This is a genomic window from Cereibacter changlensis JA139, from assembly GCF_003034985.1.
GTDB classification, from domain to species: domain Bacteria; phylum Pseudomonadota; class Alphaproteobacteria; order Rhodobacterales; family Rhodobacteraceae; genus Cereibacter; species Cereibacter changlensis.
In genome coordinates this window covers 1-49,717 of the sequence record NZ_PZKG01000022.1, presented here as the reverse complement: position 1 = coordinate 49,717, position 49,717 = coordinate 1, and the positions used below count along the sequence as shown (strand labels likewise).

Annotated in this window: 47 protein-coding genes and 1 riboswitch; of the genes, 26 read left to right on the top strand and 21 right to left on the bottom strand. The window is 69.3% G+C overall.

What is annotated here, in order from left to right; genetic code table 11:
- On the bottom strand, positions 1–498 hold a 498-nt coding region (locus tag C5F48_RS07245), incomplete at its 3' end, for a serine dehydratase beta chain (protein ID WP_308812745.1).
- A gap of 444 nt (positions 499–942) precedes the next feature.
- Here C5F48_RS07245 and rpiA point away from each other — a divergent pair.
- From rpiA to C5F48_RS07215, 6 genes are all read left to right on the top strand, one after another.
- On the top strand, positions 943–1,731 hold the full coding sequence (rpiA, locus tag C5F48_RS07240; RefSeq protein WP_107663235.1) for a ribose-5-phosphate isomerase RpiA: 789 nt from the start codon (positions 943–945) through the stop codon (positions 1,729–1,731).
- A 2-nt stretch (positions 1,732–1,733) separates the two neighbouring features.
- On the top strand, positions 1,734–3,092 hold the full coding sequence (gene gor / locus C5F48_RS07235) for a glutathione-disulfide reductase (protein ID WP_107663234.1): 1,359 nt from the start codon (positions 1,734–1,736) through the stop codon (positions 3,090–3,092).
- A gap of 55 nt (positions 3,093–3,147) precedes the next feature.
- The gene (gene hflK / locus C5F48_RS07230) at positions 3,148–4,341 is read left to right on the top strand and encodes an FtsH protease activity modulator HflK (RefSeq protein WP_107663233.1); all 1,194 of its coding nucleotides are present in this window, start codon (positions 3,148–3,150) and stop codon (positions 4,339–4,341) included.
- Positions 4,341–5,432: a protease modulator HflC gene (hflC, locus tag C5F48_RS07225; protein WP_107663232.1), complete on the top strand. Its 1,092-nt coding sequence runs from the start codon at positions 4,341–4,343 to the stop codon at positions 5,430–5,432. The genes hflK and hflC overlap by 1 nt, the downstream gene beginning before the upstream one ends.
- 190 nt (positions 5,433–5,622) lie before the next feature.
- On the top strand, positions 5,623–7,113 hold the full coding sequence (locus tag C5F48_RS07220; RefSeq protein WP_107663231.1) for a DegQ family serine endoprotease: 1,491 nt from the start codon (positions 5,623–5,625) through the stop codon (positions 7,111–7,113).
- A gap of 185 nt (positions 7,114–7,298) precedes the next feature.
- Positions 7,299–7,622 (top strand): 2Fe-2S iron-sulfur cluster-binding protein, encoded by a 324-nt coding sequence (locus tag C5F48_RS07215; protein ID WP_107663230.1) that lies wholly within the window; start codon positions 7,299–7,301, stop codon positions 7,620–7,622.
- Positions 7,623–7,727: 105 nt separating this feature from the next.
- Here the strand turns inward: C5F48_RS07215 and C5F48_RS07210 are convergent, their stop codons facing one another.
- Both C5F48_RS07210 and C5F48_RS07205 read right to left on the bottom strand, forming a co-directional pair.
- Entirely contained in the window at positions 7,728–8,150 is a 423-nt protein-coding gene (locus C5F48_RS07210; RefSeq protein WP_107663229.1) for a DUF1178 family protein, read from the bottom strand.
- Between the two features lie 69 nt (positions 8,151–8,219).
- Positions 8,220–8,714, bottom strand: coding sequence for an NUDIX hydrolase (locus C5F48_RS07205; RefSeq protein ID WP_245941446.1), 495 nt, complete (start codon positions 8,712–8,714; stop codon positions 8,220–8,222).
- A gap of 229 nt (positions 8,715–8,943) precedes the next feature.
- Here C5F48_RS07205 and C5F48_RS07200 point away from each other — a divergent pair, with 229 nt between their 5' ends.
- Entirely contained in the window at positions 8,944–9,468 is a 525-nt protein-coding gene (locus C5F48_RS07200) for a glutathione peroxidase (RefSeq protein WP_107663228.1), read from the top strand.
- A gap of 2 nt (positions 9,469–9,470) precedes the next feature.
- Here C5F48_RS07200 and C5F48_RS07195 read toward each other — a convergent pair whose 3' ends face one another.
- Positions 9,471–10,028, bottom strand: coding sequence for an NnrU family protein (locus C5F48_RS07195; protein ID WP_107663227.1), 558 nt, complete (start codon positions 10,026–10,028; stop codon positions 9,471–9,473).
- A 106-nt stretch (positions 10,029–10,134) separates the two neighbouring features.
- Complete coding sequence (locus C5F48_RS07190) at positions 10,135–11,367, bottom strand: 3-deoxy-D-manno-octulosonic acid transferase (RefSeq protein WP_245941447.1); 1,233 nt, start codon at positions 11,365–11,367, stop codon at positions 10,135–10,137.
- A gap of 195 nt (positions 11,368–11,562) precedes the next feature.
- On the opposite strand from C5F48_RS07190, the gene C5F48_RS07185 reads away from it, so the two are divergent.
- On the top strand, positions 11,563–12,603 hold the full coding sequence (locus C5F48_RS07185) for a cytochrome-c peroxidase (RefSeq protein ID WP_107663226.1): 1,041 nt from the start codon (positions 11,563–11,565) through the stop codon (positions 12,601–12,603).
- Positions 12,604–12,706: 103 nt separating this feature from the next.
- On the opposite strand, the gene C5F48_RS07180 is transcribed toward C5F48_RS07185, so the two are convergent.
- The 7 genes from C5F48_RS07180 to C5F48_RS07150 all read right to left on the bottom strand — a co-directional run bounded on the left by C5F48_RS07180 (position 12,707) and on the right by C5F48_RS07150 (position 20,369).
- Complete coding sequence (locus C5F48_RS07180) at positions 12,707–13,417, bottom strand: cobalamin B12-binding domain-containing protein (RefSeq protein WP_170139669.1); 711 nt, start codon at positions 13,415–13,417, stop codon at positions 12,707–12,709.
- 144 nt (positions 13,418–13,561) lie between these two features.
- Positions 13,562–14,971 (bottom strand): amidase, encoded by a 1,410-nt coding sequence (locus C5F48_RS07175; protein WP_107663224.1) that lies wholly within the window; start codon positions 14,969–14,971, stop codon positions 13,562–13,564.
- Positions 14,972–15,022: 51 nt separating this feature from the next.
- Positions 15,023–16,048: an extracellular solute-binding protein gene (locus C5F48_RS07170; protein WP_107663223.1), complete on the bottom strand. Its 1,026-nt coding sequence runs from the start codon at positions 16,046–16,048 to the stop codon at positions 15,023–15,025.
- 30 nt (positions 16,049–16,078) lie between these two features.
- On the bottom strand, positions 16,079–16,882 hold the full coding sequence (locus tag C5F48_RS07165) for an ABC transporter permease (protein WP_107663222.1): 804 nt from the start codon (positions 16,880–16,882) through the stop codon (positions 16,079–16,081).
- Positions 16,872–17,783 carry an ABC transporter permease gene (locus C5F48_RS07160; protein ID WP_107663221.1) on the bottom strand — a complete coding sequence of 304 codons (912 nt, stop codon included), beginning with the start codon at positions 17,781–17,783 and terminating at the stop codon, positions 16,872–16,874. Before C5F48_RS07160 ends, C5F48_RS07165 begins: the two co-directional genes overlap by 11 nt.
- Positions 17,784–17,785: 2 nt before the next feature.
- Positions 17,786–18,856 (bottom strand): ABC transporter ATP-binding protein, encoded by a 1,071-nt coding sequence (locus tag C5F48_RS07155; RefSeq protein ID WP_107663220.1) that lies wholly within the window; start codon positions 18,854–18,856, stop codon positions 17,786–17,788.
- Positions 18,857–18,914: 58 nt separating this feature from the next.
- Positions 18,915–20,369, bottom strand: a complete 1,455-nt coding sequence (locus tag C5F48_RS07150) for an amidase (protein ID WP_107663219.1) — start codon at positions 20,367–20,369, stop codon at positions 18,915–18,917.
- A gap of 156 nt (positions 20,370–20,525) precedes the next feature.
- Positions 20,526–20,723, top strand: a riboswitch (cobalamin riboswitch).
- A gap of 136 nt (positions 20,724–20,859) precedes the next feature.
- Here C5F48_RS07150 and C5F48_RS07145 point away from each other — a divergent pair.
- Genes C5F48_RS07145 through C5F48_RS07125 form a run of 5 tightly spaced genes read left to right on the top strand, consistent with a single transcriptional unit; the run spans position 20,860 to position 25,963 of the window.
- Positions 20,860–22,716: a TonB-dependent receptor plug domain-containing protein gene (locus tag C5F48_RS07145; protein ID WP_107663218.1), complete on the top strand. Its 1,857-nt coding sequence runs from the start codon at positions 20,860–20,862 to the stop codon at positions 22,714–22,716.
- A complete protein-coding gene (locus C5F48_RS07140) occupies positions 22,691–23,584 on the top strand; it encodes an ABC transporter substrate-binding protein (RefSeq protein WP_373454331.1) in 894 nt (297 codons plus the stop codon). Before C5F48_RS07145 ends, C5F48_RS07140 begins: the two co-directional genes overlap by 26 nt.
- Positions 23,581–24,570, top strand: a complete 990-nt coding sequence (locus C5F48_RS07135; protein WP_107663216.1) for a FecCD family ABC transporter permease — start codon at positions 23,581–23,583, stop codon at positions 24,568–24,570. Before C5F48_RS07140 ends, C5F48_RS07135 begins: the two co-directional genes overlap by 4 nt.
- A complete protein-coding gene (locus C5F48_RS07130; protein WP_107663236.1) occupies positions 24,570–25,316 on the top strand; it encodes an ABC transporter ATP-binding protein in 747 nt (248 codons plus the stop codon). The genes C5F48_RS07135 and C5F48_RS07130 overlap by 1 nt, the downstream gene beginning before the upstream one ends.
- Entirely contained in the window at positions 25,313–25,963 is a 651-nt protein-coding gene (locus tag C5F48_RS07125) for an adenosylcobinamide amidohydrolase (protein ID WP_107663215.1), read from the top strand. Before C5F48_RS07130 ends, C5F48_RS07125 begins: the two co-directional genes overlap by 4 nt.
- On the opposite strand, the gene C5F48_RS07120 is transcribed toward C5F48_RS07125, so the two are convergent.
- Positions 25,964–27,691, bottom strand: coding sequence for a response regulator (locus C5F48_RS07120; protein WP_107663214.1), 1,728 nt, complete (start codon positions 27,689–27,691; stop codon positions 25,964–25,966).
- Positions 27,692–27,734: 43 nt separating this feature from the next.
- A complete protein-coding gene (locus C5F48_RS07115) occupies positions 27,735–28,052 on the bottom strand; it encodes a DUF6476 family protein (RefSeq protein WP_107663213.1) in 318 nt (105 codons plus the stop codon).
- Here C5F48_RS07115 and C5F48_RS07110 point away from each other — a divergent pair.
- The 3 genes from C5F48_RS07110 to C5F48_RS07100 all read left to right on the top strand — a co-directional run bounded on the left by C5F48_RS07110 (position 28,051) and on the right by C5F48_RS07100 (position 31,255).
- A complete protein-coding gene (locus C5F48_RS07110) occupies positions 28,051–29,109 on the top strand; it encodes an RluA family pseudouridine synthase (protein WP_107663212.1) in 1,059 nt (352 codons plus the stop codon). The two genes, C5F48_RS07115 and C5F48_RS07110, sit on opposite strands and share 2 nt — an antisense overlap.
- Positions 29,110–29,267: 158 nt before the next feature.
- Entirely contained in the window at positions 29,268–30,164 is an 897-nt protein-coding gene (gene rpoH, locus C5F48_RS07105; RefSeq protein ID WP_107663211.1) for an RNA polymerase sigma factor RpoH, read from the top strand.
- 101 nt (positions 30,165–30,265) lie between these two features.
- A complete protein-coding gene (locus C5F48_RS07100) occupies positions 30,266–31,255 on the top strand; it encodes a Gfo/Idh/MocA family protein (RefSeq protein WP_107663210.1) in 990 nt (329 codons plus the stop codon).
- A 191-nt stretch (positions 31,256–31,446) separates the two neighbouring features.
- Here the strand turns inward: C5F48_RS07100 and C5F48_RS07095 are convergent, their stop codons facing one another.
- The 4 genes from C5F48_RS07095 to C5F48_RS07080 form a co-directional block, all read right to left on the bottom strand.
- Positions 31,447–31,932 (bottom strand): carbonic anhydrase, encoded by a 486-nt coding sequence (locus C5F48_RS07095; RefSeq protein ID WP_146170566.1) that lies wholly within the window; start codon positions 31,930–31,932, stop codon positions 31,447–31,449.
- A 317-nt stretch (positions 31,933–32,249) separates the two neighbouring features.
- A complete protein-coding gene (locus C5F48_RS07090) occupies positions 32,250–34,076 on the bottom strand; it encodes a M3 family oligoendopeptidase (RefSeq protein WP_107663208.1) in 1,827 nt (608 codons plus the stop codon).
- A gap of 76 nt (positions 34,077–34,152) precedes the next feature.
- Positions 34,153–35,772: an ATP-dependent DNA ligase gene (locus C5F48_RS07085; RefSeq protein WP_107663207.1), complete on the bottom strand. Its 1,620-nt coding sequence runs from the start codon at positions 35,770–35,772 to the stop codon at positions 34,153–34,155.
- Positions 35,769–36,788 carry a ligase-associated DNA damage response exonuclease gene (locus tag C5F48_RS07080; RefSeq protein WP_107663206.1) on the bottom strand — a complete coding sequence of 340 codons (1,020 nt, stop codon included), beginning with the start codon at positions 36,786–36,788 and terminating at the stop codon, positions 35,769–35,771. The genes C5F48_RS07085 and C5F48_RS07080 overlap by 4 nt, the downstream gene beginning before the upstream one ends.
- 193 nt (positions 36,789–36,981) lie before the next feature.
- Here C5F48_RS07080 and C5F48_RS07075 point away from each other — a divergent pair, with 193 nt between their 5' ends.
- From C5F48_RS07075 to C5F48_RS07060, 4 genes are read left to right on the top strand one after another with little or no spacing between them, the layout of a single operon-like run.
- Positions 36,982–38,373: a circularly permuted type 2 ATP-grasp protein gene (locus C5F48_RS07075; RefSeq protein ID WP_170139677.1), complete on the top strand. Its 1,392-nt coding sequence runs from the start codon at positions 36,982–36,984 to the stop codon at positions 38,371–38,373.
- 4 nt (positions 38,374–38,377) lie between these two features.
- Complete coding sequence (locus C5F48_RS07070) at positions 38,378–39,328, top strand: alpha-E domain-containing protein (RefSeq protein WP_107663204.1); 951 nt, start codon at positions 38,378–38,380, stop codon at positions 39,326–39,328.
- Complete coding sequence (locus C5F48_RS07065; RefSeq protein ID WP_107663203.1) at positions 39,325–40,140, top strand: transglutaminase family protein; 816 nt, start codon at positions 39,325–39,327, stop codon at positions 40,138–40,140. The genes C5F48_RS07070 and C5F48_RS07065 overlap by 4 nt, the downstream gene beginning before the upstream one ends.
- 31 nt (positions 40,141–40,171) lie before the next feature.
- Complete coding sequence (locus tag C5F48_RS07060) at positions 40,172–40,897, top strand: proteasome-type protease (protein ID WP_107663202.1); 726 nt, start codon at positions 40,172–40,174, stop codon at positions 40,895–40,897.
- Here C5F48_RS07060 and C5F48_RS07055 read toward each other — a convergent pair.
- Entirely contained in the window at positions 40,894–41,823 is a 930-nt protein-coding gene (locus C5F48_RS07055) for an alpha/beta fold hydrolase (protein WP_107663201.1), read from the bottom strand. The genes C5F48_RS07060 and C5F48_RS07055 overlap by 4 nt on opposite strands.
- Positions 41,820–42,104, bottom strand: coding sequence for an SCP2 sterol-binding domain-containing protein (locus C5F48_RS07050; RefSeq protein ID WP_107663200.1), 285 nt, complete (start codon positions 42,102–42,104; stop codon positions 41,820–41,822). Before C5F48_RS07050 ends, C5F48_RS07055 begins: the two co-directional genes overlap by 4 nt.
- Positions 42,105–42,203: 99 nt before the next feature.
- On the opposite strand from C5F48_RS07050, the gene C5F48_RS07045 reads away from it, so the two are divergent.
- From C5F48_RS07045 to C5F48_RS07025, 5 genes are all read left to right on the top strand, one after another.
- Complete coding sequence (locus C5F48_RS07045) at positions 42,204–42,764, top strand: tetratricopeptide repeat protein (protein WP_107663199.1); 561 nt, start codon at positions 42,204–42,206, stop codon at positions 42,762–42,764.
- An 11-nt stretch (positions 42,765–42,775) separates the two neighbouring features.
- Positions 42,776–45,751 carry a helicase-related protein gene (locus tag C5F48_RS07040; protein WP_107663198.1) on the top strand — a complete coding sequence of 992 codons (2,976 nt, stop codon included), beginning with the start codon at positions 42,776–42,778 and terminating at the stop codon, positions 45,749–45,751.
- Positions 45,752–45,796: 45 nt separating this feature from the next.
- Positions 45,797–46,084: an RNA-binding S4 domain-containing protein gene (locus C5F48_RS07035; RefSeq protein ID WP_107663197.1), complete on the top strand. Its 288-nt coding sequence runs from the start codon at positions 45,797–45,799 to the stop codon at positions 46,082–46,084.
- A 53-nt stretch (positions 46,085–46,137) separates the two neighbouring features.
- Positions 46,138–46,476 carry a ferredoxin FdxA gene (gene fdxA / locus C5F48_RS07030; RefSeq protein ID WP_107663196.1) on the top strand — a complete coding sequence of 113 codons (339 nt, stop codon included), beginning with the start codon at positions 46,138–46,140 and terminating at the stop codon, positions 46,474–46,476.
- A gap of 304 nt (positions 46,477–46,780) precedes the next feature.
- The gene (locus tag C5F48_RS07025) at positions 46,781–47,290 is read left to right on the top strand and encodes a CarD family transcriptional regulator (RefSeq protein ID WP_107663195.1); all 510 of its coding nucleotides are present in this window, start codon (positions 46,781–46,783) and stop codon (positions 47,288–47,290) included.
- A gap of 52 nt (positions 47,291–47,342) precedes the next feature.
- Here C5F48_RS07025 and cobS read toward each other — a convergent pair whose 3' ends face one another.
- The gene (gene cobS / locus C5F48_RS07020; protein WP_373454330.1) at positions 47,343–48,113 is read right to left on the bottom strand and encodes an adenosylcobinamide-GDP ribazoletransferase; all 771 of its coding nucleotides are present in this window, start codon (positions 48,111–48,113) and stop codon (positions 47,343–47,345) included.
- An 84-nt stretch (positions 48,114–48,197) separates the two neighbouring features.
- Between cobS and cobT the strand changes: the two genes are divergently transcribed.
- Positions 48,198–49,214 (top strand): nicotinate-nucleotide--dimethylbenzimidazole phosphoribosyltransferase, encoded by a 1,017-nt coding sequence (gene cobT, locus C5F48_RS07015; RefSeq protein ID WP_107663193.1) that lies wholly within the window; start codon positions 48,198–48,200, stop codon positions 49,212–49,214.
- Positions 49,215–49,717: the final 503 nt, after the last annotated feature.

Genomic DNA, 49,717 nt, shown 5'->3' with positions numbered 1-49,717 from the left:
TTCACCCGCTCGGCCTTGCTCTCCGCCACGCTCCGCCGCCGTCAGCACGAAGCCGCCGCCGACGGAGTAGTAGGTTTCCTGCAGGATCACGTCGCCCTGCGCGTCGGTGGCACGCAGCACCATGCCATTGGCATGGCCGGGCAGGGCGGGGCCGTAGTCGAAGACGAGATCGGCCTTCGGATCGAAGCGCAGCGGGTTCAGCCCCGGCGGTTCGATCACGTGGCTCTCGTGGATCGCCGCCAGCACGGCGTCGGCCTTCTCGGCGTCATAGCTGGCGGGCTCGAAACCGGCGAGGCCGAGGATAGTGGCCCGATCGGTGGCATGGCCGACGCCGGTGAAGGCGAGGCTGCCATGCAGCGAGGCGCGCAGGCCATGGGCATGGAACGGGCTGCCGCGCAGCAGGTCGAGAAAGCGCGCGGCGGCGACCATCGGCCCCATCGTATGCGACGAGGACGGCCCGACGCCGATCTTGAACATGTCGAAGACGGAAAGAAACACGCTGCACCCCGCTTTGCTGTCCATCCTACATAGGGTCGCAGGCGCCGGTCTTGCAGGCGGAAAGCGACAGCTGGCAGGAATTCGCGGCATTCCGGCCGGGGGAGCCGTCCTCGGGGCCATCGAGGCCCCTCGGACGGCATTGCCATGGCCAGGCCGCGCCGTCCCGTCTTCTTCTTGGCAAAAATACTCTCGCCGAAGGCGGCGACAGCCGGACCGGGCGCAGCGCCGGCAAGGCTGGCGGGGCGCGGGCCAGGGGCGGCGGCAGCGCCGCGCGAGGGGGCTCGATGCCCCCGAGCGCGGCTCTTCCGGCCCGGGTGGGACGCCTCCGGCGGGAGTATTTGGGCCAAGAAGAAGCGCCGCGGCGACCGGTTCCGCCGCGATTGCCCCTCGCCCCGCCTGCCCACTTTGCCTATAAGCTTGGGCAGTCAAGCACAGGAGACCGGCATGGCCGCAGAGCTTTCCCCGATCGACAAGGCGAAATTCGCAGCCGCGAAGCGCGCGGTGGATTTCGTGGAGGATGGCATGAAGCTGGGGCTCGGCACCGGCTCGACCGCCGCCTTCATGGTGCGCTGTCTCGGCGAGCGGGTGCGCAGCGAGGGGCTGCGGGTGCAGGGCGTGCCGACCTCGAACCGCACGGCGGAGCTGGCGCGGCAGCTCGGCATCCCGGTGATCACGCTGGACGAGGCGAAATGGCTCGACCTGACCATCGACGGGGCCGACGAGGTCGATCCGCAGCTGAACCTGATCAAGGGCGGCGGCGCGGCGCTGCTGCAGGAGAAGATCGTGGCCACCGCCAGCGAGCGGATGATCGTCATTGCCGATGCCGCCAAGGATGTGCCGCAGCTCGGGGCCTTCCCGCTGCCGGTGGAGGTGATCCCCTTCGGCTGGCAGACCACGCAGCTGCTGATCGGGCAGGTGCTGGAGGGGCTCGACGTCGGGGGCCGCGAGACCACGCTGCGCAGGGCGGGCGACCAGCCGCTGCGCACCGACGAGAACAACTACATCCTCGATCTGCATCTCGGCCGGATCGGCAACCCGCGCCAGCTGGCGCTGATGCTGAACCAGATTCCGGGCGTGGTCGAGAACGGCCTGTTCATCGAGATCTGCGACACCGTGATCTTCGGCCATGACGACGGGCGGGTGACGCTGCGCGACATCGCCGGCGGGGCATCGCAGGAGGGTCGGGTCGATCTGGCCCGGGCCGACACCATCTTTGCCGGTCTGGGAGAGTGAGAGTGGATTTCGACTACGACCTTTTCGTCATCGGCGGCGGCTCCGGCGGGGTGCGCGCGGCGCGGATCGCGGCCTCGGAGGGCGGCGCCAAGGTGGGGCTGGCCGAGGAAAGCCGGATGGGCGGCACCTGCGTGATCCGCGGCTGCGTTCCGAAGAAGCTGATGGTCTTCGCCTCGGGCTATTCCACGATGGCCGAGGATGCGCAGGCCTATGGCTGGACGGCCCAGATTGGCGGCTTCGACTGGCCGCGCTTCCGCGGGCATCTGGAGAAGGAGCTCGACCGGCTGGAGGCGGCCTATCGCGGCACGCTGAAGAACGCCGGCGTGACGATCCATGACGCGCGGGCCACGGTCGAGGATGCGCATACCGTGAAGCTCGCCTCGGGCGAGAGTTTCACCGCCAAGCACATCCTGATCGCCACCGGCGGGCGGCCCTTCGTGCCGGAGTTTCCGGGCTGCGAACATGCCATCACCTCGAACGAGATCTTCCACCTGCCGGAGCTGCCGAAGCGGCTTCTGGTGGTGGGCGGCGGCTATATCGCCAGCGAGTTCGCCTGCATCCTGCACGGGCTCGGGGTCGAGGTCTGCCAGTATTACCGCGGCGCGCAGATCCTGCGCGGCTTCGACGACGAGGCGCGCGGCCATGTCGCCAATGCGATGATCGAGCGCGGCATCCGCATCCGTTGCGGCACCGACGTGATCCGGCTGGAGAAGAGCCTGACCGGCATCCGGGTGATCTCGACCGACGGGTCGGACGCCGAATTCGACGCGGTGATGTACGCCACGGGCCGGGCGCCGAATTCGGCGGGGCTCGGGCTCGAGGCGCTGGGGGTGGAGCTTGGCCGGCACGGGCAGGTGATCGTCGACGAGTGGAGCCAGACCGACGTGCCCTCGATCTTCGCCGTGGGCGATGTGACCGACCGGATCAACCTGACGCCGGTGGCGATCCGCGAGGGCCATGCCTTCGCCGACACCGTGTTCGGCGGCAAGCCTTCCAAGGCCGATCACGAGCTGGTGCCGAGTGCGGTCTTCACCCAGCCGGAGCTGGGCTCGGTCGGGCTGACCGAGGAGGCCGCGCGCGAGCAGGAGCCGATCGAGGTCTATGCCGCGGCGTTCCGCCCGATGCAGTCGGCTTTCGCCGGTCGTCCGGACCGGGTGCTGATGAAGCTGATCGTCAGCATCGAGACCCGCAAGGTGCTCGGCTGTCACATCGTCGCACCGAATGCGGGCGAACTGATCCAGCTTGCCGCGATCGCGGTGAAGATGGGCGCAACGAAGGAAGATTTCGACCGGACGGTGGCGGTTCATCCGACGATGTCGGAAGAACTGGTCACACTTCGCAAGCCGGTGAGAACAGCTTGATTTTGCCGCCGGAATGACCAGTTAAGGCGGTAAGCAACAAAGGGGAAGATCACGTATGTCGAATGGAGGGCCTTGGGGCGGAGGCGGATCGGGTGGCGACAACCGCGATGGCAAGGACGGCAAGGAGCCGCGCGGCCCGCGGCGGCCCGGCAACGAGGGCTCGCAGATCCCCGAGATCGACGAGATCGTGAAGAAGGGGCAGGAGCAGCTCCGCGTGCTGATGGGCGGCCGTGGCCGCACCGGCGGCAGCGGCGGCGGCGGTGGCGGCAACCGGGGCGGCAACCCGATGGGGCCGCTGTTCACCCGGCAGGGGCTGGCGCTGGGCGCGCTGGCGGCGGCCGGGCTCTGGGCCTACATGTCCTTCTACACGGTGCGCCCGGAAGAGCGCTCGGTGGAGCTGTTCCTCGGTGAATTCAGCAGCATCGGAACGCCGGGCCTGAACTTCGCGCCCTGGCCGCTGGTCACCGCCGAGGTGGTGCAGGTCACCGGCGAACGCCAGACCGACATCGGCACCGGCCGCAGCGGCGACATGGACTCCGGTCTGATGCTGACCCGCGACCAGAACATCGTCGACATCGCCTTCCAGGTGGTCTGGAATATTTCCGACCCGTCGCAGTTCCTGTTCAACCTGGCCGACCCGACCGACACGATCCGCGCCGTCTCCGACTCGGCGATGCGCGACATCATCGCGCGCTCGGAGCTGTCGCCGATCCTCAACCGGGACCGCGGCGTGATCGCCTCCGACCTGCTGGCGGCGGTGCAGACCACGCTGGACAGCTATCAGGCCGGCATCAACGTCATCCGGGTGAACTTCGACAAGGCCGACCCGCCGGAAGAGGTGATCGACAGCTTCCGCGAGGTCCAGGCCGCGCAGCAGGAGCGCGACCGTCTGGAGCGGACCGCCGACGCCTATGCCAACCAGGTGACGGCGGGCGCCCGCGGCGAGGCCGCGCGTCTGACCGAACAGGCCGAGGGCTACCGCGCCGAAGTGGTGAACAACGCCTCGGGTGAAGCGAGCCGCTTCCTGTCGGTCTACGAGGAATATGTGAAGGCGCCGGATGTGACCCGCCGCCGGATGTATCTGGAAACGATGGAGAAGGTGCTCGGCGGGATGAACAAGGTGATCCTCGACGGGGTGAGCGGCGGCGAGGCCGGCCAGGGCGTCGTGCCCTTCCTGCCGCTGAACGAGCTGAACCGCCCGGCACCCGCCGCCGCGGCCGCCTCCAACACCACCGGAGGGACCAACTGATGAACCGCGCATCCCTTATCCTGCCGGTCCTGGCAGTCGCCGTCGTCGGCCTCCTGTCCTCGGTTTTCATCGTGGACGAGCGCGAGAAGGCGCTGGTGCTGCAATTCGGTCAGGTGAAGGCTGTGAAGGAAGAGCCGGGTCTCGGCTTCAAGATCCCCTTCATCCAGGAAGTCGTGAAATACGACGGCCGCATCCTTGGACTGCCGACGCAGCCGCTGGAGGTCACGCCGCTCGATGACCGCCGTCTGGTGGTCGACGCCTTCGCCCGCTGGCAGATCGTCGACGTGGTCGAGTTCCGCGAGGCCGTCGGCGCCGGCGGCATCGAGGCGGCGCAGAGCCGGCTCGAGCGGATCATGAACCCGGCCATCCGCGAGGTGCTCGGTTCCGTGCCCTCGAACAGCGTGCTGTCCGAGGACCGCACCGGGCTGATGAACCAGATCCGCGACATCGCCCGGCGCCAGGCGCTGGCGCTCGGCGTCGAGGTGATCGACGTGCGTCTGACCCGGACCGACCTGCCGACGCAGAACCTCTCGGCCACCTTCGCCCGGATGCGGGCCGAGCGCGAGCGCGAGGCGGCGGACGAGATCGCCCGCGGCAACGAGGCGGCGCAGCGGGTGCGGGCTTCGGCCGACCGGACCGTGGTCGAGGTGACCTCGGAAGCCCGGCGCGAGGCCGAGGTGATCCGAGGCGAGGCCGATGCGGCGCGGAACGCGATCTACGCCGAGGCTTTCGGCCGCGATCCGGAGTTCTTCGCCTTCACCCGGTCGCTCACCTCCTACGAGCGGGCGCTGCAGTCGGGCAATTCCTCAATGGTGATGCAGCCGGACAGCCAGTTCTTCGAGTACCTGCGCAGCGATGCGGCCCCGGAAGGCTCGCCCGTGCCGCAGCCGCTGGCCGCGACCGAGGCCCCGGCAGCTGAACCGGCCCCGGAAGCCCCGGCCACGGCCCCCGCGCCGGAAGCCGCAGCTCCGGAAGCCACGGCGCCCGAAACCGACGCTCCCGCCGCCGATGCTCCGGAAGCCGACGCTCCGGAAGCCCCCGCGCTGGAGGCTCCGGCGGAGCCCGCCACGGCGCCGGCCGGCACGCCCTGAGCGGCAAATCTCCGAAGGAAAGGGCCGGCCATCGCCGGCCCTTTTCGTTTCGCGCCGATCCGTGCCATCTTCACATCCAATTGACAGGGCATGACCCGGTTTGCATTGCGCCGCGTTCCGCCTAACTGTTGGGTATCAGCAGACCCGGCGCCGCGCCGGGACGCCATTCGCAATTCGAAAGGAGTTCGGGGTGCATCCTCACGCCATTTCCCTCAGCCGCAGGGCAGACGCCGCGCCGGAGCCCGTGCTGCGCCTCTTCCTCGCGCTGATGCTCGGGCTGACGCTGGCCCTGTCGCAGGCGATTCCGTCCCATGCGCAGGGCGCGCCGGAAAGCTTCGCCGATCTCGCCGACAAGATCAGCCCCTCGGTCGTCAACATCACCACCTCCACCACCATCGCCGCCCCGACGCAGGAGCGCCCGCCGATGGTGCCCGAAGGTTCGCCCTTCGAGGAGTTCTTCCGCGACTTCATGGACCCGCAGGGCCGGGGCGAGCAGGGCGGCCCGCGCCGCTCCGAGGCGCTCGGTTCGGGCTTCGTCGTTTCGGCCGATGGCTACATCGTCACCAACAACCACGTGATCGAGGGGGCCGACGACATCCAGATCGAGTTCTTCTCCGGCAACAAGCTGGAGGCGACGCTGGTCGGCACCGACCCCAAGACCGACATCGCGCTCTTGAAGGTCGAAAGCCCGACGCCTCTGCCCTTCGTGAGCTTCGGCAACAGCGACGAGGCCCGGGTGGGCGACTGGGTCGTCGCCATGGGCAACCCGCTGGGGCAGGGATTCTCGGTCTCGGCCGGGATCGTCTCGGCCCGCAACCGGGCGCTGTCGGGCACTTATGACGATTACATCCAGACCGACGCCGCCATCAACCGCGGCAACTCCGGCGGCCCGCTGTTCAACATGGAGGGCGAGGTGATCGGCGTGAACACCGCGATCCTCTCGCCGAACGGCGGCTCGATCGGCATCGGCTTCTCGATGGCCTCGAACGTGGTGACCAAGGTCGTGGGCCAGCTGCGCGAGTTCGGCGAGACCCGCCGCGGCTGGCTCGGCGTCCGCATCCAGGACGTGACGCCGGACGTGGCCGAGGCCATGGGGCTCGGCGAGGCCAAGGGCGCGCTGATCACCGACGTGCCGGAGGGCCCGGCGAAGGAGGCCGGCATGATGGCCGGCGACGTGATCCTGTCCTTCGACGGGGCCGAAGTCTCGGACACCCGCGAGCTGGTGCGCCGCGTGGCCGACGCGCCGATCGGCGAGGCGGTGGACGTGCTGGTGATGCGCGACGGCAAGAACGAGACGCTGCTGGTCACGCTGGGCCGCCGCGAGGAGGCCGAGGGCGACGAGATCCTGCCGACCGCCGCCGCGCCCGAGACCGATCCGGCGACGGCCGAGGTGCTGGGGCTGACCGTGGCGCCGCTGTCCTCGGAAGAGGCGGCCGAGCTTGGCCTGCCGGGCGGCACCGAGGGTCTGGCCGTTACCTCGGTCGACGAGCTGTCGGAGGCCTATACCAAGGGCCTGCGCGAGGGCGACGTGATCACTGAGGCCGGTCAGCAGAAGGTGGTGACGATCAAGGACCTGCAGGACCGCATCGCCGAGGCGAAGGACGCCGGCCGCAAGTCGCTGCTGCTGCTGGTGCGCCGCGGCGGCGACCCGCGCTTCGTGGCGCTGTCGCTGGACGAGTGAGCCGCTGAGGCGAGGCTTTTTGGGGGCGGCCGGGCACCGGCCGCCCCTTTGCTATTCGCTCCACAGGCTCCGGCGCGGCAGGCCCGTCACATCGGGGGGAGAGCGCCGCCGCGGCTCTGGCAAATCGCCGGCGTTTCGCCTATGGCTCGGGAATACCCCCAGAGGGGCAAGCAACGAGGCAAGCGATGGCGAAAATCACCTATGTCGAATTCAACGGCAAGGAACATGTGATCGAGGTGGCCAACGGCCTCACCGTGATGGAAGGCGCGCGCGACAACGGCGTGCCGGGCATCGAGGCGGATTGCGGCGGCGCCTGCGCCTGCTCCACCTGCCATGTCTATGTCGCCCCGGAATGGGTGGAGAAACTGCCGAAGAAGGACGCGATGGAAGAGGACATGCTGGATTTCGCCTGGCAGCCCGACCCGGTCCGCTCGCGCCTCACCTGCCAGCTAAAGGTCTCCGACGCGCTGGACGGGCTGGTGGTGCAGATGCCGGAAAAGCAGATCTGATCGCAAGCGGGGGGCTTCGCCCCCCAACCTGCCGCGCTGCTATCGATGCGGCTATGTCCCCCGTAGGGTGGGGTTCGACCCCACCCCCCTCCGGACTCCCGCCGCTCAATTCACCTTGCGCGGCGGCATGAAGGGCAGCGGCGCGACCGGCACGCCGTCCTCGACCAGCCGGCGCGCCTCTTCCAGCTTGGCCTCGCCGTAGATCGCCCGCTGCGGCGCGTCGCCCTCGTGGATCGCCCGCGCCTCGGCCGCGAAATTCAGCCCGACATATTCCGAGTTCTCCTCGACCTGCTTGCGCAGCGCCGCCAGCGCCTCCTCCACCTTGGAGCCGGGGGCTGCCAGCGCGCCGGGCGCGGCCTTGCGGGCCGGGCGCACCGCCGGAGCCATCAGCGTCTTATCGACCGTGACGGAGCCGCAGACCGGGCAGGACAGCCGGCCCGCGGCGGCGAGGTCATCAAAGGCCGCGGCGGATTGAAACCAGCTTTCAAAACCGTGGTCCTGGTCGCATTTCAGACTGTAGCGGATCATTCTGGCACCGGGGAGCGCCGCCCAATGCGGCACCTCACCCTTGTCACCTAAATCCGCGCTCGCCGCGCTTCAAGAGGCTGGCGCGGCAATCCCGGCTGGCGGCGGGACGAATCCGGCCAGCAGGGCGCGAAGCTCGGGCTCCGCCACACGACGGGCGGCCTTTTCCGGGGCGAACCACTTGCGCTTGCGCTGGCCGCGCTCCGGGAAGCGGCTGGCCAGGTCGGCGACCTGCAATGGGTAGACCGTCATGACGCAGGTCACATGGTCCTCGCGCCCCGGCCGGCGGCAGAGCGCCTTGTCATAATGATAATGACCGAGGCTCGCGTCGGAGACAGCGCCGCGCACTCCGGCCTCCTCGAAAGCCTCGCGCGCCGCCGATTGCGCCGGCGAGAGGCCCTCGACCTGCCAGCCCTTCGGGATCACCCAGCGCCCGGTGTCGCGGCTGGTGATCAGCAGCACCTGGACCCGGCCGGCGTCGAGACGCCAGCAGAGCGCGGCATATTGGCTGCGCGTCTCCGGCAGCGGGCTGCCGAGATCGGGGGATGCGGCGGACATCAGGGTCATTCAATCAAGTCTCTGCTCGTCCGGGCTTTGCGCCCATGTTCGTCGTTGTTGCTTGTCGAAAGCTTAAGCACGAAGCCGGGGCGAGGGATTTCATCAACGAAACTCTTCTCAGGATGTTCGCGTCGATGCCGAAAAATCCGCATTTCCCTTGCGGGATATGCCGGTGGACGCGGATCGGCGGCGGTCTATATGAGACGCACCTGCTTCCACCGGCGACAGGAGACCCGTGATGCGCGCCGCCGTTCTTGCCCTCGCCCTGACCCTGCCGGCGCTGCCCGCCGCGGCGGCGATGCCGCCGGACCTGCGCTTCGCTTCGATCGACGGCGGCGAGATCGCGCTGGATGCGCTGCGCGGCCATCCGGTGCTGGTGGTGAACACCGCCTCGCTCTGCGCCTTCACGCCGCAATATGATGATCTGCAGGCGCTCTCCGACCGCTATGCTCCGCGGGGGCTGACGGTGCTGGCGGTGCCCTCCAACGACTTCCGGCAGGAGCTGGCGAGCGGCGACGAGGTGAAGGACTTCTGCGCGGTGAACTTCGACCACACCATCCCGATGACCGAGATCTCGCATGTCACCGGCGCGGCGGCGCATCCCTTCTACCGCTGGCTGTCGCAGGACCACGGCGTCACCCCGGGCTGGAACTTCCACAAGGTGCTGATCGGTCCGGAGGGCGAACTGGTGCAGAGCTGGGGCTCGGCGGTCAGCCCGACCTCGGCGGCGATCACCGACGAGATCGAGGCGCTGCTGCCCTGAGCTCAGCCGAAGCTGCCGAGGAAGGGGTTGTGGCCCAGCCAGATATGGGTCGAGGTGATCGCGCCATAGAGTGTGACGGCGATGCCGACCAGAGCAAGATCGCGCCGGAGCGGGCCGGGCGGCGGCGGCGACCAACGCCCCTCGCGCGCGTTGATCAGCAGGATCGACCCGAGGCTCCACAGCCCCAGACTGCCGAACAGCAGCACCGAGGCGAGATCGCCGTTCACCAGCAGATGCGCCGTGGCCCAGAGGATGGTCGCGAGGAATTGCGGGTGGCGGATCCGGGTCCAGAGCACGCCCTTCAGCACGCTGGCCCCGAACAGCACGAGGGCGAGCAGCATCAGCAGGTTGTTCAGGTAGCCGACATGCGGCAGCGGCTGGTACAGCGGCAGCAAGGGCGCGCTGCGGAAGCCGATGACGATCAGCGCGAGGCCCGCCAGCATGACCAGGGTGAGCAGGCCCTTGCCCGGGTCGCCCATCCGCGCGCGCAGGCCGGGGGCCAGCCGCCCGAAAAGATGGGCGGCGATGAACAGCAGAAGACCAATCGTCAACAGCACCATCCGCAACAGGCTCCGCAACCGGGTACCACAGCTTTTTCAGCTAGGCTGCGACCGCGGTCGGGAAAGCCCGGCCCGCCGGCACTGCCGCTACGTCACGGCGCGCGGCTCAGGCGGTGAGACGGTGGACGGCGGCGATCAGCTGGGCCTCGTCGCCGGAGGGCGGCAGGGCGCGGTGCGCGGTGGCGGCCATGCGGGCCTGCTCCTCGGTCGAAAGCCCCGCCAGCGCGGCGGCGAAGCTTTTGGCGTCGGTCACCGGCAGGGCGGCGCCGGCGGCGTCGAGCGCGGCGAAGACCTCGGCGAAATTGTAGGTCGAGGGGCCGTGCAGCAGGGCGCAATCCTGGGCGATCGGCTCGAACGGGGTGTGGCCGCCCTTTTCCACCAGCGAACCGCCGATGAAGGCCGCGCCGCAAATCCCGTACCAGAGCGGCATCTCGCCCAGCGTGTCGGCGACATAGACGGCGGTGCCCGGCCCGGGGTCGTGCCCCTCGGAGCGGCGCCGCGTGTCGAACCCGCGGGCGGCGGCCAGCCCGGCGATCATCGCGCCGCGCTGCGGATGGCGCGGCGCGAGGATCAGCAGGTCGAAGCGGTCGCGGCTGCGGGCGAACCCGTCGAGGATCACCGCGTCCTCGCCCTCGTGGGTCGAAGCGGCGAGCAGGCAGCGGGCGCGCGGCGGCGTGGCGAAGGCGGCGGGCGGCGCCGCGGCGGCGGTGAGCCGCGACTTCAGCACCACGCGCGGCCCTAGCCGGTCCGGCGGCAGGCCGGCGTCGATCAGCCGGCGGGCCGAGGATTCATCCTGCGCCGAGACCCAGCTCAGCCGGGTGAGCATGTGGCGCAGCAGGCCGGGGGCGAAGCGCGCCCAGCTCCGCGCGGACCGCGCCGAGAGCCGCGCGCCGAGCGCGATCACCGGCAGGCCGGCGGCGGCGGTCCGGCTGATGCGCTCGGGCCAGAGCTCGTTCTCGATGGTCACCAGCGCCCGCGGCTTCGCCCGGGCGAGGAAGCGGCGCAGGCAGCCCGGCGTGTCCCAGGGGGCGAGCAGGGCGGTGGTGCGGGGCAGGGCCCAGCCCTGCACCATGGCGCGGGCGCTGGGGTTGTTGCAGGTGATGAGCAGCGGCCGGTCCGGATCGCGGGCCAGCAACTCCTCGATCAGCCAGCGGGCCGAGGTGATCTCGCCGTTGCTGGCCCCGTGCAGCCAGAGCGGCCGGCCGGGTTGCGCCGGGATCAGGCCGAGCCGCTGTTCCGCCTCCTGCGCCACGCCGCGGCCGCGCAGCCGGCGCCAGGCCGTCGCGGCGAGCAGGACCGGCAGGGCAAGGGTGAGGATCAGGCGGTAAAGGGTCAGCACGGGAAGTCCTTCGCACAGTGTCTTGGCGAGAATTCAGGGCGGGGGCAAGCGGAAGACACTGGCATCGGACGCGAGGCAGGGGGTGCGACATGTCGCCACCCACAAGAACTTTTTAGAATTGATCGAAGTCAAGTTGAAGACCGTGATGAAATCCTAGGCTCTTCTAGCATGGTAAATCGATTACAGGAGACGAAAATGCGCGTTCTGATGGCCGCCCTGATCGCCGGCACGGCGATGACCGGAGCGGCACAGGCAGATGCCCTTCGTGACAAGGCCCTGACCTATTTCGCTCCGCTGCCCTCCACGGTGCCGGCGGTGAAAGACAACACGATCACCCCCGAGAAGATCGCCCTCGGCAAGGCGCTGTTCTTCGATCCGCGGCTGTCGGCTTCGGGCGTGTTCTCCTGCGCCTCCTGCCACAACCTGGCGACCGGCGGCGACGACAACATGGAGACCTCGGTCGGGCATGGCTGGCAGAAGGGGCCGCGCAACGCGCCCACCGTGCTGAACGCGGTGCTGAACGAGGCGCAGTTCTGGGACGGGCGCGCGGATGACCTGAAGGCGCAGGCCAAGGGCCCGATCCAGGCCGGGGTGGAGATGGCCAACACCCCCGCCCAGGTCGAGGGCACGCTGGCCTCGATGCCGCTCTATGTCGAGTGGTTCACCGCCGCCTTCCCGGAGGAGACCTCGCCTATCAGCTTCGACAACATGGCGCGGGCGATCGAGGCCTTCGAGGCGACGCTGATCACCCCGGCTCCCTTCGACTCTTGGCTGAACGGCGATGACGCGGCGCTGACCGCGGAGGCCAAGGCGGGGCTGGAGCTGTTCATCGACAAGGGCTGCTCCTCCTGCCACTCCGGGGTGAACGTCGGCGGGCATGGTTACTACCCGTTCGGCCTGGTCGAAAAACCCGGCGCCGATGTGCTGCCCGAGGGCGACAAGGGCCGCTTCGCGGTGACGGCGACGGTGGATGACGAATATGTCTTCCGCGCCGCCCCGCTGCGCAACGTCGGCGTGACCGCGCCCTATTTCCACTCCGGCAAGGTCTGGGACCTGAACACCGCCGTCACCATCATGGCGGAATCGCAGCTGGGCGAGGACATGAGCGACATCGAAGTGACGCAGGTCGTGGCCTTCCTCGACAGCCTGACGGGAACCGTGCCGCCGGTGACGCTGCCGGAACTGCCGCCGGAAACCGCCAAGACGCCGCGCCCGACGGTCGAGCTGCTGCAGTAACTGATCCGGGAGGGGCGGCCCGCCGCCCCTCTCCCCCTCAGCCGCCGAGACGGTGGCAAAGGTTCGCCAGATGCGTCGTCATCCGGCAGGATCGCGTCTTGTGTCACGACGCTACCCGAGGCGCGGGACGCGCAAGGTTGCAGAGCCGCAAGGCCTCGGAGAGGTCGCTGGTCGCCTGCGGCGCGCGGGTCTGCGCCACCACCTCGGGCCCCAGCTCCAGCAGCCCGCCGCCCAGAACCAAGGGCACGGGCCGAGCCGCCTCGACCAGCCGGCGCAGCACCTGCGGATCCTCGCTGCGCGAGGCCGAGAGGAAGACGGCGTCGAAGCCGCTCTGGCGCAGCTGCTGTTGCAGGTCGGCGGGCCGTGCCCCCAGCAGCAGCCGGACTGAAAAACCCTGACGGCGCAGCTGGCCCGCCAGCAGCACCGCGCCCAGCGTGTGATGCGCCTCGGCCGCGGTCGCCACCAGCACCGCCGGTCCATCGCCATAGGGATGCAGCGCCGCCGCCTCGTCGAGCTCGCGCAGCAGCGATTGCAGCCGAGAGGCGCCCAGGGTGACATCGGCGAAGCTGTTGCGGTCGGCGACCCAATCCTCTCCCAGCGCCTGCGCCACGGCGGGCACGTAGATGTCGGCGATCCGCCCCGCGTCGATGCCGGCCTTCATCATCCCCTTGGCGCTGCGCAGGCAGGCCCCCGGCTGATCGCGCAGGCAGGCGGCGCGCAGTTGCGCGACATAGCGGCTGATCGGACGACGGCTGGCCCCGGCCTTGCGTTGCGCCAGAAGGTCCCGGGTCAGCGGTTCCACCTGGTTGAGCACGGTCTTCGCTGGAAGATCCCGCCGGGGAGGTTTCTGTTCTGGCACGCTGATCCGGAATGGCTGACAGCGCTTGCTGAACGCGGCCTTCTCGCCCCGAGAGTCCGGCATGGGGCGGCGGCTGTCAACATATGCAAAAGTCTGAAACTATGGCAGGCTTGGCGGCTGCCGGCCGGGCCAGTCGGTCGCGCGGTGATACTGCTGGCCGAGCCGCAGGATCGCCCGGTCGGCGCCGCGCGGGCCGAGGATCTGCATCCCCATCGGCAGCCCGTCGCGGAAGCCTGCGGGCACGGCGAGGGTCGGCAGGCCGGCGAGGCTGGCCGGGATCACCACCTCCATCCAGCGGTGGTAGGTGTCCATCGGCTTGCCGTCGATGCTTTCGGGGTAGCGCCAGTCCTTCGGGAAGGGCCAGACCTGCGCGGCGGGCAGCACCAGCGCGTCGAAGCGGGTGAAGAGATCGGCCAGCGTGGTGAACCATGCCGAGCGGATCACCGAGGCGCGGTGGACCTGCATCGCGTCGAAGCCGAGGCCGCGCTCGATCTCCCAGATCGCTTCGGGCTTCAGCAGGCGGCGCTTGGCCGGATCGTCGTAGAGCGCGGCGCGGGCGGCGGCGTTGGACCAGCTGCGCAACGTGGTCCAGCTGTCCCAGAGCTCGGCAGCGGGGAAGGGCGGGGCCAGCGGTTCGACATGGTGACCGAGGTCGGTGAGCGTCTTGAGCGCGGTCTCGCAGGTGCCAAGGATGCCCGGCTCAATCGGAAAGGCGCCGCCCCAGTCGCCGAGCCAGCCGATGCGCAGCGCTTCGGGGGCGGCGTCGAGATCGGTGGCATAGGGCTGCCACGGCCGGGAATGGGGATTGGCGGCATCGGGCTGGGCCAGCGTTTCCAGCAGTCGGGCGAGGTCTTCGACGCAGCGCGCCATCGGGCCGTCGGTGGCGAGCTGGTGCAGGAAGCTGTCGCCCACGGGATCGGAAGGCACGAGGCCGAAGCTGGGGCGGAAGCCGTAGACGTTGCAGAAGGCGGCGGGGTTGCGCAGGCTGCCCATGGCGTCGGAGCCGTCGGCGACGGGCACGAGGCGCGCGGCCAGCGCCGCCGCCGCCCCGCCGGAGGAGCCACCCGCCGTCCGCTCAGGGGCATAGGGGTTGGCGGTGACGCCGTGCACCGGGTTGAAGCTGTGCGAGCCGAGGCCGAATTCGGGCGTGTTGGTCTTGCCGATGAAGATCGCCCCCGCCGCGCGCATCCGGGCGGCGAGCATCTCGTCCGCCTCGGGGACGAGATCGGCGAAGATCGGCGAGCCGAAGCTGGAGCGGATGCCGCGCACCGCGACCAGATCCTTCACCGCCAGCGGCAGCCCGTGCAGCCAACCGCCGGTGCTGTCGTCGGCGGCCTTCGCCTCGGCCAAGAGCTCGTCGGGGTCGCGCATCGCCACGATGGCGTTGAGCGCCGGGTTCACCCGGGCGATGCGGGCGAAGAAGGCCTGCATGATCTCGGAGGGGGCCGCCTTGCGGGCGGCTACGAGGCGCGAGAGGTCGGAGGCCGAGAGGCTGGTGAGATCGGTCATGGCATTCCAGAAAAACGGGCGGGGCCGCGGAGGCCCCGCCCGGGGGTCAGGTTACTTCTGGAGTTCGGTCCAGATCGCGGTGATGTATTCCTGCGCCTTGGGGCTGCAGGCCGGCAGGAAGTGGCCGGCGGCCTTGAACTCCTCGGGCACCACCACCTCGGGGGCATCCTTCATGTCCTCCGGCATGAACTCTTCGGAGCCCGCGACGCCGTTGGAATAGCGCGCGAAGGCCGAGAGCATGGCGGCATGTTCCGGCTCGAGGATGTAGTTGATGAAGGTATAGGCGTTCTCGACGTTCTGCGCGTCCTTCAGGAGGGCGATCGAATCCATCCAGAGGATGAAGCCCTCTTTCGGATAGCCATAGGCGACGTCGGGGTTCTTCAGCCGGGCGCGCAGGATCGCGCCGTTCCAGTAGACCGAGGCGGCGACGTCGTTGGTCGCCATCTTGTCCTCCATGCCGTAATCCATGCTCATCCAGTGCGGCTTGGCCGCCATCAGGATGTCGCGGGTCTTCTTCAGCACCTCGACATCCTCGGTGCAGAACTCGCCGCCGGCATACATGGTGGCCAGCGCCACCACGTCGTTCATCTCGGGGGTGACGTTCACCTTGCCCTTCAGCTCGTCCGGCACGTCCAGCCAGATGGCCGAGGTGTTGATGTCGCCCTTGTAGACCGAGGTGTTCACGCCCACGCCGGTCGAGCCCCAGAGCCACGGCACCGAATAGGCGCGGCCCGGATCCCAGTCGACATCCATCCAGTCGGCGGCGATGTTCTTGTGGTTCGGCAGCTTCGACAGGTCGAGCTCGGTCAGCAGACCCTTGTCGCGGAAGATGCCGACATAGTTGGCCGAGGGCACCACCAGGTCGAAGCCCGCACCGCCGGCCTCGATCTTGGCGAGAGCGGTGGTGTTGCTGTCGTAATCGGTGACGCTGACCTTGATGCCGGTGTCCTTCTCGAACTTCGCGAGAAGCTCGGGCGAGGTGTAGTTGCCCCAGTTGTAGAGGTTCAGCACCCCTTCGGCGCTGGCGAGCGAACTGCTGGCCAGCAGCAGCGCGGTGGCGGTGATCAGTCTTTTCATCGGTCTCTCCATGTTGGTCTTGGCGCGGGTTCAATCCCGCTTGCGGGTGAGCAGGAAGAAGACGGTCAGCAGCAGCACGGTGAGGCCGAGCAGCACCGTGGAGATGGCGTTGACCTCGGGCGTCACGCCGCGGCGCAGCTGGCCGAGCATGTAGGTGGGCAGCGTGTCCTGCCCCGCCGATTTCACGAATTCGGTGATGACCACATCGTCGAGCGAGATGACGAAGGCCAGCATCGCCCCGGCGATGATGCCGGGCAGGACGAGCGGCAGCGTGACATGGCGGAAGGTCTGCCAGGGATTGGCGTAGAGATCGGCGGCGGCGGTCTCGAGGCTGAGGTCCATGCCCTCCAGCCGGGCTCGGATCGGCAGGTAGGCGAAGGGGATGCAGAAGGCGGCATGGGCGAGGATCAGATAGCCGAGGCCGGTGTAGCCGGTGGCGACCTTGACGCTGGCGAAGACGATCAGCAGGGCGACGGCGGTGACGATCTCGGGCACCATCAGCGGCTGGTTGATCATTACATAGATGAAGGTCTGCCCGCCGAAGCTGCCGCGCCGCGTGGTCCCCAGCGCCGCCATGGTGGCCGCGGTGGTGGCGATCAGCGAGGCCGAGGCGGCGATGACCAGCGAGCGGATCGTGGCCTCCTGCACCGTGGCGTTGGCCCAGGCGGCCTCATACCAGCGGAAGGAGAAGCCGCCCCAGCTGGAGATCGAGTTGGCGCCGTTGAAGGAATAGCCGACCAGCGTGATGATTGGCGCGTAGAGCGCGATGAAGGCGATGGCCGCGATGGCGGTGAAGCCGGGCAGCGAGGTCGCGTCGAAACCCTTACTGGCCATGCGCGCCTCCCTTGCCGGCGGCCCGGACATAGACGAGCAGCGCCGCCAGCACGATCAGCAACAGCAGCATCGACAGCGAGGCCCCCAGCGGCCAGTTGCGGCCCTGGCCAAACTGCAGCTCGATGAAATTGCCGATCATCATCTGCTTGCCGCCGCCCAGCACGCGCGGGGTGACGTAAGCCCCCAGCGAGGGCACGAAGACCAGGATCGACCCGGCGACGATCCCCGGCTTGACGATGGGCAGCACGATCCGGCGCAGCACCTGCCAGCGGTTGGCGTAGAGGTCGTAGCCCGCCTCCAGCAGCCGCATGTCGAAGCGGTCGATGGCGGCGAACAGCGGCAGCACCATCAGCGGCAGGTAGACATAGGCCATGCCGATCAGCACGGCGGTATCGGTGTAGAGGATCTGGATCGGCGTCGCGATGATCCCGGCGGCCATCAGCACCGAATTCAGGATGCCCTCGTTGCGGATCACCTCGTTGATGGCGAAGGTGCGGATCAAGAGGTTGGTCCAGAACGGGATAGTGATCAGGAACAGCCAGAGCGCCCGCGCCTTTGGCGGGCGGGTGGCGATGAACCAGGCGGTGGGGAAGCCCACGGCGAAGGTGATCAGCGTGGTCAGCAGCGACAGCCGCACCGAGCGCCAGAAGATCGCCAGATGCGCGTCGGCCAGCTGCATCGTCTCGGTGAAGATGTCGCGGGTGAACAGGATGCCGACCCAGGCGTCGGTCGAGAACTCCCAGACCACCCCGCCATACTGGCCCGGCGTCAGGAAGCTGTAGACCAGCACCACCAGCAGCGGCCCGGCGGCGGCGAGGGTCAGCAGCAGCAGCGCCGGGGCCGAAAGCAGCCAGCCGTCGCGCACCCGCCGCCGCTTGGCGGCCTCTTCGCCTGCGGACATGCTCATTCCCCCAGAACCTGCGCCGCGCCCGGGGCGAAGCGCAGGCCGACGCGGCCGCCGCGTTCCAGTCCGGCCTCGCCGGAGACGCTGCTCTGCAGCCGCGCCACAACCTCGGAGCCGTCGGCCAGCGCCATGTGGCAATGGGTGTCGGTGCCGAAATAGACCAGATCGGTGATGGTGGCGGGCAGGGCGTCGGGCTCGGTCGCTGGCACGATCCGCACCTGCTCGGGCCGCACCGCCACCGTGACATTGCCGGCGTTGCGCAGCGTCGCCGCCACCTCGATGCTGCCGCCCGAGGCGAGGATGACGCGGCCGTCGCGCAGCGTGCCGGGCAGGAAGTTGGTCTCGCCGATAAAGCTGGCGACGAAGCGGTTGGCCGGGCGGGTGTAGATGTCGCGCGGCCCGCCGATCTGCAGGATCTTGCCGGCGCTCATCACCCCGATCCGGTCGGACATGGTGAGCGCCTCTTCCTGATCGTGCGTCACGAAGATGAAGGTGATCCCGGTCTCGGTCTGCAGCCGTTTCAGTTCGGTCTGCATCTCCTTCCTGAGCTTCAGATCCAGCGCCGAAAGCGGCTCGTCCAACAGCAGCACCTTCGGCTGCGGGGCCAGCGCCCGGGCCAGCGCCACGCGCTGCTGCTGGCCGCCGGAGAGCTGGCTGGTCTTGCGCCCCGCCATCGCCTCCAGCCGGACGAGCGCCAGCATCCGGTCGGTGGTGGCGGTGACCTCGGCCTTCGGTCGGCCCTGCATCTGCAAGCCGAAGCTCACGTTCTGCGCCACGGTCAGATGCGGGAACAGCGCGTAGCTCTGGAACACGGTGTTCACCGGTCGGCGGTTCGGCGGATCGCTGGTGATGTCCTTGCCATCCAGCAGGATGGACCCGGAGGTCGGCGTCTCGAAGCCGGCGATCAGCCGCAAGAGGGTAGTCTTGCCGCAGCCGGAGGGGCCGAGCAGCGTGAAGAACTCGCCCTTGCGGATCTGCACCGAGACATCGTCCAGCGCCCGGACGGCCACGTCACCTTGGCCGAAGGCCTTGATTGCATTGCGGGCCTCGACGGCTATGGTTTCGGTCACTGATTTCCCCGCTGTCGTTTCGCCAAGGTTAAGCAGGCCCCTCCGCCTCTGGCAACCCTCACGCGGGGCCCAGAGGCAACGGGGCCGGTCTGCGGTGGCTCCAGGGCGCCGCCCGCTCGATTTCTGCGCAGAGCGCGATCAGGAGTTCATCCTCGCCGAAGCGGGTGGCGAGATGGATGCCGATCGGCAGCCCGCCCGCCGACATGCCCAAAGGCAGCGAGGCGGCGGGCTGGCCCGAGGCGTTGAACACCGCGCAGAACGGCGAATAGGCGAAGACGCCCTCCGGCCCGGTGCGGAAGGCCACGTAATCCTCGGTGTCATGCGAGAAGCGCCCGACCTTGGCGGGCGGCTCGGCTAGCGTGGCCGACAACAGGATGTCCGGCCCGCGCTCGGGGTCGAAGAACCGCGCCATCTGCCTCCCGAAGGCATGGATCTCGCCCACCGCCTCCAGATAGCGCTCGCCCGGGATCTGCGCGGCGCGGGCGATGGCGCCGCGCGACACGCCCTCCACCTCGCCCTCGGCCAGCGGCTGGCCGCGCAGCGCCTTGCGGATGCCGAGCGCGGTGCCGCAGGCGACGATGTCGGTCCAGGCCGCCATCATCCGCGCCACATCGGCGTGCGGCCGCATCGGCTCGACCACATGGCCGAGGCTCTCCAAGAGCGCGCCGGCGGCCAGCACGGCGTCGCGCACCTCGGGATGGATAGGCTCGCCGGTCAGCGTGGTGTCGCAGAGCGCGACGCGCAGCCGCTGCGGCGGGCGCGAGATGGCGTCGGCATGGCTGCGCACCAGCGGCGGCGCCCAATAGGGCGCGCCCAGATCGGCGCCCGCGCAGGCGTCCAGCATGGCGGCGGTGTCGCGCACCGAATGGGTGAGGAAGCCGTCGATCGCCATGCCGCCCCAGCCCTCGCCGGAATAGGGCCCGTCGGGCAGCCGGGCGCGGGTCGGTTTGAAGCCGAAGAGCCCGCAGCAGGAGGCGGGCACCCGCACCGAGCCGCCGCCGTCCGATCCATGCGCCATGGCGACGATCCCCGCCGCCACCGCCGCGCCGGACCCGCCGGAGGAGCCGCCGGAGGTGTGGTCGGGGTTCCATGGGTTGCGGGTCGGCCCGCCATAGACCGCGGCCTCGGTGGCGACGCCGATCCCGCCCTCGGGCGAGGTGGTGCGGCCGAAGGTGACGACCCCTGTGGCGCGCATCCGCTCGAAGATCGCCGAATCCTGCGCGTAGCGGGTATTGGCCAGCAGACGCGAGCCGTTGTGCGCCGGGAAGTCCACCGCCTCGCAGCCGAGATCCTTCAACAGGAAGGGGACGCCGGTGAAGGGGCCGGCGGGCAGGCCGGCGGCGATGGCGCGGCGCGCGGCCTCCTCCTGCACCAGCGCCACGGCGTTCAGCGCCGGGTTCAGCTCCTCCACCGATTGCAGCGCCGCGTCGAGCAGCTCGTCGGGCGTCACGTCGCGCCGGGCGACGAGGGCCGCGAGATCGGTTGCGTCCTCTGCGCCGAAAGTCCGAAACATGCGATTCCCCTCTGTCTGCTCTGGCGGTCCCGGCCATGCTGCGGCGGCAGGGGGCCGGGGTCCACCCGGATTCGCCGTTCCAAGGGGCAAATGCGACACCTTTCGTCGCAGTCGTACCACGCGCCGGGGCAGGGCTTGACAGGCGGGAGCGTTAACCTATTCAGGGCGGGCTTCGGTTCCGGCTGACCCCGGATGAAAAGGGAACGCGGTGCGGCCATCCGGCCCATCCCGCGGCTGCCCCCGCAACTGTGAGCGGCGAGCGACGGTCGACAGCGCCACTGGGGGTTCCCCCGGGAAGGCCGACCCGAGCGGAGACCCGCGAGTCAGGAGACCTGCCGAGGCGCTCACCCTTTCCGGGGCGCGGGGCGCGTTCCGGAGGCGGTCTTCCCGCTTCAGGTGACGAACCGCCGCCCCGGGGACCTTCCTCGGCCGGCACTGTCGCAAAGCCGCTCCGCCGCCCCGAAGGGTCCGCGGAGGAAAGGAAGTGAAGATGAAACACCCAAGCCTTCCGCTGCTGGCCCTGATGGCCGCAATCCCCGCGCCGGCCCTGGCGCAGGACATCCTGCTGCAGGGGATCGTCGTGTCGGCGAGCCTCGAAGAGACCGAGGCGAGCCGGACGGGGGCCAGCGTCAGCCTCCTCAGCGAAGAGGATCTTCAGGCGAGCGACATCGCTCTGGCCGACAACCTCGCCCGGCTGCCGGGCCTGTCCTACAGCCGCAGCGGCGGTCTCGGGGCGACCAGCAAGCTGCGCATCCGCGGGCTCGGGGGGGAGCATATCGCGGTGCGGATCGACGGGCTGGACGTGGCCGACCCTTCGGCCACCCAGACGGCCTTCGATTTCGGCGGGCTGGCGACGGGCGGTCTGTCGCGGGTCGAGGTGCTGCGCGGGTCGCAATCGGCGCTCTACGGCTCCGAGGCGGTGGCGGGGGTGGTCGACATCCGCAGCTTCCGCCCGACCGATCAGGGAGTGAGCGGCGTCGCCTCGATCGAGACCGGCAGCAACAGCACCTGGTCGGGCAACCTGTCGAGCGGGCTGCTGACCGACCGGGCGGAACTGGCCTTCACGGTGACGCGGACCATCACCGACGGCATTTCCTCGGCGGCCTCGGGAACCGAGCGCGACAGTTTCGCCAGCACCTTCGCGACGCTCTATGGCGCGTTCGATCTCACCGAGACGCTTCGCCTCGGCGCCAGCGGGCTGTCCGCCGATACGGTGCTCGACTTCGACCGGTTCGGCACGGAGGGGCCGGCAGACTCGTTCGAGACGACGCGCGGCAACCTGAGGGGCGGTCGGGTCTTTGCGGAGTTCACGACCGGCGCTGTGGAGCACACGCTCTCGCTGTCCCGAACCACGATCGAGCGCCGGACGCCTGTGCAGAAGCCCTCGGACATCGGCTATTACGAGGGCCGGCAGACCGGGATCTCCTATCTCGGCGGCGCCGATCTGTCCGGGCAGATCCGTCTCGCCTTCGGGGCGGAGCGCACGAAGGAGGAACTGGTCGCCGGGGCTGGCCAGCCGGGCAGCAACGAGTCGGATGCCCTGTTCGGCGAGCTGCGCTATGCGGTGACGCCCGAGCTCGACCTGTCGCTGGCGCTGCGGCATGACGACCCCAGCGACTTCGACGGCAGGACCACGGGCCGGCTGGCGGCGGCATGGCGGATCACCGACGCGACGATCCTGCGCGGCGCCGCGGGCACCGGCTTCCGGCTGCCGTCGATCTACGAACGTTTCGGCGGCTACGCCTCGGAAGACCTGCAGCCCGAAACCAGCCGCAGTTACGAGCTGGGGGTGGAGCGGCTGTTCGGCGAGGAGGGCAGCCTGCAACTGACGCTGTTCGACAGCACGATCACCGACCGCATCGGCTTCGACGCCAACGAGACGAGCTGCGGGTCGGGCTTCGGCTGCTATGCGCAGGTCGATGGCGACACCCGCAGCCGCGGAGTGGAGCTTTCGGGGCGGGTGGCTGTCGCGGAAGGCTGGACGCTGTTCGGAAACTATACCTATACCGACGCCAAGACCACCGATCAGGGTGTGGAGACGCGCAGCGTGCGCGTGCCGCGGCACGATCTGGTCCTTGGCCTCGACGCGCGTCTGACCGCCCGGCTGACCGGGACGCTCACGGTGCAGCATGTCGCGGATGTCATGGATACGGTGGTGACCTATGGCGCACCGGACGAGCCGCTCGACGACTACACGCTGGCCAATGCCGCGCTGAGCTATGCGGTGAGCGACAGCGCCGATGCCTATCTGCGGATCGAGAACCTGTTCGACGAGGACTATCAGACGGTGAGAGGCTATGGCCAACCCGGGCGGTCGGTTTTTGCGGGGCTGCGTGCGCGGTTCTGATCCCTTGGGCGCAGGCCTGCGCACCGTGGCGCTTTGCGCTTCGGTCGCGGGCTCGGCGCTTCTGCCGGCGCGCGCGCAGGCCGACGCCCCCGCGCGCGTCGTGTCGATCAATCTCTGCACCGATCAGCTGGCGATGATGCTGGCGGCGCCGGGGCAGCTGGTGTCGGTCTCGGCGCTGGCGGTGGAGCCGCAGTCCTCGTCGATGGTGGAGGAGGCGCGGGGCATTCCGCAGAACTACGGTCAGGCGGAGCAGGTGTTTCTGCTGCGGCCCGATCTGGTGCTGGCGGGCGCCTTCACGGCGCGGGCGACGGTGGATCTGCTGCGCAGGCTGGGGGTGACGGTGGTGGAGCTGCCGCCGGCCGACAGCCTCGACGACGTGGCCGCGCATCTGCGGCTGGTGGGCGCGGCGATGGGACGGGAGGCGGAGGCCGAGCGGCTGGTGGCGCGCTACGAGGCCGATCTGGCGCGGTTGCGGGTGAGCGCCGAGCCTGCGCCTGCGGCGATGTATTACCCGAACGGCTATACCACGGGGGCGGGGACGCTGGCTGACGAGATCCTGCGCCATACCGGGTTTTCCAATGTCGCGGTGGCGGCGGGGCTCGCGGGGGGCGGCATCCTGCCGCTGGAACGGCTGGTGATGGCCGAGCCCGAGATGGTGGTGACCTCGCTGCCCTATCCCGGCGCGTCGCGGTCGGAGGAGATCCTCGTGCATCCGGCGTTGCAGGCGGTGCGGGAGCGGGCGGGGTCGGCCGAGGTGACCGACGCCGACTGGATCTGCGGCACGCCCCATGTCCTGCGCGCGGTGGCGGGGATGGGCGAGGCGCGGCGCGGACTGGATGCGATGCAGCTGTCGCAGGCCGCCCCTTGAGCTATCGCGGGCTTCTTGCGGCGCTGGGCGCGCTGGTGACGCTGCTGTTCGCGGCATCGCTGCTGGTCGGGCCCGCGGCGCTGGGGTTCACGGAGTCCGTCGTGGCGCTGCTGACCGGGCGCGGCGAGGCGGTGGTGCTGGTGATGCGCGAGATCCGCCTGCCGCGGGCGCTTCTGGGGCTGATGGTGGGCGCCGTGCTGGGGCTGTCGGGGGCGGCGATGCAGGGCTTCCTGCGCAATCCTCTGGCCGAGCCCGGGCTGATCGGCGTGTCCTCCTCGGCGGCGCTGGGGGCGGTGATCGCGCTGCAGACCGGGATCGCCGCCGCCTTCACGCTGGCCCTTCCGCTGGCGGCGCTGGCCGGGGCGGCGCTGTCGGTCTTGTTGATCCTCGGGCTGGCCGGGCCGCGGGGCGGGGCGCTGGCGCTGATCCTTGCCGGGATCGCCATTTCCGCGCTGGCGGGGGCCGGGGTGGCGCTGGTGTTGAACCTGTCGCCCAACCCCTTTGCCGCGATGGAGATCGTGTTCTGGATGATGGGCTCGCTCGCCGATCGGTCGATGGTGCATGTGGCGCTGGCCGCACCCTTCATGCTGCTGGGCACGCTGATGCTGCTGACGCTGGGGCGGGGGCTTGATGCGCTGACGCTGGGCGAGGATGCCGCCGAAGCGATGGGGGTGCGGTTGGGGCGGCTTCGGCTGGTCTTGATCTTCGGCACGGCGCTGTCGGTGGGCGCGGCGGTGGCGGTGGCGGGAACGGTCGGCTTCGTCGGGCTGGTGGTGCCGCATGTGCTGCGGCCTCTGGTCGGGGCGCGGCCCTCGCGGCTCTTGCCTGCCGCGGCGCTGGGCGGGGCGGCGATGCTGCTGGCCGCCGACATCGCCGTGCGGGTGATCGCGCCCGACCGCGACCTGAAGCTGGGGGTGCTGACGGCGCTGGTCGGCTCGCCGTTCTTCTTGCACCTGATCTGGCGGATGCGGAGGCTGGAGGCATGATGCTGGCGCTCTCCAACCTGACGGTGCGGCGCGGCGACTGCCCGGTGGTGGACCGGGTGACGCTGACCGTGGGTCCGGGCGAGTTCGTCGGGCTGATCGGGCCGAACGGCGCGGGCAAGACCACGCTGTTGCGCGCGGCGCTGGGATTTCTGGCGCATGAGGGGGAAAGCTCGCTGGCCCGGCTGACGCCACGCGAGCGGGCGCGGGCGGTGGCCTTCCTGCCGCAGGCGCGCGAGATCGCCTGGCCGGTGGATGTGGAGACGCTGGTGGCGCTGGGCCGGGCGCCGCATCTGGGCCGGGCGATGGGGGTCGAGGATCGCGCGGCGGTGGAGCGGGCGTTGCAGCGGATGGGGCTGGAGGGCTACCGCGCGCGCGTCGCCACGGCGCTGTCGGGCGGCGAGCAGGCGCGGGTGCTGATCGCGCGGGCTCTGGCGCAGGAGACGCCGCTGCTTCTGGCCGACGAGCCGGTGGCGGGGCTGGACCCGGAGAGCCAGATCCGGGCGATGCAGGTGTTCCAGGACCTGGCGGCGGAGGGGCGGGCGGTGGTCGCCTCGATCCACGATCTGGGGCTGGCGGCGCGGCATTGCACGCGGCTGGTGCTCTTGGCGCGCGGGCAGGTGGTGGCGGATGGCCCGCCTGCCGCGGTGCTGACGGCGGAGAACATGGCGGCGGTCTTCGGCGTGCGGGTGTTCTATGCCGAGACGCCGGAGGGGCCGGTGGTCCAGCCGCTGGGGGTCACGCGGTGATCGAGGTAAGGCTGGAGCGGCCCTGGCTGATTGCGGAGCTGGCCCGGCCGATGCGGGTGCTGAGCTGGGCGCCGCATCGCGCGGGGTTCGTCACCACCGACCGGATCGTCTGGCGCGAGGTGCGCAATGCCGATCTGGCGCCGGGTTTCGATGCCGAGGCGTGGCTGGCGGAGGCATTGGGCGCGGCGGGGCTGGGGCAGGCGGTGGCGATGATGACCTCGCGCGATGTGGGGACATGGCGGCTGGAGGTGGTGACGGTCGAGGGGCTGCGGGCGGCCTGTCTGGCGACGGTGGGGCTATCCAATGCCGAAAGCGTCGGGCGGCGGCTGCCGTGGCATGCGGCGGAGTTCGGCACGATCAATCTGGCGGTGGCGGTCGAGGCGGAGCTGACCGAGGCGGCGCAGCTCGAGGCTTTGTCGATCGCCGTCGAGGCGCGGACGGCGGCGGTGATGGCGACGGGCTGGGAGCTCGCCACCGGGACGGCGACCGGCACCGGGACGGATTGCGTGGCGCTGGCCTGCCTGCCGGGGGCGGGGCGCTATGCCGGCAAGCACACGGCGGCGGGCGAGGCGGTGGGGGCTGCGGTGCGCGGCGCAGTGGCGGCGGCGACAGCCGACTGGCTGCGCTGGCGCAGGGCGCAGGGCTGATCAGCCGGCGAGCACCCGGCGCAGCTCCGCCGCGATGCGCTCCGGGGTGACCGGCTTCGCGACATAGCCGTCGATCCCCTCGGCCAGATAGGCGCTGCGCTGGTCCTCCATCGCGTCGGCGGTCATCGCCACCACCGGCAGCCGCGCCTCCGGTCCGGGCAGGGAGCGCAGCGCGTGGAAGGTCTCGACGCCGTCCATCCCCGGCATGTTCATGTCGAGCAGCATGAGGTCGAACCCGCCGCCCCGCACCATCGCCAGCGCCTCCGGCCCGCTGCCGGCCTCGGCGGCGGCAATGCCGAAGAGCTGCAGATAGGCTTTCGCGACCAGCCGGTTGGTGGCGATGTCATCCACCACCAGCACCCGGCGGCCGGCAAGCTCCGTCTCCTCCGGCCGCTGCGGCTGTCGCGCGGGCGGCGGGGCGGGCGGGTCGGCCAGGATCTCCTGTTCCAGCGTCAGGATGAAATGCGCGCCGCTCTCGCCCGGGGTCAGCCGCATGGCCCAGAGGTCGCCGCCCATCCGCCGGGCCAGCGCCCGGCTGATCGACAGCCCGAGCCCGTTGCCCGCCGGCGCCGTCGCATCGGGGTCGCGCAGCACCGGCTCGAAGATCGCCTCCTGCCGGCCCGCGTCGATGCCGGGGCCGGTGTCGCTGACCTCGATCCGCAGCAGCGGCCGCCCCCCGGCGCGCGGCTCGGTCCGCGCGGTGATGCGGATCGAGCCGCTGGTCGTGTGTTTCAGCGCGTTGGACAGGAGGTTCGACAGGCATTGCCGCAGCCGCTGCGGGTCGAGCCGCGACCGCGCCGGCAGGTCGGGCGCGAGGTCGAGCAGCAGCGCCACCCCCGCCTCCTCGATGATCGGGCGGAACAGCTCGGCCGTCGCCAGGATCTCGTCGCGCGGCGAAACCGCGACCGGGCGGATCGGCAGCAGCCCCTTCTGCACCGCCGACATGTCGAGGATGTCGTCGAGGATGACGCTGAGCCCCTGCGCCGCGGTGATCAGCACCGAGAGGTGATCGCGGCTCGCCGGATCGCGGGCGCGGCGCAGCTCGGCATGGCCCATGCCGAGGATGGCGTTCAGCGGCGTGCGCAGCTCGTGGCTCATCTGGGCGAGGAAACGGTCCTTCGCCGCACTGGCCGATTGCGCCGCCAGGCCGCGCTCGGCGCTTTCCCGGTGCAGCCGGTTGCTGACCACGATGGCCCCCAGCGTATAGCCGATGGCGACCAGCGCGCAGAGCGTGCTGACCAGGAAGCCGGTGAACTCGCCGCGCGGCAGCCAGTAGAGCGTGTTGCTCGCCAGCCCCGGCAGGGCCACGGCGGCGATGCCGGTGAGACCCATCGGCAGGTGGATCGAGCGCACGGTGGCGACATGCAGCATCAGGCAGGTCGCCAGCCCGACGGCGAAGGCCTTCATGAACGGGTCGTCGAGATGCCAGAGGATCGCCGGCGGCATCACGAATCCGGTCTCGAGCAGGAAGGCCATCAGCAGGTAAAGCCGGTAGCGCGCCGGCTCGACCAGCCGGGACGGCTCGCGGTCCAGCAGGAACTGGCCGATCTCGCCCAGGATCACCGCGAGGAGGCAGGGCAGGATCAGCGAGGGCGGCAGCAGCGTCGCGGCGATGGCATTGGCCAGCGTCATGGCGACCAGCCGCACCGGACGCTCGCGGCGCAGAAGGTCGCTCTGGCGCACGAGCTCGTCGCGCAGGGCGGCCGGATCATGCGGGCTGGTGATCATCTGCGGCGGCCTCCCGGAGTGGATGCCCTCTTTCTACCGCAGATCAGCGGCTTGGGGCGGAAATCTTCACCTCTTGCCGCAAGTCGCCGCTGGCCCGGTCGAAGATCAGGATGCGGTCGTCGGTGGTGACGATGGCATACCAGTCGCCGCCCTGGGTCACCGCCTGCGCCTTGACGCCGGCGGGCAGGGTGATCTCGGCCGGCAGTGGCGCGCTGCTGCGCATCATCTGCGGCATCCGGGTGACAATGACCGCCACCACGACTATGACACCGACGATCATCGTGAGCGTCAGCGTTATCACGAGTCCCTTGAGAAACCTGAGGCTGGGCGGAAGCCCATCCGGTGCCGGAGCCTGATCCATGGCGAATCCCTTCAGCCCCGAGACGGGCATCCTGCTGGTGACGATCGGGGAGAACCCTCCCGACCGTCTAGATAAGGCGCTTGCCCGCGAGGTGCCAGAGGAAGCCGCGCTGTCACGCTCGCGGCTGATGAAGCTGATCGCCGAGGGCGCCGTGGCGCTGGACGGGGTGGCGGTGACCGATCCCAAGACGAAGGTGGCCGAGGGCCAGGTCTTTGCCGTGACGCTGGGCGAGGCGGCGGAGACCGACACGCTGGCCGAGGACATCCCGCTGAGCGTGGTCTGGGAGGATGACGACCTGATCGTCATCGACAAGCCGGTGGGCATGGTGGTGCATCCGGCGCCGGGCTCCTACACCGGCACGCTGGTGAACGCGCTCTTGCACCATTGCGGCGACACGCTGTCGGGCGTGGGCGGCGAGAAGCGGCCGGGGATCGTGCACCGGATCGACAAGGACACCTCGGGCCTTCTGGTGGTGGCGAAATCGGACCGCGCGCACCATGGCCTCGCGGCGCAGTTCGAGGCGCATACCGTGACGCGGCACTACATCGCGCTGGTGCATGGCCGCCCCGACGCCGCCGACCCGCGGCTGCGCGGCATCAAGGGGGTGAGCTTCGAAAGCGCCGGAATCGTCAAGATCGCGACGCAGCTGGCCCGGCACAAGACCGACCGGCAGCGGCAGGCTGTGCTGTTCCATGGTGGCCGGCACGCGGTGACCCGGGTGCGCATCCTCGAGGACTTCGGTCAGCCGCCGGTGGCCTCGCTGGTGGAATGCTGGCTCGAGACCGGGCGGACGCATCAGATCCGGGTGCATATGGCCCATGCCGGGCACGGGCTGATCGGCGACCAGACCTATGGCGGCAAGCGCAAGGTGGCGGCGAAGGCCGCCGGCGCCGCGGCGGCCGAGGCGGCGCTGAGCTTCCCGCGGCAGGCGCTTCATGCCGCCTCGCTGGGATTCGAGCACCCGGTGACCGGCGAGGAGCTGATGTTCGAGGCTCCGCTGCCGCCCGATATGCAGGCTCTGTTGGATGTCTTGCGCGCGGCACAACCCCACGTTTAGTTACAATCGCGTGAGTTTACGCAACAATGCTGGCTTGGCGACGGTTCAATGAACATCTGGCGTTAAACTGCCAGTGTTAGCGCAAAAGCGTGGCACGGGCGGCAGAAACGAGGGTTTCCGGCGGGTCTTGCCGCAAGGATGCCGTAAGGGGGTCATGAATGAGTACCTATGCCAATCTTCCCGCACCGAGTCCCGAACAGGGGCTGAACCGCTACATGCAGGAGATCCGCAAGTTTCCCCTGCTGGAGCCGGAAGAGGAATACATGCTGGCGAAACGCTGGGTGGACCATCAGGACACCGAAGCGGCGCATCGCATGGTGACCTCGCACCTGCGGCTCGCCGCCAAGATCGCCATGGGCTATCGCGGCTACGGGCTGCCGCAGGCCGAGGTGATCTCGGAGGCGAATGTCGGGCTGATGCAGGCGGTGAAACGGTTCGACCCTGAGAAAGGCTTCCGGCTGGCGACCTACGCGATGTGGTGGATCCGCGCCTCGATCCAGGAATACATCCTGCGGTCCTGGAGCCTGGTGAAGCTGGGCACGACCTCGGCGCAGAAGAAACTGTTCTTCAACCTGCGCAAGGCCAAGGCCAAGGTCGGCGCGCTGGAGGAGGGTGATCTGCGGCCCGAGAATGTCGCGCGGATCGCCACCGATCTGAACGTGACCGAGACCGAGGTGATCGACATGAACCGGCGGCTGTCGGGCGGGGATGCCTCGCTCAACGCCACGGTGGGGTCGGATGGCGACGGCTCGACCCAGTGGCAGGACTGGCTCGAGGATGACAACAGCGATCAGGCCAACGACTATGCCGAGAAGGACGAGCTTGAGGCCCGGCGCGAGCTGCTGGCGCAGGCGATGTCGGTGCTGAACGAGCGCGAGAAGGACATCTTGGTGCAGCGCCGTCTGGCCGAGGAGCCGGTGACGCTGGAGCAGCTGTCGGACGGCTATGGCGTCAGCCGGGAGCGCATCCGCCAGATCGAGGTGCGCGCCTTCGAGAAGCTGCAGAACAAGATGCGCGAGCTGGCGCGCGGCAAGGGCATGTCGATCCCGGCGTGACCTTGGCGCGCCGGTCCGAAGCCACCCTCCGGGGCGGCTTTTTCATGGGGTGACGACGGCGGGGCTGCGGGGTAGCCTCGGCGCCAAATCAGGAGATCCGCATGACAGATCCGGTCCGCTGGGGCGTGCTCGGCGCCGCCAATTTCGCGCGTCACTTCATGGCCCCGGCCATCCACGAGGCGCTGGGCGCCGAACTCGTGGCGCTCGCCACCTCCGACCCCGCGAAGGCCGAGCCGTTCCGCGCCTTTGCCCCCGGCCTGCGGCTGCACGACAGCTACGAGGCGCTGCTGGCCGATCCGGCGGTGGAGGCGGTCTATATCCCGCTGCCGAACCATCTGCATGTGGAGTGGACGCTGAAGGCGCTGGCGGCGGGCAAGCATGTGCTGACCGAAAAGCCGATCGCGCTGCATGCCGATGAGATCGACCGGATCATCGCGGCGCGCGACGCCTCGGGGCTGCTGGCGGCGGAAGCCTTCATGATCCTGCACCACCCGCAATGGCAGCGGGCGCGCGAACTGGTGCGCGGGGGCGCCATCGGGCCGGTGCGCCATGTCGATGCGGTCTTCTCCTATGACAACCGCGACGGCGCCAATATCCGCAACCGGCCCGAGACCGGCGGCGGCGGCATCCGCGATATCGGCGTCTACACCTATGGCTCGGTGCGCTATGTCACCGGGGCTGAGCCGGAGGCGCTGGAGGCGCGGCTGATCCGCGAGAATGGCGTCGACACCTGGGCGCAGGTGACGGGGGTGATGGCGGGCGAGGGGCAGCGCTTCACCTATTCGGCGCTGACCTCGATGCGGCTGTTCCCGCGGCAGGAGGTGGTGTTCCAGGGCGATCTGGGGCTGATCCGCCTGACCGCGCCGTTCAACGCTGCCGTGTTCGGCGAGGCGCAGGTGGAGCTGCACCGCCCCGGCCTGAGCGTGACCGTGGAGCGTTTCCCGGCAGCGCGGCACTACAAGCTGCAGGTCGAAGCCTTCTGCCGGTCGGTCCGCGAGGGCGTCGCCTATCCGGTGCCGCTGGAGTTCAGCCGCGGCACGCAGGTGATGATCGACCGGATCTTTGCGGTGGCGACCGACATCAGCCTGTGAGGCGCGGGGAGACGTGAGTCCCCCTTGCCGGCTTGTGAGGCGCGGGGGTATGTCTCCTTGCATGCCCCCTCGATACGCCGCCGCCGCTGGAGTTCAGCCGTGGGAGGCAGAGACGATTTACCGGGCCTTCGCCATGGTAGCCAACATCAGCCTGTGAAGCGTGGGGGCGCGAGTCCCCTATGCCCGTCCGCTCAATGCGTCTCCCCCGCCGTCGGGATGCGCTCCATCGTGCCGTCGAGCGTCATCAGGAAGCCGCGCAGCCGCAGCTCCGGGAAGCGCTCATGCGCCGCTTGGGTCAGCTGGTCCATGACGGCGGCATGGGCCTGCATCTCCTTCTGCGGCGTGGCGATCGCTTCCTCGCCCAGGGCCAGCTTGGCCGCGCCGCAGTCGCTGTGGTCGATCACCAGGATCTCGTGCACCGAATGCAGCTTCACCGCCAGCCCGACATGGTCCCAGAACACCGGGTGCCAGGCGGCGAATTGCGGATGCACCGCGCCCAGCGCGCCGCCGGCCAGGATCACATGGTCATAGGAATTGCGGTACTGCATCTGGTTCAGCATGATCGCCAGATCGTCGATCAGCCGGTAATCCATGCAGGACAGAAGGATGGCGTCGGCCTTGCCCCCGGCCTGCGCCGGCAGGGCCAGCGCGGCCCCCATCGCCGCAAGCCCCGCCAAGACCCCCCGCCGATCCGGCCCCTTGTGGGGGCAGGTTGATAGCTGACACATCGCACACCTCGCCAGAAGAGAATGCCTCCTGCTTAGGGCGAAATGTCCAAGAATCCCTTAACGGCTGCGGGCGGAAAGGGGCGCGGTCGGCTCCCGCTTCCGCAGCTTGGCGGAGCTCCATATCCGGTTGGCACTGCCGGGGGGATCGGAGTGTCGTTCCCCCTTTCCGGGAGCCAGGCGCCGTTCCGCAAGGGTGGGGTGAAACCCCACCCTACGTTTTCGACCGTGGGCGACCGCCCCGTTTTGCCTGCCTGGCTTGCGCCCGCTCAGTCCTCCATCGCCTCCAGCTCGTCGATGAAGCCCGCGATCATGCTCAGGCCCTTGTCCCAGAAGGTCGGGTCGCTGGCGTCGAGCCCGAAGGGGGCCAGCAGCTCCTTGTGGTGCTTGGAGCCGCCGGCGGAGAGCATGTCGAAATACTTCTCCTGGAAGCCCGGCGTGCCCTCGGCGTAGACGGCGTAGAGCGCGTTCACCAGCCCGTCGCCGAAGGCATAGGCATAGACGTAGAAGGGCGAGTGGACGAAATGCGGGATATAGGCCCAGAAGGTCTCGTAGCCCTCCATGAAGTCGAAGGCGTCGCCCAGGCTTTCGGCCTGGATGCTCATCCAGAGCGCGTTGATGTCGTCCGGCGTCAGCTCGCCCTCGGCGCGGGCGGCATGCAGCTTGCATTCGAAATCGTAAAAGGCGATCTGGCGCACGACCGTGTTGATCATGTCCTCGACCTTGCCAGCGAGCAGGGTCTTGCGCTCGGCCTTGGTCTGGGCCGCGTCGAGCAGGCGGCGGAAGGTCAGCATCTCGCCGAAGACGCTTGCCGTCTCGGCCAGGGTGAGCGGGGTGGAGCTGAGCAGTTCCCCCTGACCGGCGGCCAGCACCTGATGCACGCCGTGACCCAGTTCATGCGCCAGGGTCATCACGTCGCGCGGTTTGCCGAGGTAGTTGAGCATGACGTAAGGATGCACGGTCGAGACGGTCGGATGGGCGAAGGCGCCTGGAGCCTTGCCCGGCTTCACCCCGGCGTCGATCCAGCCCTTGTCGAAGAAGGGCTGGGCGATCTCGGCCATCTTCGGCGCGAAGGCGGCATAGGCGCCCATCACGGTGTCCCGGGCCTCGTCCCAGCCGACGACCTTGGGCGCGTCGAGCGGCAGCGGCGCGTTGCGGTCCCAGACCTGCAGGCGGTCGAGCCCCATCCATTTCGCCTTCAGCCGGTAGTAGCGGTGCGAGAGCTTGGGATAGGCCGCGACCACGGCGTTGCGCAGCGCCTCGACCACCTCGGGCTCGACATGGTTCGCGAGGTGCCGCCCGGTCTGCGGGGTCGGCATCTTGCGCCAGCGGTCGTGCACCTCCTTCTCCTTGGCCAGCGTGTTGTGCACCCGGGAGAAGAGCTTGATGTGCTTGTCGAAGACCGCCGCCAGCGCCCGCGCCGCCGCCTCGCGCTTGGCGCGGTCGGGGTCGGTCAAAAGGTTCAGCGTCGCCTCGAGGTTCAGCGGCTCCTCCTCGCCCGGCAGCTCGAAGGTGAGCCCCGCCATGGTCTCGTCGAAGAGCCGGTTCCAGGCCGCGGCGCCGACGACCGACTGGTCGTGCAGGAATTTCTCCAGCTCGTCCGACAGCTGATAGGGCCGCATCGCCCGCATCCGGTCGAAGACCGGCTTGTAGCGGGCGAGATCGGCATTGGCCGCCAGCAGCCCGTCGAGGTGGCTTTCCTCCAGCCGGTTGAATTCGAGGCTGAAGAAGACGAGCGGCGTGGTGAAATCGGTCACCTTGTCCTGCTTGTCGGCCATGAACTTGGCGCGCTCGCTGTCCATGGTGTTCTGGTAGTAGCGCAGCCCCGCGTAGGACATCAGCCGCCCGGCGACGATGTCGATCTCCTCGTAGCGCAGGATGCAGGCCAAGAGCGCGTCGGCGTCGAGCGTCGCCAGCTTGCCCTCGTAATCGGCGGCGAAATCGGCGCAGGCTGTCTTCAGCCACTCCATGTCGCGCGCCACTTCCGGCGCGTCGGGGGCCGCGTAGAGGTCGGAGAGATCCCATTCTGGCAGGGAGCCGAACCCGCCGCTCGCGGCGTTGGCGTCGAAGACCGGGCGGGGAAGCGGCAGGGTCATGGGAAATCCTTTCGTGGTTTCACCTGATGTAGGCCGTGGCGGGGCGTGACTTCAACCCAGGCCCCTTCATCTTGGTCTAAATATCCCGGGGGTGCGGGGGCTGGCCCCCGCTCGCGGCCAGAAGCGCGCGCAGGTTGTCGATCGTGTCGATCTCGGCCACCGGCTTGTCCTGCCGCCAGCGCAGCATGCGCGGGAAGCGCAGGGCGATGCCGGACTTGTGGCGCGGGCTGGCCTGGATGCCCTCGAAGGCCAGCTCGAACACCAGTTCCGGCGGCACGCGGCGCACCGGGCCGAAGCGTTCCAGCGTGTGCTTCTTCACCCAGTCGGTGATCTTGCGGAATTCGGCGTCGGTGAGCCCGGAATAGGCCTTGGTGAAGGGCACCAGCTGGTCGCCGTCCCAGATGCCGAAGGTGAAATCGGTAAAGAGCGTGGCGCGGCGGCCGGAGCCGGATTGGGCGTAGAGCATCACCGCATCGACCGTGTAGGGATCGAGCTTCCATTTCCACCAGTCGCCGCGCTTGCGCCCGACGTGATAGGAGGAGGACAGGCGTTTCAGCATCAGCCCTTCGGAGTTCCGCTCGCGCGCGGTCAGGCGCTGCTCGGCCAGTGCCTCCCAACTGTCGAAGCTCAGGGCGGGCGAGGCAGAGAGCGGCAGGCCGGGAGGCAGGGCGCCGATGATCGCCTCGAGCCTTGCGCGGCGATGGGCGAGGGGGGCGCTGCGCAGGTCTTCGCCTGCGTCTTCCAGCAGGTCGTAGGCCAGCAGATGCGCCGGGGCCTCGGTCAGCAGCTTCTTCGGCACGACCAGCCGCCCGATGCGCTTTTGCAGCGCGGCGAAGGGCAGGGGTGTGTCCTGCCCCCAGGCCAGCACCTCGGCGTCGATCACCGTGCCCTGCGGCAGGAAGTCGGCCAGCGGCGCAAGTTCGGGGAAGCGGTCGGTGATCAGTTCCTCGCCGCGCGACCAGAGGGCGAAGGCCGAGGGTCTGTTGATCAACTGGCCGCGGATGCCGTCCCATTTCCACTCCGCAAGCCAGTCGGCGGGGGCGCCCAGCGTTTCGGCCTCGGCCTCCAGCGGCGAGGCGAGGGCGAAGGGGTAGGGTTTCGACGCATCGGCCTCGGGGTCGTTCTCGCCGATCAGCGCGGCATAGGTGGTGGAGCTCGGTTTCCAGTCGCCCATCAGCCGATGCGCCAGCGTGGTTTCCTCGATCCCCGTGGCGCGGGCGAGGGCGCGGGTCATCAGGCCCTGGCTCACGCCCATGCGGAAGCCGCCGGTGATGAGCTTGTTGAAGAGGAAGCGTTCCTCGGTGGTCAGCTGGTCCCAGGCGGCGAAGATGGCGGACTTTCGCGCCTCAGCGGGCTGGCCGGTGAGGGCGATCAGCGTGCCGATCCATGTGGCGAGGCTGCGGTCGCTCTCGTGCTGCGGCGGCGGCAGGATCAGCGTGATGGTTTCCGACAGGTCGCCGACCACCGGATAGGCCTCCTCGAACAGCCAGAGCGGCAGGCCCGCCGCCTCGGACGCCCATTCGCGCAGTTCGGTGGAGTTCACCGCGCGCTTGGGGCGGCGGCCCGAGAGCAGCGCGATGGTCCAGAGCCGGTCTTCCTCGGGGGCGGTGGTGAAATATTCGGTCAGCGCCGCGACTTTGGCGGTGGTCTTGGTGGTCCGGTCGAGGGCCTCGAACAGGCTGGCGAAGCGTTTCATTCGACGAGCGGCTCCGGCTCGGCGGCTTCCTCGCCCTCGTATTCGGTCTCGACGATGCCCGCGTCGTAGCCCTGGCTTTCCAGCCAGCGGCGGAAGACCGAGGTGTAGCCATGGGTGACGAAGACCCGCTCGGCCCCGGTGGCGCGGATCGCCTCGTTCAGCCCGTCCCAGTCGGCGTGGTCGGACATGACGAAGCCGCGGGCGAGGCCGCGTCGGCGGCGCACCCCGCGCAGCGCCATCCAGCCCGAGGCGAAAGCCTCGGCGGCGGGGCCGAAGCGGTTCGCCCAGGGGGTGCCGAGGGCGGAGGGCGGTGCGATGACGAGCGCGCCGGGATGGCCCTTGGCGTCGAAGCTCGGTGTGACATGGGTGGTGGGGGGCAGGGCGATGCCCTGGTTGCGCATCACGACGGTGGTGGCTTCCACCGCGCCATGGGTCAGGATCGGGCCGATGGACGGGTCGACCGCCGCCATGATGCGCTGCGCCTTGCCCAGCGAATAGGCGCCGATCACCGAGGTCCGGCCCTCGGCGGCATTCGCGGCCCACCAATGGTTCAGATCGGCGGCGATCTGGGCCTGCGGGGTCCAGCGGAACACCGGCAGGCCGAAGGTGCACTCGCTGATGAAGGCGTGGCAGGCGACCGGCTCGAAAGGTTCGGAAAGCCCGTCCTCCGCCACCTTGTAATCGCCCGAGACCACCCAGACCTCGCCCGCCTCTTCCACCCGGATCTGCGCCGAGCCCGGCACATGGCCCGCCGGATGGAACGAGACGGTGACCCCGCCGATCGTCCGCCGCTCGCCATAGGCGATGGTGCGCAGGTCGATCTCGCCCAGCCGGTGCCGGATCACGGGTGCGGCGGCCTCGGTCGAGAGGTAGCGGCGGTGGCCCCAGCGGGCGTGGTCGGAATGGCCGTGGGTGATGAGCGCCCGATCCACCGGACGCCACGGGTCGATGTGGAAGTCGCCGGAGGGGCAGTAGATGCCGCGATCGGTGAAGGTCAGGACGGGGGAACGGCTCATTCACCGAGAATAGTGCGCGGGCCGCCGCCTGCCACCGGCATTTTGCGCCTAATAATCGGGCAGCGGCGACAGCCGCGATCAGCAAAGCGACACTCGGCCCTTCCCCCGCCGAAAGCCGGCTGATTAACTGGCGGGAAGCTCCGGCAAGGGGCGCGGGGGGGAAAGGCGTAACGTGACGACCTATTTCAATGAAATGTATGATTCCGGCAAAGTCCGCCCGCCCTATGCGCGGCTCGAGGACTGGACCCGCTCGATGCCCGCGGAATTGCGCGAAATGAAGCAGGCTGAGGCCGAGGCGCTGTTCCGCCGCATCGGCATCACCTTCGCCGTCTATGGCGAGGGCGGCGACCCGGACCGGCTGATCCCCTTCGACATGTTCCCCCGCGTGTTCACCTCGGGTGAATGGGCGCGGCTGGAACGCGGCATCAAGCAGCGGGCGCGGGCGCTGAACGCCTTTCTGGTCGATGTCTATGGCCGGGGCGAGATCGTGCGGGCCGGGCGCATCCCCGGGCGGCTGGTCTACCGCAACGCGGCCTACGAGAAGGCGGTGGTGGGCTTCGTGCCGTCGAAAGGCGTCTACTCCCATGTCGTCGGCATCGATCTGGTGCGGACCGGGGCCGACGAGTTCTTCGTGCTGGAAGACAACTGCCGCACCCCCTCCGGCGTCAGCTACATGCTGGAGAACCGCGAGATCATGATGCGGATGTTCCCCGACCTGTTCCGCGGCAACCGGATCGAGCCGGTGGACAGCTATCCCGAAAAGCTGCGCCGCACCTTGGCCTCGGTCGCGCCGACCAAATGCGAGCGCGACCCGACCATCGTCATCCTGACGCCGGGCCATTTCAACTCGGCCTATTACGAGCACAGCTTCCTCGCCGACCTGATGGGGGTGGAACTGGTGGAGGGCGCCGACCTCTTCGTCGAGGGCGAGTATGTCTTCATGCGCACTACCGAGGGGCCGAAACGGGTCGACGTGATCTATCGCCGGGTGGATGACGACTACATCGACCCCCTCTGCTTCCGCCCCGACTCCATGCTGGGCATCCCCGGGCTGATGGATGTCTACCGCTCCGGCGGGGTGTCGATCTGCTCGGCGCCGGGGGCGGGGGTGGCCGACGACAAGGCGGTCTACACCTATGTGCCGGAAATGATCCGCTTCTATCTGGGCGAGGAGCCGCTGTTGAAGAACGTGCCGACCTGGCAATGCAGCAAGACCGACGACTGCAAGTATGTGCTGGAGAACCTGCACGAGCTGGTGGTGAAGGAAGTGCACGGCTCGGGCGGCTACGGCATGCTGGTCGGCCCGAAATCCACCAAGGCCGAGATCGAGGCCTATCGCGCCCGGGTCGAGGCCGATCCCGGCAATTACATCGCCCAGCCGACGCTGGCGCTCTCGACCACGCCGACCTTCGTCGACGAGGGCATCGCCCCGCGCCATGTCGACCTCAGGCCCTATTGCCTCGTCGGCGAGCGGGTGGAGCTGGTGCCGGGAGGCTTGACCCGGGTGGCCCTGACCGAGGGCTCGCTGGTGGTGAACTCGTCGCAGGGCGGGGGCGTGAAAGACACCTGGGTGCTGGCGGAGTGATGCGATGCTGAGCCGGACCGCCGACAACCTCTACTGGATCGCCCGCTACATGGAACGGGCCGAGACCATGGCCCGCCTCCTGGAAGTAGGCTCGCGCATCTCGCTGCTGCCCACCGCGCATGGCTATCGCAACGAGTGGGACAGCCTCTTGCAGGCCTCGGGCACCGCCTTCGGCTTTCACCAGAAATATGCCGAAGCCGAGCAATGCGACATCGAGAGCTATCTGTTCTTCGATCTCGACAACCCGTCCTCCGTCGCCACCTGCATCAGCCGGGCGCGGGAGAATGCGCGGATCGTGCGCACCGCGCTGACCGCACAGGTCTGGGACGCGCTGAACACCGCCTTCCAGGAGCTGCGCGTCCTCGCCAAGCAGCCCCGGCACCAGCTGGAGCTGTCGCGGCTCACCGACTGGACGATGCGCCACGCCGCCATGGTGCGCGGCGCCATCGACGCGACGCTCCTGCGCAACGACGGCTGGGATTTCCTGAACCTCGGCTATTATCTCGAACGCTCGGACAACACCGCGCGGCTGATGGACGTGAAATATTACGTGCTGCTGCCGCGGGTGGAATTCGTGGGCTCCGGCCTCGACAACTACCAGTGGACCACGCTGCTGCGCGCCATGTCGGCGCATCGGGCCTTCCACTGGGCCTATGGCGGCGAGGTGACGGCGCGCAAGATCGCCGATTTCCTGATCCTCAACCGGCAATGCCCGCGCTCGCTCATCACCTGCGCCGAGGGCATCACCAGCCATCTGGCGCGGCTGGAGCGCAACTACGGCAAGAACACCCGGGCGCAAGAGATGGCGCTGGCGCTGGAGGCGGGGCTCGCGGCGCTGAGCGTCGAAGAGATCATCGAGGAGGGGCTGCACGAGTTCCTCACCCGTTTCATCGGCGACATCGCCTCGCTGGGCGGCGTCGTGTTCGAGACCTATCTGAGCGGAGATGTGCGATGATCCTGACGGTCGATCATGTGACGCTCTACCGCTACGACCGCCCGGTGCGCGGGCTGGTGCAGAGCCATCGGCTGATGCCCTCGACCTGCACCGGGCAGCGGGTGCTGAACTGGGCGGTGACGGTGACCGACGGGTTGGCCGGCGGCGCCTTCCGTGACGGGGCGGGCGACTGGATCCAGGGCTGGTCGGTGCCCGGCCCGGTCTCAGAGGTGGCGGTGACGGTGCGCGGCACGGTGGAGACCACCGACCAGGCCGGGGTGCTGCGCGGCCACCGCGAGCTGACCCCGCCCGACTGCTACCTGCAGAGCACGCCCTCCACCCGCAGCGACCTGGCGCTGGCCGAGCTGGCGGCGACCGTCGCCGGGCATGACGACGTGCTCGACGCCGCGCACCGGCTGTCGGGGCTGGTGTCGGAGGCCATCGTCTACACCCCAGGCGCCACCGCGGCCACCACCACCGCCTCCGAGGCCCTGGCGTTGGGCAAGGGCGTCTGCCAGGACCATTCGCATGCGCTCCTCGCCGTCGCGCGGCAAGCGGGCCTGCCGGCGCGCTACGTCTCCGGCTACCTGCTGGTCGAGGGCGACGGCGCGGCCGAGGGGCAGGAGGCGGCGCATGCCTGGGCCGAGATCTGGGTGCGCGGGCTGGGATGGGTCGGATTTGATCCAGCCAACCGCTGCTGCCCGGATGACCGCTACATACGGTTGGGATCGGGACTCGACGCACAGGATGCGGCGCCGATCCGCGGCACGGCAAGGGGCACGGGTTTCGAAAAACTGGATGTGACGGTTGCGGTCCAAGCGGTGCAGCAATAGGGTCGCGTCAAATCACCGATCGGAACGACTCATGACCTACTGTGTGGGGCTCCTCCTGAACGACGGCGCGGTGCTGCTGTCGGACACCCGCACCAATGCGGGCTTCGACAACATCGCGATCTATCGCAAGATGTTCATCTTCGAGGAACCGGGCGAGCGCGTCATCACCATCCTGACCGCGGGCAGCCTGTCGGTGACCCAGACCACCATCGCCCGGCTGCGCGACGCGATGAACCATCCCGACGCCGACGAGGACAGCTCGATCATGAAAGCGCCGACCATGCTGAAGGCGGCCGAGATCATCGGCAACATGCTCGCCAAGGTCCGCGCCGACATCGACGACAAGCTGTCGGCGATGCGGCAGGGTGCCTCGGCCAGCCTGATCGTCGCCGGGCAGCGCAAGGGCGGCGAGATGCGGATGTTCCTCATCTATCCCGAGGGCAATTTCATCGAGGCGACCGAGGACACGCCCTTCCTGCAGATCGGCGAGCACAAATACGGCAAGCCGATCCTCGACCGGGTGGTGAACATGGACACGACGTTGGCCGATGCGCAGAAGGCGGTGCTGCTGTCGATGGATTCGACGCTGCGCTCCAACCTTTCGGTCGGCATGCCGCTCGACATGGCGGTGATCGAGCGCGACGCCTGCCGCGTCACCCTGCGCCGCCGGATCGAGGCGGGCGACGAAGGCTTCCGCGCGATGAGCGAGGGCTGGTCGCAGGCGCTGCGCGACGGCTTCAGCCAGATCAAGATCTAGCGGTTCGCCCCGAACAGGGCGGTCGCACTGTCGATAAAACCGCGGCGGATCGCCGGGGTCTCCATCAGGATCTCATGCTCGGCTCCCTGCACCACCGAGAGGGTTCCGCCGGGCCAGTCGGCCATCCGGCTGTGGATCGCCGCCGGGTCGACCACCCGCTCGGCCGAGCCGACGGCGCAGAAGGCGGGCAGGGCGGGTGACCGCCGCGCCGCCAGCGTCCGGCATTCCACCAGCGCCGCATGCAGCCAGCCGAGGCTCGGCCCCGCCAGCCCCAGTTCCGGCACGGCGGCGACCTGCGCCTTCATCCAGCCGAACATTTCCGGATCGGTGGTCAGCACGTTCCCTTCGAAGCCCGCGTCGGTCATGTAGCTGAAACGCGAGGTGCCGGGGGCATAGCGGTGCGACTGCTGGAACAGCCGCGACATCGCCGCAAGCTGCTGGGCGACGATGCGGGTCGCGGGCTTCAGCCGCAGCCCCCACATCGGCGCGCAGAAGGCCGCCGCCCGCACCTCCAGCCCGCGGTGCAGCGCCCGCAGCGCGATGCAGCCGCCCATCGAGTGCGACATGAGGTACAGGGGTTGCGGCAGACCGGCCGAGGCCACCAGCCCCAGCATCGCCTGGATGTCGAGCTGGTATTCGGCGAAATCGCCGACATGGCCGGTCAGCGGGTCGGCCAGCGCCCGGTCCGACAGGCCCTGGCCGCGCCAGTCGATCGCCACGCTGGCATAGCCGCGCGCCGCAAGATCGGCGGCGGCGCGGCCGTATTTCTCGACATATTCGGTGCGGCCGGGAAACAGCAGCACCGTGCCGCGGTCGCCCTGCGGCCAGACCGCTGCCCGCAGCCGCACGCCGTCGAGGCTCTGCACCCAGCGGGCGAAGCCGCCGGGCGGGCCCTCGGCCAGCGGGTGGAGCGGCGCCTCGCTCAACTCAGCGCCGCGCCGACCTTCATCGCCATCGGGATCGACCCGTCGACCGCCAGCTTGCCCGACATATAGGCCATGGTCGGGTTCATCTCGCCGTCGAGGATGGCGCGGAACACGTCGGCGGTGGCGGTCATCGTCACATCGGCCTCGCCGTCGCCGGCGCGCACCCCGGTCTCGTCCATGAGGATCGAACCCTCATCCTCGATGATGAATTTCGCCGTGCCGTCGAAGGTGGTCACCTTCTGCGACAGTTGCGCCACGGCGGCTTCGATCACTTTGCTCATGCGGGTCTCTCTGTTGCTGCTGACGCGGAGGCTTCCGCGCTGTCATTTTCGTGAGCCGAGGCGGCTGGCAATCCGCCGCGGTCAGGTTACATTCGAAGTATGAAAGCGCACCGGCTGTTTCACAATCGTATCGTAGCGGCAGCGCTGCCGATTTTGCTCGCCTGCGCGCCGCTCGGCCTCCATGCCGCACCGCTGGACGACCTCTTTGCCCGGTTGCAGACCGCCGAGGGCCGCGAGGCCAGCCGAATCGAGCGGGAGATCTGGGCGGAATGGTCGAAATCCGGCTCGGCCTCGGCGGACCTCCTGCTGCAACGCGGGCGCGACGCCATGGAGGCGGGCGACGGGCGGACCGCGGTCGAGCATTTCACCGCGCTGGTCGATCACGCCCCCGACTTCGCCGAAGGCTGGAACGCCCGCGCCACCGCCTATTTCTCGCTGGGCCAATACGGCCCCTCGATCAGCGACATCGCCCGGGTGCTGACGCTGAACCCGCGCCACTTCGGCGCGATGGCCGGGCTCGGCGCGATGATGGAGGAACTCGACCGGCCCGAGAAGGCGCTTGAGGCCTATCGCGCGGCGCTTGCTATACATCCGCACCTCGACGGGGTAGAGCAGGCGGTGGAACGACTGGAAGCCAAGGCGGCCGGGCAGGAACTCTAGGGCAGGCACTGATGCGCGCGACCGCAAGGGTCACGGCGGTCCTCGGGCCGACCAATACCGGCAAGACTCATTACGCCATCGAGCGGATGCTCGGTCACCGCACCGGGGTCATCGGCTTCCCGCTGCGCCTTCTGGCGCGCGAGGTCTACGACAAGATCGTCGCCCTGCGCGGCCCCTCGGTGGTGGCGCTGGTCACCGGCGAAGAGCGGATCGTGCCGGACCGCACGCAATACTGGGTCTGCACGGTCGAGGCGATGCCGCAGGAGATCGGCGCCGATTTCGTCGCGGTCGACGAGATCCAGCTCTGCGGCGACCCCGAGCGCGGCCATGTCTTCACCGACCGGCTGCTCCGCGCCCGCGGGCTGGTCGAGACCATGTTCCTCGGCTCCGACGTCATGCGCCCCGCCATCGCCTCGCTGGTGCCGCATGTCACCTTCCTCAGGCGCGAGCGTTTCTCCACCCTCAGCTGGTCCGGATCGAAGAAGATCAGCCGGATGCCGCCGCGCTCGGCCATCGTCGGCTTCTCGGTCGACAACGTCTATGCCATCGCCGAGCTGATCCGCCGCCAGAAGGGCGGCTGCGCCGTGGTGATGGGGGCGCTGAGCCCGCGCACCCGCAACGCGCAGGTGGCGCTCTACCAGAACGGCGACGTGGACTATCTGGTGGCGACCGACGCCATCGGCATGGGGCTGAACCTCGACATCGACCATGTCGCCTTCTCCGCCACCTCGAAATTCGACGGCCGGCGGATGCGGCCGCTGTTCCCGCACGAACTCGGCCAGATCGCAGGCCGCGCCGGGCGGCACATGGACAACGGCACCTTCGGCGTCACCGGCGAGGCCCGCCCGCTTGACGACGGCGTGGTCGACGCCATCGAGAACCACCGCTTCGCCCCGATCCAGAAGCTGCAATGGCGCAACGAGGCACTGGAATTCGGCAGCGTCGAGCGGCTGGTGGCCAGTCTCGAGGCGCCGACCGCCAACGAATGGCTGACCCGGTCGCGCGAGGCCGACGATCTTCAGGCGCTGAAGGTGCTTTCGGAACAACCCGAGGTGAAGGATCGTTTGACAGGTCCGCAGTCGGTGAAACTGCTGTGGGACGTGTGCCGCATCCCCGACTTCCGGGGCAAGTCCGGCGTCGAGCATACGACGCTGTTGTCGCGGATTTTCGATTTCCTCCAGAGCGGAATGGTGCCCAACGATTGGCTCGCCCGAACCATCGCCCGGATCGACCGCGTCGATGGCGACATTGACGCGCTGTCGAAACGGCTGGCCTATATCCGGACCTGGACCTATGTGGCGCAGAGACGCGGATGGGTCGAAGACGAAAGTCATTGGCGCGACGAAACGCGCGCTGTAGAAGACCGCCTGTCGGATGCGCTCCACGCGCAGCTGACTCAGCGATTTGTCGATCGGCGCACGTCCGTGCTGATGCGCCGGTTGAAGCAAAAGGAGAGCCTTGTGGCCGAGGTGAATGACAAGGGTGAAGTGACGGTGGAAGGCGAATTCGTCGGCCGTCTCGAAGGGTTCCGCTTCCGACAGGATGCGTCCAATTCGCCCGACGAGGCGCGCACCCTGCGGCAGGCGGCCGTTCAGGCGCTGCGGCCGGAGTTCCACCTCCGGGCGGACAGGTTCTACAACTCGCCCGATACCGAGATGGATTTCACCGAGCAGGGCGGCCTCATGTGGGGCTCGCAGGCGGTGGGCAAGCTCATTGCCGGCGCCGAGCCGCTGCGTCCGCAGGTCGAGGCCTTCGTCGACGAGGACGCAGGTCCGGATGTCGCCGAGAAGGTGCGCCGCCGCCTGCAGCATTTCATCGACCGCAAGGTCGCGGCGCAGTTCGAGCCGCTGCTGGCGATGAGCCGCGACGAGACGCTGACCGGCCTCGCCCGTGGCTTCGCCTTCCGGCTGGTCGAGGGCCTTGGCCTGCTGCCGCGCGACCTCGTGAACGAGGACGTGAAGGCGCTGGATCAGGACGCCCGTTCGGCCCTGCGCAAGCATGGCGTACGCTTCGGCCAGTTCACCATCTTCCTGCCCTTGCTGCTGAAACCGGCGCCGACCCGGCTGCGGCTGGTGCTCTGGTCGCTGGCCAACGGGCTGCAGGAATTCCCCGAAAGCCCGCCTCCGGGCCTCGTCACCATCCCCAACATCCCCGATGTGCCGAAGCAGCATTACACGCTGGCCGGCTATCACCCGGCGGGGGCGCGGGCGATCCGCATCGACATGCTGGAGCGTCTCGCCGACCTCCTGCGCGCCAAGGACAGCCGCGCCGGCTTCGAGGCCACGCCCGAGATGCTGTCGATCACCGGCATGACCTTGGAGCAGTTCTCCGGCCTGATGGCCGGGCTCGGCTACAAGGCCGAGCCGGGCGAGCGGCCGAAGGTGAAGCCCGAAGCGGCTGCGCCGGCAGCAGCGCCTGCTCCGGCAGCCGAGGCCGCGCCGGAGGCCGTAGAGGCCACGGCTTCCGCTGTCGACAGCGCGTCGGTCGAGGCGCCCGTGACCGAGGAGGCCCCCATCGAGGAGGCCCCCATCGAGTCGGCTGCCGAGCCGGTCGCCGCCGAGCCCGAGTCTCCGGCCGCTCCGGTCGAGATGGAGTCGTTCTACACCTTCACCTGGGCCCCGCGTCCGCGTGGCGGCGAGGGCCGTGGCCCGCGTCGCGGCAATGACCGGGCCCCGCGCGAGGGGCAGGGGGCTCCGCGCGGTGATCGCAGTCCGCGTCACGGTGACGCAGCCAAGCCCGCCGAAGCCGGGGCCGGGGCCGATGCCCCGCGTCCGCCGCGCGAGCCGCGCCCCGACAGGGGTGAGGGCTTCAAGGGCAAGCCGAAGGGCAAGGGCGGCAAGCCGCAGGATCGGGGCGACCGCGGCGGCAAGGACCGCAACGATCGCGGCAACCAGCCCAAGGTCTTCGAATCGCGCCCCGCGCGCAGCGAGAAGATCGACCCGGACAACCCCTTCGCCGTTCTCGCGGCGCTGCGCGACCGGAGCTGAGCCTTCGTGCGGCCAACCTCGCAAGAGGGGCCCGCACGGGCGACGATGCGGCTCGACAAATGGCTGGTGCAGGCCCGGTTCTTCAAGACCCGTGGCCTCGCCTGCGAACTGGTGGAGTCCGGCAGGGTCCGGGTCAACGGCCAGCGCACCGCCAAGCCCGCCTATGCCATCGGCGCCGGCGACGTGCTGACCTTCCCGCAGGGCGGGCGGATCCGGCTGGTGCGCGTCCTCGGCCTCACCATCCGGCGCGGTCCCGCCTCCGAGGCTGCGTCGCTTTATCTCGATCTCGACGCGGTCCAGACGCCGCAAACCGGCGCTTCGCCGCTTGATTGATCCCGGCGGGTGGATTAGCTAACGCCCGAAACCAAGAAAGACAGGTTCCTGCCATGACCTATGTGGTGACCGACAACTGCATCGCCTGCAAATACACCGATTGCGTCGAAGTCTGTCCGGTGGATTGCTTCTACGAAGGCGAGAACATGCTGGTCATCCACCCGGATGAATGCATCGACTGCGGCGTCTGCGAACCGGAATGCCCGGCCGACGCCATCCGCCCGGACACCGAGCCGGACATGGAGGACTGGGTCGAGTTCAACCGGAAATACTCCGAAATGTGGCCGGTCATCGTCACCAAGAAGGACCCGCTGCCCGAAGCCGCCGCTCTCGACGGCCAGCCGGGCAAGCGCGCCACCCATTTCTCCGAAGCCCCCGGCGAGGGCGGCTGAGGCTCAACCCGGGGTGCGACATTTCCGCCGCGCCCTGTGACCTGACGGGACTATTTGCCGGGCTCGCGCGAAAGTGCAATGAATCCAGCCCCGTTGGCGCCCTGCTTCCTGCTGCGCCGCAGTTGGAATCACCTGCTTTTTGTGATATACAGTTGTCATAAACAAGCACGGATGCCTGACACCACTTCAGAGCGCATCGCCTGAGGTGGAATTTCTACCGACATTTTCAGCAAACATCGCCGGGGTTCATGGCCCCGGACGGTGAAATGTCGTGGAACAGGGCCGCATCGAGGAAGCGCACTGAATGACCAAGACCAAGAAGCCAGAGTTTCGTCCGAACGAGTTTGTCGTCTACCCCGCGCATGGCGTGGGGCGGATCATCTCCATCGAGGAGCAGGAGATCGCCGGTCTCCACCTCGAGCTCTTCGTGATCTCCTTCGAGAAGGACAAGATGACGCTTCGGGTCCCCACCCACAAGGCGACCGAGATCGGCATGCGCTCGCTGTCCTCTCCCGACGTGGTGACGAAGGCGCTCGACACGCTGAAGGGCAAGGCGCGGGTGAAGCGGGCGATGTGGTCGCGCCGTGCGCAGGAATATGAACAGAAGATCAACTCGGGCGACCTGATGTCGATCGCCGAGGTGGTGCGCGACCTGCACCGCACCGACGACCAGCGCGAGCAGTCCTATTCCGAGCGTCAGCTCTACGAGGCGGCGCTGGAACGCCTGACTCGCGAAGTCGCCGCCGTCTCCGGCGTGGACGAGGCCGGGGCGCAGAAGACGGTCGACGCCGTCCTGGTCGGCCGCGCCGCCTGATCCCCTCTCGGATCGCAGATCAAGCCGCAGCCCCGCAAGGGCTGCGGCTTTCTCATGCCAGCACCGCCGCAGCCGCCGCCAGCGCCGCCACCTCGGCCAACTGCTGCGAGGCGCCGAGGATGTCGCCGGTCTGCCCGCCGATCTTGGCCTGCGCCACCCGCGCCACCCCGAAGGCGAAGACCCCCGCCAGCGCGATCATCGCCATGCCGGCCCCGCCGCCCAGCAGCAGCGCGATCCCGATCCCCAGCGTTGCCGCCACGGCGGCCGTGCGCCGGCTCGGCACCCCCACCGCCTTCGACAGCCCGCCGCCACGGGCGTTCTCCATCCCGACCATCATCAGCACCATCGGCACGCGCGACAGCGCCCCCGCGGCCAGCAGCGCCGGCCAGGCCCCCGCCGCCAGCAGCGCCGCCAGCGCCGACCAGCGGGCCAGCCCGACCACCAGCAGCGCCATCACCCCGTAGCTGCCGATGCTGCTGTCCTTCATGATCTCCAGCCGCCGCGGCTTGTCCCAGCCGCCCCAGAGCCCGTCGGCGGTGTCGGCCAGCCCGTCCTCGTGCATCGCCCCGGTGGCCATCGCCTGCGCCCCCAGCGCCAGCGCCGCCGCCGCCCCGGCGGGCAGGCCGAGCCAGAGCGCCAGCCCCCCGGCCAGCGCCCCCACCGCGCCGATCACCACCCCGACCAGCGGGAAGGCCCAGGCGGCCTCCGCCCCGCGCGGCGCGGCGCGGCCCTGCGGCATCGGCAGCCGGCTCAGCAATCCCATCGCCGACCGCAGGTCGTTCGCCGCCTGCGCCAACCCCTCCTGCGACAGCCTGTCCCTCACACTCATGACGCACCTTTCCCCGCTGGCTCTCCACCGGCTTTGTGGTTACCCAAGCCGCAGCTCAGGAGCAATGAAGGAACCGAGATGCAGGCCCCGTTCACCACCCTCACCGGATTTCGCGCCATATTGCAGGCCTTGCCGCAGCCCGACGCCGAGGCCATCGCCGCAGCCGAGGCGCGCAACGCCCAGCTGACCAAGCCCGCCGGCGCGCTCGGCCGGCTGGAGGAGCTGGCGATCTGGTATGCCGGCTGGCGCGGCAACGGCCGGCCGCGGCTGGAGCGGTCGCAGGTGGTGATCTTCGCCGGCAACCACGGCGTCGCGGCGCGTGGCGTCTCGGCCTTCCCGCCCGAGGTGACCACGCAGATGGTCGGCAATTTCAAGGCCGGCGGCGCGGCGATCAACCAGCTGTCGAAGACCTTCGGCGCGGTGATGTCCGTGGTGCCGCTGGAGCTCGACCGCCCGACCGAGGATTTCACCGAAGCCCCGGCGATGACCGAGGAGGAGCTGGTCGCCGCCCTCGCCGCCGGCTGGGAGGCGGTCGACGGCGACACCGATCTGTTCATCACCGGCGAGATGGGCATCGGCAACACCACCTCGGCGGCGGCGGTGGCCTGCGGCCTGTTCGGCGGCAGCGCCGCCGACTGGACCGGGCGCGGCTCGGGCGTCGATGACGGCGGGCTCTCGCTGAAGACCCGCGTGGTCGAGGCCGGGCTCTCGCTGCATGCCGAGGCGCTCTCCGACCCGCTGGAGGTGCTGCGCCGGCTCGGCGGCCGCGAGGTCGCGGCCATGACCGGCGCCATCGCCCGGGCCCGGGTATCGCGCATCCCGGTCATCCTCGACGGCTTCATCTGCTGCGCTTCGGCGGCGGTTCTGCAGGCGCTGGCCCCCGACGCGCTGGACCACGCGGTCGCCGGCCACGCCAGCCGCGAGGGCGCGCACCGGGCGCTGTTGCAGAAGCTGGGCAAGGAGCCGCTGCTGGATCTGGGGCTGCGTCTCGGCGAGGCCAGCGGCGCGGTGCTGGCGCTCTCGGTGCTGAAGGCGGCGATCGACTGCCACTCCGGCATGGCGACCTTCGAGGAGGCCGGCGTTTCGGGCGGCTGATCCTCTGATGGAAGCGGGCGGCCGCGAGGTCGCCCGTTCGGCAACTGTCCTTCCGGCACGGCACCCTTAGAGACGGCCGGAGACTTGGGCGGTTTGTGAGAGAAAGGGCGGCCGCGACGGGGGGTGTCGGGCATCTGCCGCTCTGCGAAGCCAACCTCTGAGGAGGCCAGCTTGCCGTGCGGCTGATCTTCCGATGCGGGGAAGGCGGTCCCGAGTTTGCCAGTCCGATCAACTGTGGGTCGCTCGGTTTGACCGTCTTCGAAGAGGCCGGGGTCTCGGGCGGCTGATCTTGCGAAGTTAAGGAGGGGGCTGCTGAGGAGCCCCTCCGCTCAGCCGCGCGGCATCTGCAGCGCCAGCATCCGGCTGCCCTTGCGGTAGCGCAGCTCGCTGGCGGTGATCGCCGCCACGGTGCCGCCGTCCAGCCGGTCCCCGACCGAGACGCGGCGGTACTTGCCGTTTGACTGCCGCACCAGCGCGTAGCGGTTCGACGAGGTGCCATAGAC

Excerpts from the sequence above, each read along its gene's own strand:
- rpiA (WP_107663235.1), top strand. The coding sequence starts at position 943 with ATGGCCGCAGAGCTTTCCCCGATCGACAAGGCGAAATTCGCAGCCGCG.
- hflK (WP_107663233.1), top strand. The coding sequence starts at position 3,148 with ATGTCGAATGGAGGGCCTTGGGGCGGAGGCGGATCGGGTGGCGACAAC.
- hflC (WP_107663232.1), top strand. The coding sequence starts at position 4,341 with ATGAACCGCGCATCCCTTATCCTGCCGGTCCTGGCAGTCGCCGTCGTC.
- C5F48_RS07215 (WP_107663230.1), top strand. The coding sequence starts at position 7,299 with ATGGCGAAAATCACCTATGTCGAATTCAACGGCAAGGAACATGTGATC.
- C5F48_RS07210 (WP_107663229.1), bottom strand. The coding sequence starts at position 8,150 with ATGATCCGCTACAGTCTGAAATGCGACCAGGACCACGGTTTTGAAAGC.
- C5F48_RS07205 (WP_245941446.1), bottom strand. The coding sequence starts at position 8,714 with ATGACCCTGATGTCCGCCGCATCCCCCGATCTCGGCAGCCCGCTGCCG.
- C5F48_RS07200 (WP_107663228.1), top strand. The coding sequence starts at position 8,944 with ATGCGCGCCGCCGTTCTTGCCCTCGCCCTGACCCTGCCGGCGCTGCCC.
- C5F48_RS07195 (WP_107663227.1), bottom strand. The coding sequence starts at position 10,028 with ATGGTGCTGTTGACGATTGGTCTTCTGCTGTTCATCGCCGCCCATCTT.
- C5F48_RS07185 (WP_107663226.1), top strand. The coding sequence starts at position 11,563 with ATGCGCGTTCTGATGGCCGCCCTGATCGCCGGCACGGCGATGACCGGA.
- C5F48_RS07175 (WP_107663224.1), bottom strand. The coding sequence starts at position 14,971 with ATGACCGATCTCACCAGCCTCTCGGCCTCCGACCTCTCGCGCCTCGTA.
- C5F48_RS07170 (WP_107663223.1), bottom strand. The coding sequence starts at position 16,048 with ATGAAAAGACTGATCACCGCCACCGCGCTGCTGCTGGCCAGCAGTTCG.
- C5F48_RS07165 (WP_107663222.1), bottom strand. The coding sequence starts at position 16,882 with ATGGCCAGTAAGGGTTTCGACGCGACCTCGCTGCCCGGCTTCACCGCC.
- C5F48_RS07160 (WP_107663221.1), bottom strand. The coding sequence starts at position 17,783 with ATGTCCGCAGGCGAAGAGGCCGCCAAGCGGCGGCGGGTGCGCGACGGC.
- C5F48_RS07150 (WP_107663219.1), bottom strand. The coding sequence starts at position 20,369 with ATGTTTCGGACTTTCGGCGCAGAGGACGCAACCGATCTCGCGGCCCTC.
- C5F48_RS07145 (WP_107663218.1), top strand. The coding sequence starts at position 20,860 with ATGAAACACCCAAGCCTTCCGCTGCTGGCCCTGATGGCCGCAATCCCC.
- C5F48_RS07130 (WP_107663236.1), top strand. The coding sequence starts at position 24,570 with ATGCTGGCGCTCTCCAACCTGACGGTGCGGCGCGGCGACTGCCCGGTG.
- C5F48_RS07120 (WP_107663214.1), bottom strand. The coding sequence starts at position 27,691 with ATGATCACCAGCCCGCATGATCCGGCCGCCCTGCGCGACGAGCTCGTG.
- C5F48_RS07110 (WP_107663212.1), top strand. The coding sequence starts at position 28,051 with ATGGCGAATCCCTTCAGCCCCGAGACGGGCATCCTGCTGGTGACGATC.
- C5F48_RS07115 (WP_107663213.1), bottom strand. The coding sequence starts at position 28,052 with ATGGATCAGGCTCCGGCACCGGATGGGCTTCCGCCCAGCCTCAGGTTT.
- rpoH (WP_107663211.1), top strand. The coding sequence starts at position 29,268 with ATGAGTACCTATGCCAATCTTCCCGCACCGAGTCCCGAACAGGGGCTG.
- C5F48_RS07100 (WP_107663210.1), top strand. The coding sequence starts at position 30,266 with ATGACAGATCCGGTCCGCTGGGGCGTGCTCGGCGCCGCCAATTTCGCG.
- C5F48_RS07090 (WP_107663208.1), bottom strand. The coding sequence starts at position 34,076 with ATGACCCTGCCGCTTCCCCGCCCGGTCTTCGACGCCAACGCCGCGAGC.
- C5F48_RS07085 (WP_107663207.1), bottom strand. The coding sequence starts at position 35,772 with ATGAAACGCTTCGCCAGCCTGTTCGAGGCCCTCGACCGGACCACCAAG.
- C5F48_RS07080 (WP_107663206.1), bottom strand. The coding sequence starts at position 36,788 with ATGAGCCGTTCCCCCGTCCTGACCTTCACCGATCGCGGCATCTACTGC.
- C5F48_RS07075 (WP_170139677.1), top strand. The coding sequence starts at position 36,982 with ATGTATGATTCCGGCAAAGTCCGCCCGCCCTATGCGCGGCTCGAGGAC.
- C5F48_RS07070 (WP_107663204.1), top strand. The coding sequence starts at position 38,378 with ATGCTGAGCCGGACCGCCGACAACCTCTACTGGATCGCCCGCTACATG.
- C5F48_RS07065 (WP_107663203.1), top strand. The coding sequence starts at position 39,325 with ATGATCCTGACGGTCGATCATGTGACGCTCTACCGCTACGACCGCCCG.
- C5F48_RS07060 (WP_107663202.1), top strand. The coding sequence starts at position 40,172 with ATGACCTACTGTGTGGGGCTCCTCCTGAACGACGGCGCGGTGCTGCTG.
- C5F48_RS07050 (WP_107663200.1), bottom strand. The coding sequence starts at position 42,104 with ATGAGCAAAGTGATCGAAGCCGCCGTGGCGCAACTGTCGCAGAAGGTG.
- C5F48_RS07045 (WP_107663199.1), top strand. The coding sequence starts at position 42,204 with ATGAAAGCGCACCGGCTGTTTCACAATCGTATCGTAGCGGCAGCGCTG.
- C5F48_RS07040 (WP_107663198.1), top strand. The coding sequence starts at position 42,776 with ATGCGCGCGACCGCAAGGGTCACGGCGGTCCTCGGGCCGACCAATACC.
- C5F48_RS07035 (WP_107663197.1), top strand. The coding sequence starts at position 45,797 with ATGCGGCTCGACAAATGGCTGGTGCAGGCCCGGTTCTTCAAGACCCGT.
- fdxA (WP_107663196.1), top strand. The coding sequence starts at position 46,138 with ATGACCTATGTGGTGACCGACAACTGCATCGCCTGCAAATACACCGAT.
- C5F48_RS07025 (WP_107663195.1), top strand. The coding sequence starts at position 46,781 with ATGACCAAGACCAAGAAGCCAGAGTTTCGTCCGAACGAGTTTGTCGTC.
- cobT (WP_107663193.1), top strand. The coding sequence starts at position 48,198 with ATGCAGGCCCCGTTCACCACCCTCACCGGATTTCGCGCCATATTGCAG.